At 58.9% G+C, this 56987-nt stretch carries 54 protein-coding genes and 6 tRNA genes (1 of these 60 running past the window's edge); 41 read left to right on the plus strand and 19 right to left on the minus strand.

The genetic code is table 11. The features are described 5' to 3' along the window. Nucleotides 1–254 precede the first annotated feature (254 nt). The 14 genes from DWV43_RS03495 to folB all read left to right on the plus strand — a co-directional run bounded on the left by DWV43_RS03495 (nt 255) and on the right by folB (nt 11824). Nucleotides 255–344 (plus strand) — tRNA-Leu (locus DWV43_RS03495). 59 nt (nt 345–403) lie between these two features. Next, a complete protein-coding gene (locus DWV43_RS03500; RefSeq protein WP_117817152.1) occupies nt 404–2749 on the plus strand; it encodes a GAF domain-containing SpoIIE family protein phosphatase in 2346 nt (781 codons plus the stop codon). A 78-nt stretch (nt 2750–2827) separates the two neighbouring features. Continuing rightward, nucleotides 2828–3574: an anti-sigma factor antagonist gene (locus DWV43_RS03505; protein WP_117817153.1), complete on the plus strand. Its 747-nt coding sequence runs from the start codon at nt 2828–2830 to the stop codon at nt 3572–3574. 105 nt (nt 3575–3679) lie between these two features. Continuing rightward, nucleotides 3680–3755: transfer RNA gene (locus tag DWV43_RS03510), tRNA-Gly, on the plus strand. Nucleotides 3756–3789: 34 nt separating this feature from the next. Then, nucleotides 3790–3863: transfer RNA gene (locus tag DWV43_RS03515), tRNA-Cys, on the plus strand. Nucleotides 3864–3905: 42 nt separating this feature from the next. Beyond that, nucleotides 3906–3981 (plus strand) — tRNA-Gly (locus DWV43_RS03520). A gap of 178 nt (nt 3982–4159) precedes the next feature. Then, on the plus strand, nt 4160–5893 hold the full coding sequence (locus DWV43_RS03525) for a glycoside hydrolase family 13 protein (protein ID WP_147346258.1): 1734 nt from the start codon (nt 4160–4162) through the stop codon (nt 5891–5893). A 141-nt stretch (nt 5894–6034) separates the two neighbouring features. After that, a tRNA-Gly gene (locus tag DWV43_RS03530) sits at nt 6035–6110 on the plus strand. Between the two features lie 3 nt (nt 6111–6113). Next, a tRNA-Val gene (locus tag DWV43_RS03535) sits at nt 6114–6188 on the plus strand. Between the two features lie 668 nt (nt 6189–6856). Next, a complete protein-coding gene (gene nrdD / locus DWV43_RS03540) occupies nt 6857–9079 on the plus strand; it encodes an anaerobic ribonucleoside-triphosphate reductase (protein ID WP_117817155.1) in 2223 nt (740 codons plus the stop codon). A gap of 426 nt (nt 9080–9505) precedes the next feature. Further along, on the plus strand, nt 9506–10087 hold the full coding sequence (nrdG, locus tag DWV43_RS03545; protein ID WP_117817156.1) for an anaerobic ribonucleoside-triphosphate reductase activating protein: 582 nt from the start codon (nt 9506–9508) through the stop codon (nt 10085–10087). A gap of 66 nt (nt 10088–10153) precedes the next feature. Further along, entirely contained in the window at nt 10154–10711 is a 558-nt protein-coding gene (folE, locus tag DWV43_RS03550) for a GTP cyclohydrolase I FolE (RefSeq protein WP_117817157.1), read from the plus strand. A gap of 2 nt (nt 10712–10713) precedes the next feature. Continuing rightward, nucleotides 10714–11295, plus strand: coding sequence for an HD domain-containing protein (locus tag DWV43_RS03555; RefSeq protein WP_199569357.1), 582 nt, complete (start codon nt 10714–10716; stop codon nt 11293–11295). Between the two features lie 43 nt (nt 11296–11338). Continuing rightward, nucleotides 11339–11824, plus strand: coding sequence for a dihydroneopterin aldolase (gene folB / locus DWV43_RS03560; RefSeq protein ID WP_117648306.1), 486 nt, complete (start codon nt 11339–11341; stop codon nt 11822–11824). A 6-nt stretch (nt 11825–11830) separates the two neighbouring features. Here the strand turns inward: folB and DWV43_RS03565 are convergent, their stop codons facing one another. Beyond that, nucleotides 11831–12607: a M48 family metallopeptidase gene (locus tag DWV43_RS03565; protein ID WP_158569820.1), complete on the minus strand. Its 777-nt coding sequence runs from the start codon at nt 12605–12607 to the stop codon at nt 11831–11833. Nucleotides 12608–12681: 74 nt separating this feature from the next. Then, nucleotides 12682–13695: a dipeptidase gene (locus DWV43_RS03570; protein WP_117817159.1), complete on the minus strand. Its 1014-nt coding sequence runs from the start codon at nt 13693–13695 to the stop codon at nt 12682–12684. Nucleotides 13696–13815: 120 nt separating this feature from the next. Between DWV43_RS03570 and DWV43_RS03575 the strand changes: the two genes are divergently transcribed. Genes DWV43_RS03575 through DWV43_RS10310 form a run of 4 tightly spaced genes read left to right on the plus strand, consistent with a single transcriptional unit; the run spans nt 13816 to nt 15706 of the window. Then, nucleotides 13816–14244 carry a peptidylprolyl isomerase gene (locus tag DWV43_RS03575; RefSeq protein ID WP_117817160.1) on the plus strand — a complete coding sequence of 143 codons (429 nt, stop codon included), beginning with the start codon at nt 13816–13818 and terminating at the stop codon, nt 14242–14244. A 3-nt stretch (nt 14245–14247) separates the two neighbouring features. After that, a complete protein-coding gene (locus DWV43_RS03580) occupies nt 14248–14826 on the plus strand; it encodes an urease accessory protein UreE (protein ID WP_117817161.1) in 579 nt (192 codons plus the stop codon). Nucleotides 14827–14834: 8 nt separating this feature from the next. Then, nucleotides 14835–15230 carry an HAD-IIB family hydrolase gene (locus DWV43_RS10475; RefSeq protein ID WP_117817194.1) on the plus strand — a complete coding sequence of 132 codons (396 nt, stop codon included), beginning with the start codon at nt 14835–14837 and terminating at the stop codon, nt 15228–15230. Then, on the plus strand, nt 15113–15706 hold the full coding sequence (locus DWV43_RS10310) for an HAD hydrolase family protein (protein WP_117817162.1): 594 nt from the start codon (nt 15113–15115) through the stop codon (nt 15704–15706). Before DWV43_RS10475 ends, DWV43_RS10310 begins: the two co-directional genes overlap by 118 nt. A 77-nt stretch (nt 15707–15783) precedes the next feature. Here the strand turns inward: DWV43_RS10310 and DWV43_RS03595 are convergent, their stop codons facing one another. The 5 genes from DWV43_RS03595 to DWV43_RS03615 all read right to left on the minus strand — a co-directional run bounded on the left by DWV43_RS03595 (nt 15784) and on the right by DWV43_RS03615 (nt 19308). After that, nucleotides 15784–16164, minus strand: a complete 381-nt coding sequence (locus DWV43_RS03595) for a Fur family transcriptional regulator (RefSeq protein WP_199569358.1) — start codon at nt 16162–16164, stop codon at nt 15784–15786. Nucleotides 16165–16225: 61 nt separating this feature from the next. Continuing rightward, on the minus strand, nt 16226–16636 hold the full coding sequence (locus DWV43_RS03600; protein WP_117817163.1) for an acylphosphatase: 411 nt from the start codon (nt 16634–16636) through the stop codon (nt 16226–16228). A gap of 2 nt (nt 16637–16638) precedes the next feature. Further along, nucleotides 16639–17745: a Gfo/Idh/MocA family protein gene (locus DWV43_RS03605; RefSeq protein ID WP_117817164.1), complete on the minus strand. Its 1107-nt coding sequence runs from the start codon at nt 17743–17745 to the stop codon at nt 16639–16641. Nucleotides 17746–17820: 75 nt separating this feature from the next. Continuing rightward, the gene (gene rnhA / locus DWV43_RS03610; RefSeq protein WP_117757382.1) at nt 17821–18357 is read right to left on the minus strand and encodes a ribonuclease HI; all 537 of its coding nucleotides are present in this window, start codon (nt 18355–18357) and stop codon (nt 17821–17823) included. Between the two features lie 48 nt (nt 18358–18405). Further along, a complete protein-coding gene (locus DWV43_RS03615) occupies nt 18406–19308 on the minus strand; it encodes a LysR family transcriptional regulator (protein ID WP_055251412.1) in 903 nt (300 codons plus the stop codon). A gap of 273 nt (nt 19309–19581) precedes the next feature. Here DWV43_RS03615 and DWV43_RS03620 point away from each other — a divergent pair, with 273 nt between their 5' ends. The 3 genes from DWV43_RS03620 to DWV43_RS03630 all read left to right on the plus strand — a co-directional run bounded on the left by DWV43_RS03620 (nt 19582) and on the right by DWV43_RS03630 (nt 22375). Continuing rightward, nucleotides 19582–20892, plus strand: coding sequence for an O-acetylhomoserine aminocarboxypropyltransferase/cysteine synthase family protein (locus DWV43_RS03620; RefSeq protein WP_117817165.1), 1311 nt, complete (start codon nt 19582–19584; stop codon nt 20890–20892). Nucleotides 20893–21204: 312 nt separating this feature from the next. Then, nucleotides 21205–21981: a hypothetical protein gene (locus DWV43_RS03625; RefSeq protein WP_117817166.1), complete on the plus strand. Its 777-nt coding sequence runs from the start codon at nt 21205–21207 to the stop codon at nt 21979–21981. A gap of 187 nt (nt 21982–22168) precedes the next feature. Further along, nucleotides 22169–22375: a hypothetical protein gene (locus tag DWV43_RS03630; RefSeq protein WP_117817167.1), complete on the plus strand. Its 207-nt coding sequence runs from the start codon at nt 22169–22171 to the stop codon at nt 22373–22375. Between the two features lie 107 nt (nt 22376–22482). Here DWV43_RS03630 and DWV43_RS03635 read toward each other — a convergent pair whose 3' ends face one another. Further along, on the minus strand, nt 22483–23397 hold the full coding sequence (locus DWV43_RS03635; RefSeq protein ID WP_233539197.1) for a ketopantoate reductase family protein: 915 nt from the start codon (nt 23395–23397) through the stop codon (nt 22483–22485). Between the two features lie 261 nt (nt 23398–23658). On the opposite strand from DWV43_RS03635, the gene DWV43_RS03640 reads away from it, so the two are divergent. From DWV43_RS03640 to DWV43_RS03660, 5 genes are all read left to right on the plus strand, one after another. Beyond that, the gene (locus DWV43_RS03640; protein WP_117817169.1) at nt 23659–24846 is read left to right on the plus strand and encodes an aldo/keto reductase; all 1188 of its coding nucleotides are present in this window, start codon (nt 23659–23661) and stop codon (nt 24844–24846) included. A 98-nt stretch (nt 24847–24944) separates the two neighbouring features. Further along, nucleotides 24945–25811, plus strand: coding sequence for a deoxyribonuclease IV (locus DWV43_RS03645; RefSeq protein WP_117716548.1), 867 nt, complete (start codon nt 24945–24947; stop codon nt 25809–25811). Nucleotides 25812–25958: 147 nt separating this feature from the next. Then, the gene (locus DWV43_RS03650) at nt 25959–26819 is read left to right on the plus strand and encodes an ABC transporter substrate-binding protein (RefSeq protein ID WP_117629739.1); all 861 of its coding nucleotides are present in this window, start codon (nt 25959–25961) and stop codon (nt 26817–26819) included. Nucleotides 26820–26935: 116 nt separating this feature from the next. Next, nucleotides 26936–28297, plus strand: coding sequence for an ABC transporter permease subunit (locus DWV43_RS03655; RefSeq protein WP_233539198.1), 1362 nt, complete (start codon nt 26936–26938; stop codon nt 28295–28297). Between the two features lie 12 nt (nt 28298–28309). Further along, complete coding sequence (locus DWV43_RS03660; RefSeq protein ID WP_117629740.1) at nt 28310–29062, plus strand: amino acid ABC transporter ATP-binding protein; 753 nt, start codon at nt 28310–28312, stop codon at nt 29060–29062. A 117-nt stretch (nt 29063–29179) separates the two neighbouring features. On the opposite strand, the gene DWV43_RS03665 is transcribed toward DWV43_RS03660, so the two are convergent. After that, a complete protein-coding gene (locus tag DWV43_RS03665) occupies nt 29180–29599 on the minus strand; it encodes a flavodoxin (protein ID WP_117637467.1) in 420 nt (139 codons plus the stop codon). A 46-nt stretch (nt 29600–29645) separates the two neighbouring features. Beyond that, complete coding sequence (locus DWV43_RS03670) at nt 29646–30350, minus strand: DUF3793 family protein (RefSeq protein WP_158551283.1); 705 nt, start codon at nt 30348–30350, stop codon at nt 29646–29648. 176 nt (nt 30351–30526) lie between these two features. On the opposite strand from DWV43_RS03670, the gene DWV43_RS03675 reads away from it, so the two are divergent. Then, entirely contained in the window at nt 30527–30910 is a 384-nt protein-coding gene (locus DWV43_RS03675; protein ID WP_117776448.1) for a heavy-metal-associated domain-containing protein, read from the plus strand. Nucleotides 30911–30936: 26 nt separating this feature from the next. Here the strand turns inward: DWV43_RS03675 and DWV43_RS03680 are convergent, their stop codons facing one another. Further along, nucleotides 30937–31362, minus strand: coding sequence for a hypothetical protein (locus DWV43_RS03680; RefSeq protein ID WP_233539199.1), 426 nt, complete (start codon nt 31360–31362; stop codon nt 30937–30939). After that, nucleotides 31355–32869: a DNA repair protein gene (locus DWV43_RS03685; protein WP_117817171.1), complete on the minus strand. Its 1515-nt coding sequence runs from the start codon at nt 32867–32869 to the stop codon at nt 31355–31357. Before DWV43_RS03685 ends, DWV43_RS03680 begins: the two co-directional genes overlap by 8 nt. Before the next feature lie 223 nt (nt 32870–33092). On the opposite strand from DWV43_RS03685, the gene DWV43_RS03690 reads away from it, so the two are divergent. The 4 genes from DWV43_RS03690 to DWV43_RS03705 all read left to right on the plus strand — a co-directional run bounded on the left by DWV43_RS03690 (nt 33093) and on the right by DWV43_RS03705 (nt 37314). Beyond that, nucleotides 33093–33617 (plus strand): iron-containing alcohol dehydrogenase, encoded by a 525-nt coding sequence (locus DWV43_RS03690; RefSeq protein ID WP_158551284.1) that lies wholly within the window; start codon nt 33093–33095, stop codon nt 33615–33617. Between the two features lie 199 nt (nt 33618–33816). Next, complete coding sequence (gene pgi, locus DWV43_RS03695; RefSeq protein ID WP_117817172.1) at nt 33817–35511, plus strand: glucose-6-phosphate isomerase; 1695 nt, start codon at nt 33817–33819, stop codon at nt 35509–35511. A 236-nt stretch (nt 35512–35747) separates the two neighbouring features. Further along, nucleotides 35748–36590 carry a Cof-type HAD-IIB family hydrolase gene (locus DWV43_RS03700; protein ID WP_117803851.1) on the plus strand — a complete coding sequence of 281 codons (843 nt, stop codon included), beginning with the start codon at nt 35748–35750 and terminating at the stop codon, nt 36588–36590. Between the two features lie 64 nt (nt 36591–36654). Then, the gene (locus tag DWV43_RS03705; RefSeq protein WP_316242816.1) at nt 36655–37314 is read left to right on the plus strand and encodes an HAD family phosphatase; all 660 of its coding nucleotides are present in this window, start codon (nt 36655–36657) and stop codon (nt 37312–37314) included. Nucleotides 37315–37578: 264 nt separating this feature from the next. Here the strand turns inward: DWV43_RS03705 and DWV43_RS03710 are convergent, their stop codons facing one another. Both DWV43_RS03710 and DWV43_RS03715 read right to left on the minus strand, forming a co-directional pair. Beyond that, nucleotides 37579–38361: a TatD family hydrolase gene (locus tag DWV43_RS03710; RefSeq protein WP_117817174.1), complete on the minus strand. Its 783-nt coding sequence runs from the start codon at nt 38359–38361 to the stop codon at nt 37579–37581. A gap of 14 nt (nt 38362–38375) precedes the next feature. Next, nucleotides 38376–39173 carry a ThiF family adenylyltransferase gene (locus DWV43_RS03715; protein WP_117817175.1) on the minus strand — a complete coding sequence of 266 codons (798 nt, stop codon included), beginning with the start codon at nt 39171–39173 and terminating at the stop codon, nt 38376–38378. Between the two features lie 461 nt (nt 39174–39634). Here DWV43_RS03715 and DWV43_RS03720 point away from each other — a divergent pair, with 461 nt between their 5' ends. From DWV43_RS03720 to DWV43_RS10055, 5 genes are all read left to right on the plus strand, one after another. After that, nucleotides 39635–39913 (plus strand): autorepressor SdpR family transcription factor, encoded by a 279-nt coding sequence (locus tag DWV43_RS03720; RefSeq protein WP_117817176.1) that lies wholly within the window; start codon nt 39635–39637, stop codon nt 39911–39913. Continuing rightward, nucleotides 39906–40610: an SdpI family protein gene (locus DWV43_RS03725; RefSeq protein WP_117817177.1), complete on the plus strand. Its 705-nt coding sequence runs from the start codon at nt 39906–39908 to the stop codon at nt 40608–40610. The genes DWV43_RS03720 and DWV43_RS03725 overlap by 8 nt, the downstream gene beginning before the upstream one ends. A 184-nt stretch (nt 40611–40794) precedes the next feature. Beyond that, nucleotides 40795–42474: an energy-dependent translational throttle protein EttA gene (gene ettA / locus DWV43_RS03730; protein WP_055251458.1), complete on the plus strand. Its 1680-nt coding sequence runs from the start codon at nt 40795–40797 to the stop codon at nt 42472–42474. Nucleotides 42475–42752: 278 nt separating this feature from the next. Then, nucleotides 42753–43880, plus strand: a complete 1128-nt coding sequence (locus DWV43_RS10050) for a hypothetical protein (protein ID WP_147346259.1) — start codon at nt 42753–42755, stop codon at nt 43878–43880. Between the two features lie 91 nt (nt 43881–43971). Beyond that, nucleotides 43972–44250 carry a hypothetical protein gene (locus DWV43_RS10055; RefSeq protein WP_147346260.1) on the plus strand — a complete coding sequence of 93 codons (279 nt, stop codon included), beginning with the start codon at nt 43972–43974 and terminating at the stop codon, nt 44248–44250. A 57-nt stretch (nt 44251–44307) separates the two neighbouring features. Here the strand turns inward: DWV43_RS10055 and DWV43_RS03735 are convergent, their stop codons facing one another. Next, entirely contained in the window at nt 44308–45615 is a 1308-nt protein-coding gene (locus DWV43_RS03735) for a hypothetical protein (RefSeq protein WP_117817178.1), read from the minus strand. Between the two features lie 138 nt (nt 45616–45753). Continuing rightward, nucleotides 45754–46707, minus strand: a complete 954-nt coding sequence (locus DWV43_RS03740) for a hypothetical protein (protein ID WP_117629762.1) — start codon at nt 46705–46707, stop codon at nt 45754–45756. Between the two features lie 203 nt (nt 46708–46910). Between DWV43_RS03740 and DWV43_RS03745 the strand changes: the two genes are divergently transcribed. The 5 genes from DWV43_RS03745 to DWV43_RS03765 all read left to right on the plus strand — a co-directional run bounded on the left by DWV43_RS03745 (nt 46911) and on the right by DWV43_RS03765 (nt 53715). After that, entirely contained in the window at nt 46911–48890 is a 1980-nt protein-coding gene (locus DWV43_RS03745) for an NAD(+) synthase (RefSeq protein WP_233505695.1), read from the plus strand. Nucleotides 48891–49008: 118 nt separating this feature from the next. Next, complete coding sequence (locus DWV43_RS03750) at nt 49009–50172, plus strand: pyridoxal phosphate-dependent aminotransferase (RefSeq protein ID WP_117817179.1); 1164 nt, start codon at nt 49009–49011, stop codon at nt 50170–50172. A gap of 201 nt (nt 50173–50373) precedes the next feature. Continuing rightward, entirely contained in the window at nt 50374–51324 is a 951-nt protein-coding gene (locus tag DWV43_RS03755; RefSeq protein WP_117817180.1) for an L-lactate dehydrogenase, read from the plus strand. 114 nt (nt 51325–51438) lie between these two features. After that, entirely contained in the window at nt 51439–52599 is a 1161-nt protein-coding gene (locus tag DWV43_RS03760) for a DUF2974 domain-containing protein (protein WP_117817181.1), read from the plus strand. Nucleotides 52600–52710: 111 nt separating this feature from the next. After that, on the plus strand, nt 52711–53715 hold the full coding sequence (locus DWV43_RS03765; protein WP_022094136.1) for a nucleoid-associated protein: 1005 nt from the start codon (nt 52711–52713) through the stop codon (nt 53713–53715). A 246-nt stretch (nt 53716–53961) separates the two neighbouring features. Here the strand turns inward: DWV43_RS03765 and dapD are convergent, their stop codons facing one another. The 3 genes in view from dapD to dapA are tightly spaced (at most 39 nt apart) and all read right to left on the minus strand, a layout consistent with a single transcriptional unit that may run on beyond the window. Then, entirely contained in the window at nt 53962–54681 is a 720-nt protein-coding gene (gene dapD, locus DWV43_RS03770) for a 2,3,4,5-tetrahydropyridine-2,6-dicarboxylate N-acetyltransferase (RefSeq protein WP_117817182.1), read from the minus strand. Between the two features lie 39 nt (nt 54682–54720). Beyond that, a complete protein-coding gene (gene dapB / locus DWV43_RS03775) occupies nt 54721–55461 on the minus strand; it encodes a 4-hydroxy-tetrahydrodipicolinate reductase (RefSeq protein ID WP_199569359.1) in 741 nt (246 codons plus the stop codon). Next, nucleotides 55454–56987 carry the 3' portion of a 4-hydroxy-tetrahydrodipicolinate synthase gene (gene dapA, locus DWV43_RS10315; protein ID WP_117817183.1) on the minus strand. It continues 776 nt past the right edge of the window, so only the last 1534 of its 2310 coding nucleotides appear in the window; the start codon falls outside the window, past its right edge; its stop codon occupies nt 55454–55456. The genes dapB and dapA overlap by 8 nt, the downstream gene beginning before the upstream one ends.

A 56987-nucleotide genomic window follows, 5' to 3' on the forward strand; every position in this document is an offset into this window, starting at 1 on the left:
CAGCTTCCCAGCGCATTCCGCAGGGGGCGGTACATTTTGTAGCGCGAAGCGCGGATCAAAATGTACCGCATGCCCGAGGACGCGCTGGGAAGCTGCCCCCATTCCGAACCGGATATACAGATCTACCTGCGCATTTACAAATTCGTAAACTTTTTTCAAAAAAGTGCTTGCACAGTTCTCGAATCATAGGTTATTATCTTCCTCGTTGAACGCGCGGGTCCAACAAAACGAACCGCGAATCAACAACATAGCATGTCGGAGTGGCGGAATTGGCAGACGCGCTAGCTTGAGGTGCTAGTGACCGCTTTTTGGTCATGCGGGTTCAAGTCCCGCCTCCGACACCATCGCATTTGAGAAGCCTCTTCGGAGGCTTTTTTGTTACCGATAGACGGTGAGGTCCACGATGGAAACGCTTGAACGCAACGAGTGGGCAGACGTTGCCCAACTAGTCGAGATCACGAGCGATGCTGTCATCATCTGCGAGCTCGACGGAACCATTCTGCATGTGAATAATCGCTTACTTGGTTTGATGTGCGAGGAACGCGCCGACGTCATCGGCGGAGATGTTAAAGACGTCCTGTACTCGTCCGCTTTTGAACGTGCGACGGAACATCGTCTGCCATTTGAAACTGATGGCTCCGAGAACGAACTGATGCTCAAGCTGAGTGACGGCTCTTTTATTCCCGTCTTGGTTCGTGCGGGCTCCGTAACGCCTCCACACATCTTTGGGCGCCGCGCACCACGTGTCCTGGTGGCGCTTCACAGTATCGAGGAACAGTATTCTCACGACCGGCAACTCAAGCGTGCGCTTTCGGAGCTTAGAGTGGCGAACAAGCGCCTCTCTGGCACGCTCTCGGTCATTATGAGTACCGTGGGCTCCGATGAGCTGCCCAGCCTACTTGATACCGTTTTGAACCAGCTTGTAGGAACGCTCGATGCTTCGGGTGCCGCTATCTATTTTTCTGAGAGCGGTGGTTTTAAACTTCGCGGTGTTTCCAAGGAGCTGTACGACAGCTACCTGCCTGAGTTTTTGCCGTATGGCGCTGGCATTCCGACGTATGTTCTTCGTGAGTCGCGTGCCTGTCGCTTGTCGATTCAACAGGACCTTGAGGGTGATAAGGTCGCCTCCGGTATGTTCATGGATCTGGACAATCGTTCTAAGCACCTGTTGCGCATGCAGGATATGCCTCCGTACCGCAGCGAGATCTGTCTTCCCGTTTTTTACGGTACGCAGATCCTTGGCGTGCTGGAAGTTGGTTGGAAACGCCCTCAGGCACCGCTCGCCTATGACGTTAATGTGCTCGAGGTCATTTGCGATTACCTGTCTATCCAGCTGGTCGGCATGGCATCGAGCCTTCGCTCCCGTCGCACGGCCGAGCTTGGCCGCTCGCTCAATGTCTTGCGTGATGAGTTGTTTACCTTTCTAGACGATTCCGCCGCGGCTACCCAGGCGGTATCGTCCGAGATCTGCAATATGCTCAACTGCCATTTTTGCCCTATTGAGTATGACGCCAGTCTGGATTCCTACGTCATAGATTTTGAAGGCGGCAGCCGCGTTGCTTTGCCGGACGATCCCGAGAAGCTTTTCTTTTCCACGACGGCGCCAGCAGCACGTCTGGGGGCTGGCCCTGATGGCTTTGAGGCATCTGTTTTGGGCGGCACGAGTGCCGAGGACCTTAAACACGTCCGTATAACTCGCGTTGACGAATCGATGCCTATGGGAGGCTGGCTTAGGGCGCATGGCTTGCCTTGCCAGGGTCTCTACGTCGACGCCGGCATCGAGGCGGGGCGTCCGCGCTCTAAGGGCGATGGCAAGCACAGTAACGACGCGATTGTTCCTGCTTCTGTTGCGAAGGGCCCGACGACGCGCGCGCTGCTGCTTCGTGATGGTAGCCAAGAGCCGATTGATGACCTTGAATATGACTACTTGGTGCACTTGGCTCATGACTTTGAACTGATCTATGAAGGCGAATCTCAAAAGCGTGAGGAGCGCCATATCGCTCAGACGCTCCAGATTGGCATGAGAAATTCACTGGGGGATGTTCCGGGAATCGCCGCCGATTCGGTGTACCTGTCGGCCACGAATTCGGCGTTGGTCGGCGGCGATTTCTATACGCTCATCCGTCTTCCCGACGATTGCGCCGTCATGATTCTGGGCGATGTGTCTGGCAAAGGCATTGAGGCTGCATCGATGTCCGCACTCGTCAAGACGGCCCTGACGGCATATGCCTGGGAGGGCGCTGGACCGGCCCGCATGGCACGCTCCCTTAACAGCATGCTTATGGGCTTTTCGAGGGTCGAGACGTTCGTGACGGCCTTTATCGCCAAGATTGACCTTAAAGCCGGACGCGCAACGTATTGTTCGGCGGGCCATCCTCCGACCATGGTCATCAGGCCAGAGTCGATGCCGCTGGGTGGCGGCGAGGCCCGTGGGGGAGAGGTCGAGCTGCTTGGATGCCAATCGGGGGTAATCGGTGCCTTTGAGAGCATGGTGTACGAGACAGGCGTGTTTACGTTCGCTCCTGGTGACATGCTATTTATGTACACCGACGGAACAATCGAAGCGCGTGACCGCTCGGGTGCTTTCTTTGGCGAGCAGCGCCTTCGCGACCTTCTGCTCTCTGTCTCGGGTGAGGGCGTGTCGGGCATTTGCGGCAAGGTCTTGGGCGAGCTTGACCGATTTACCGAATCGGCGCTGGACGATGACATTGCATTGGTGTCCCTTGAGTTTTTACGGGGTCGTTCATAGACGACGCTGGGCGGGCTGAATCCGTACGGTTGGGGAAACGAATGCATCGAGTGGGCTTTTTTGGGGAACCATGGTCGTATGAATGAGTGGAATGACATAGCGGTTTTGACGCCACCAGGCGATATCGACATCGCCACGGTGCCTGCGCTGCGTCGGCGGTTGGATGCTTTGATTGGCCGCGGCGTGCGTCGTGTCGTCATCAACTGTCAGGCTGTTAGCTTTATCGATTCGACGGGCTTGGCATTCCTGCTTACGCGCGCTCGTGAGCTCATGAGGCGAGAAGGCCTGCTCTCGCTCGTCAATGCATCGGGTGAAGTTGTTCGCTTTTTGGAGATTGCTCGTCTTGTCGATATCCTTCATGTCGCGGGGCCGACACGGGAGTCTATTCCCGCCATTCCGGTGGGGGAGCTGCCTCGCTGGAGTAAGAGCGTCGAGGTCCGTCAGGGTATCGAGAATCTTCCATACTACCGACATCGCATCGCCGAACTCCTTGAATCGCTTCCGTTGCGCCGTGACGAGCGCTACGATGTCGCATTGGCGTCGGGGGAGGCGCTGGGTAATGCCTATGACCATGCGGGCGGTATCGGGTGCGTCCTGACGGTTCAGGCCTATGGCGATCGCGTTGTGGTTGAGGTGCTTGATCGAGGTGCCGGCTATTCTATCGATGAAACGAGCGTACCGGTCGCATCTGAGGAGCGCGGCCGTGGTATCAAGCTTATGCGTATGCTCGTCGATAACGTGGAGGTTGCTCGTCGTACGGACGGCGTCGGCACGCGCGTGCAGATGGTGAAGCTGTTTAGCGGAGCGCTGGAATCGTGTGCCTAGCCAATCGCTTTAGCGCGTTTAGCTACTAAGAACATGCGGCAGACAAGTTTTTTGAAAAAAGTACTTGCGTCTTTTGGACAACTCGCGTAAATTAATAACCCGCAAGCGGACATGGCTCAGTTGGTAGAGCACAACCTTGCCAAGGTTGGGGTCGCGGGTTCGAGCCCCGTTGTCCGCTCCATTGCATTTCCGGACCGTTTAGGCGGTCCTTTTTCGGCGAAGTGGCCAAGTGGTAAGGCAGAGGCCTGCAAAGCCTTTACCCCCGGTTCGAATCCGGGCTTCGCCTCCAGGCAACATCCGGGCGCTCCGGCGCCCGTTTTGTTTTACATATGCGGACATGGCTCAGTTGGTAGAGCACAACCTTGCCAAGGTTGGGGTCGCGGGTTCGAGCCCCGTTGTCCGCTCCAAACGCAGCAGCCCGACTACTACGGTAGCCGGGCTTTTTCGTACCCGTCGCTTGGGCTCGAACCCGAGGGGGAGCGAGCGTTTTGGGGCGTGGCTGTGGCGTTGTTTGCCGCGAATGTCCGCTTTGGGCGTATCATCGTGGACATCTCGCAAAACCTCGTTGCAAGGGAGTCGCACCCCATGGCTACAGAAAAGTCCTCTTCGCGCCCATGGATGTCCGATGCCGCGATTTATCAAATCTACCCGCGCTCGTTTAAGGATTCGACTGGTTCGGGTCTGGGCGATATCGCGGGCATTACCCAGCAGATGGACTATCTTGAGCGGCTGGGTATCGAGGCCATCTGGCTGAGCCCGTTTTACCCATCGCCTCTCGTCGATGGCGGCTATGATGTGGCGGACTACTGCGATGTCGACCCACGTCTCGGCTCGCTTGACGACTTCGATGACATGATCGCCGCGGCTCATGCGCACGGCATCAAGGTCATCGTCGACATCGTGCCCAACCATTCGTCCAACCAGCACCCCTGGTTCAAAGCCGCTCTTGCCGCCGGCCCCGGATCGCCCGAGCGCGCCCGTTATATCTTCCGCGATGGTCGCGGCGAGCACGGCGAGCTGCCTCCCACCAATTGGAATGCCAACTTTGGTGGCCCCGCCTGGACGCGCGTCGCGGACGGTCAGTGGTATCTGCACATGTTTACGCCCGAGCAGCCGGACTTTGACTGGTCGTGTCCCGAGGTTCATGCGTTCTTTTGCGACGTCCTGGCGTTTTGGAGCGATCGAGGCGTCGATGGCTTTCGCATTGATGTGGCGCACGGTCTCGCCAAGGATCTCGACCGCGATGACCTCGACCGGTGGCATCTCGCCGAGGGCGATGACATGGTTGAGGACGGCACCCATCCGCTGTGGGACCGCAACGAGGTCCATGAGATCTATCGCGAGTGGCGCCGCGTGTTCGACCGTTATGATCCGCCGCGCAGCGCCGTTGCCGAGGCGTGGGTTCTGCCCGAGCGCCAGTATCTCTACGCACGCCCCAGCGAGCTTGGCCAGACATTCAACTTTGAGTTCGCCAAGGCCACTTGGACCTATGATGACATGCACGCTGCAATCGAGAAGGGCTTGAAGGCGGCTATCGAATCCAATTCTGCCTCGACCTGGGTACTCTCCAACCACGACGTGCCGCGCGTGGCGACACGCTATGCCCTGCCGCAAATCAAGGCGACGCGCTACCATCAGATTGCGCTCGACTGGCTCTTACGCGACGGGTCGTCTTATGACGAGGGCCGTGAACTCGGTGAGCGCCGCGCGCGGGCGGCCCTTTTGCTTGAGCTGGCGCTTCCGGGCTCGGCATACGTGTATCAGGGTGAGGAGCTCGGCCTTTTTGAGGTGGCCGATATCCCGTGGGCCGCACTCGAAGATCCTACTGCGACCAATACGCACGGACCGAAGCGCGAGAAGGGGCGCGACGGCTGCCGTGTGCCCCTGCCGTGGGTGGCAGCGGACGATCCCGTGCAGGGCGGATCGTTTGGGTTTTCACCGGCGGACGCCGATGCGGCGCCCCATCTGCCGCAGCCTGCATGGTTTTCCGATTACGCTGCCGATAGGGAAGAAGCGGACCCGACATCGATGCTTGCGCTCTATCGTGACGCCCTCTGGCTGCGGCGCAAGCTGCGCGGGCGCGCCAACGATCTTAAGTGGCTCGATCTTGACGGGCGCACCGGCCTTGCGGATGGTGCCGAGGGCGCTGAGGGCGGCGTCATCGCCTATCGCCGTGACAACGGCTGGGCGTGTGTGACGAACTTCGGTGCAGCACCCGTGGAGCTGCCGGCGGGCAGGGTCCTGCTCACCTCATCACCGCTTGCAGACGGCAAGCTCGCGCAGGACAGTTCTGCCTGGATCATGCTCGCTGAGTTGTAGGGGCCTCTTGCGGCGAGTTTGCGTTTGCCTGCGCTTTCCGTGGTGGCTGATGTCTTCGCGAGGTTCGCGAGGGTGTCGCAAAACTTTTCAAAAAAAGTTCTTGCATTTGGGTGGATTATCCCGTATATTAAATCCTCGCAGGCGGACATGGCTCAGTTGGTAGAGCACAACCTTGCCAAGGTTGGGGTCGCGGGTTCGAGCCCCGTTGTCCGCTCCATTTGGGCGTTTAGCTCAGGGGGAGAGCGCTTCCCTGACACGGAAGAGGTCAGAAGTTCAAATCTTCTAACGCCCACCAAATGTTCGCAGCTCAGAGGCTATGTCTCTGGGCTGTTTTGTTTTGGTTGCCAAATGTGTCGCCAAATTTCGAGTTTTTTGATCTTCTAGGATGCTTCTCAGTAGTCATCCGAGAAAACTCTCATCTTCTCCGTTTGCATACACATATCTTTCAAGGACTCGTGCCGCGGTTGCATGAGGCTCGGCAAGGCACGACCGCAACATGTTGGTCAAGCATAATCTTTTGGATTCTTTTGGTGTGAGCGGCTTGGTTTTGGTAGGATTTGTCAGCGGCTTGACTAAGGGGGTTTTATAACTGCCATGCAGGTAGCCGTGTTGGTAACGTTTTACCGACTTGTCAAATACCCCTCATTTTTAATGCGTCTGCAAAATGACTAATTGCTTTGACCTGCTGAAACACTATATGTTGTGTTTGACCTAAAAAAAGAATACAGGATATAGATGCGTCTTTGTCGTATGATAGATGGCGGACAGAGAACGAAGACCTTAACTGCCTCTTTTGAACGTGTCCTTGAGCCGCTTGATCGGCTCCAGGGAATGTCCGCATGGAGGCTTATGGTTTATCGAGAACAAAGATTGCGCGACGGCGCCGCAAGACAGGGGCAAGCCCTGTCGGGCATCGTTTGGCTCTGAAACGCAATGAGACTACGACGTGAAAGAGGCAAGAGGATGAAGATCATCAAGCGCAGCGGCACCGAGGTTGTCTTTGACATCGATAAGATCGTCAATGCTATCCGCGCCGCAAACTTGGAGGTCGAGGAGAGCTCTCGTCTAACCGACCGCCAGGTGGTTTACGCGGCACAAAATGTCGCCGAGGCATGCGAGAACGCGGGCCACACCGTTTCGGTCGAGGAGATTCAGGATTTGGTCGAGGACGAGATCATGCGTCTCGACTGCTACGAGGTTGCCCGCCACTACATCATCTATCGCTATGTTCAGAGCCTGAAGCGCCAGAAGAACACGACCGACGACAAGATTCTGTCGCTGATCGAGTGCAATAACGAAGAGGTCAAGCAGGAGAACTCCAACAAGAACCCGACCGTCAACTCCGTTCAGCGCGACTATATGGCCGGCGAGATTTCCAAGGACCTGACCCAGCGCGTGCTGCTGCCCCAGGAGATCGTGGATGCCCATAATGAGGGCTTGATCCATTTCCACGATTCGGATTACTTTGCCCAGCACATGCACAACTGCGATCTGGTGAACCTGGAGGACATGCTCCAGAACGGCACCGTTATCTCGGGCACGCTGATCGAGAAGCCGCACAGCTTCTCGACTGCCTGCAACATCGCGACGCAGATTATCGCCCAGGTTGCTTCCTCCCAGTACGGCGGGCAGTCTATTTCGCTGACCCATCTTGCCCCCTTTGTCGAGGTGAGCCGTCAAAAGATTCGCGGCGAGGTCGCTCGCGAGCTTGAGGAGCTCGGCGTCTCTGCGTCTGCCGAGAAGGTCCGTGAGGTCGTTGAGGATCGCCTGCGCGATGAGATCCGTCGCGGCGTCCAGACGATTCAGTATCAGGTCGTGACCCTTATGACCACGAATGGCCAGGCGCCGTTCGTGACGGTCTTTATGTATCTCAATGAGGCCCGCACGCCCCAGGAGAAGCACGACCTTGCCATGATTGTGGAGGAGACGCTTCGCCAGCGCTACGAGGGCGTTAAGAACGAGGCCGGCGTTTGGATTACCCCGGCATTCCCCAAGCTTATCTATGTACTCGAGGACGATAACGTTCACGAGGATTCCCCGTACTTCTACCTGACCCAGCTGGCTGCCAAGTGCACCGCCAAGCGCATGGTGCCCGACTACATCTCCGAGAAGAAGATGCGCGAGCTCAAGCTGTCGAAGGGCGAGACCGCCGGCAACGGCGATTGCTACACCTGCATGGGTTGCCGCAGCTTCCTGACGCCCGACCGCTCCGGTAACGGATTTAACAACGTGGCCAACGCGTTGAACTATGACCCGAACAAACCCAAGTACTACGGTCGCTTTAACCAGGGCGTTGTGACCATCAACCTGCCCGATGTCGCGCTGAGCTCGCATCAGGACATGGACAAGTTCTGGAAGATCTTCGACGAGCGCCTTGAGCTGTGCCACCGCGCCCTGCTGTGCCGTCATGAGCGCCTGATGGGCACGCTTTCGGATGCCGCGCCGATTCTTTGGCAGTACGGTGCCCTGGCGCGTCTGAAGAAGGGCGAGACAATCGATAAGCTGCTCGTGGGCGGCTATTCCACCATCAGCCTGGGCTATGCCGGTCTGTATGAGTGCGTCAAGTACATGACGGGCCATAGCCACACCGAGAAGGAGGGCACGCCGTTTGCCATGGCCGTCATGCAGCGTATGAACGACAAGTGCGCGGAGTGGAAGGCTGCGAGCGACATCGATTTCTCGCTGTACGGTACGCCGTTGGAGTCGACGACCTACAAGTTCGCCAAGTGCCTGCAGCGCCGTTTTGGCATTATCCCGGGCGTGACGGACAAGGGTTACATCACTAACAGCTATCACGTCCACGTGTCCGAGGAGATCGATGCCTTCGACAAGCTTAAGTTTGAGGGCATGTTCCAGCAGCTTTCGCCGGGCGGGGCTATCTCCTACGTTGAGGTTCCCAACATGCAGGACAACCTCAAGGCTGTCATTCGCGTGATGCAGTACATCTACGACAACATCATGTACGCCGAGCTCAACACCAAGAGCGACTACTGCCAGGTGTGCGGCTACGATGGCGAGATCAAGATTGTCGAGGACGATGGCAAGCTGGTGTGGGAGTGCCCCAATTGCGGCAACCGCGACCAGGAGAAGATGAACGTCGCTCGTCGTACGTGCGGCTACATCGGTACCCAATTCTGGAACCAGGGTCGAACCGAGGAGATCCGCGACCGCGTGCTGCATCTCTAATAACCATCCCAGGCTGCCCCGTAGCGAGGCCCCGGACTTTTGCTCGCTATTTCGGACAGTCCTGGCTCACGACGGAGGCGCCACTGGCGCCTCCTGTTCGTGCGGAACTCATATCGAGCAAAGGTCCGGGGCCTCGCTACGGGGCAGCCAAGTTGATGTAGCTGAGATGCGGCATGCGGTCTGCTCACTCCTCGAAGTTCTTAGCGGATATAATTCGAGCTGCAGCTGCGATTTACTTGCGATGGCGGTTGAGCCGCAACCCAGTTTTTATTGGACCTCGAATCCTATGCTCGATGTTCGCTTCGTTCATTGAGTTACCTTTTGCATGAGGCCGGGACATATCGTCCCGCCCGCAGTTTCGCAGGCCGCAGGCCGAGAATGTTTGAGGACGGGATGATATGTCCCGGCCTCCCAGGAGAGTTACCTATGAACTACGCGAACATAAAGTATTTCGACATTGCTGATGGGGAAGGCGTTCGTACTTCTCTGTTTGTGAGCGGATGCCGTCGTGGGTGCAAGAACTGCTTTAACTCTGTCGCGTGGGACTTTGCTGCGGGCGAGCCCTTTGATCGCGCCGTCGAGGATAAGATTATCGAGAGTCTCGACCATCCCTTTATCGATGGCCTGACGATTCTGGGCGGCGAGCCTATGGAGCCCGAGAATCAGGCGGGGCTTGTTGACTTTATCGAACGCGTGCGTGCGGCCTATCCTGCGGGGTCAGGAAAGACCATTTGGTGCTTTACTGGCGATGTACTCGAGGAGCTTATGCCGGGCGGTCGTCATCATACCGAGGTGACGGACCGCATCCTTGCCTGCCTCGACATGTTGGTGGACGGCCCGTTTGTTCAGGACCTGTACGATATCACGCTGCGCTTTAGGGGCTCGAGCAACCAGCGCGTGATCGATATGAACGCTACGCGCGCCCGTGCTGAGCGCGAGGGTGTTGCGCTTTGTGATGCGGTTGAACTTTGGCGGGACGATCCGGTCTACTCGACCCATACTATGTAGCTTGTGGTCGATGCCGGAGGGCGTGGTACCATTGCGCGAACGTGAAATCGGAAAAGTGAGGCCCAGATGGTCGATCAGGAAAAAGTCGAGGCCGCCATTAAGCTGTTGCTTGAGGGCATAGGCGAGGACCCAACTCGTGAGGGCCTGCTGGAGACCCCGGCGCGCGTTGCCCGTATGTATGGCGAGATTGCCGGCGGTATGGACCAGAGTGCCGAGGAGCATCTGTCCAAAACCTTTGCCGTCGCTTCGAACGATTTGGTTATCGAGCGCGACATCACGTTCTACTCGCTGTGCGAACATCATCTGCTGCCGTTTTATGGTAAGGCCGCCATTGGTTATATCCCTAACGGTCGGGTGGCTGGGCTTTCCAAGCTCGCCCGCACGGTTGAGGTTTATGCCCGTCGTCTGCAGCTGCAGGAGCAGCTGTGTGCGCAGGTTGCCGACGCTCTCATGGAATATCTTGCTCCCCAGGGAGCGATTGTGCTCATGGAGGCCGAGCATATGTGCATGACCATGCGCGGCGTGCAAAAGCCCGGCACCAAGACCGTGACGCTCGCTCGCCGCGGCGTCTTTGAGACTGATCCCGCGCTCGAGGAGCGATTCTTTAGGATGCTGGACCGCTAACCATGAGAGCCGTTAACGACTTTGCATCGAAGACCGATGAGGGAACGCCGCGTCGCGGTTTTATGGCTTCGGGCCTGGCGCCTTTTGGCGTCATGCCTCGTATCGATTACATCTGTTCCAACGGGCTGTTCCGGCGGCACCTGGGCAACATTGCACAGTTGGAATCGGGGCGCATTTTCTGCCGCCACGGTATTGACCATCTGCTCGATGTCGCTCGCATTATGTGGATCAAGAATCTCGAGGAACAGCTCGAATTTGACCGCGAGGTTATCTACGCCACGGCACTTCTTCACGATATCGGCAAAGATGAACAGTATGAATCGGGTATATCCCATGATGTTGCAAGCGAACGCGTCGCTGATGCGATTCTCGGCGGCATGCCCGATGACGTGGCGTTTGAGCCGGCCGATGCCGCAGCCATTAAGACGGCCATTTTGGGCCATCGAAAGCTGCGCGTGAACAGCCAACCGCTTGAGCGTCTGCTCTATGCGGCCGACAAAGCGTCGCGCGCCTGCTTTGCATGCCCCGCGCGCAATGCTTGCAACTGGAGCGATGATAAAAAGAACCTGTCGATTCGCGTGTAGTTAGTTTGCGCGGTCGGGGTTCTAAACGAAGGAGACGATCGCGATGAGTAACAAGAAGCTGCCCGAGAACGCAACCAAGACTGAAGGCGCCGAGCTCGCCCGCCGTGGAAGGGGCGAAATATCCACCGCAACGGCGGTGCCCCACGTGAGCTATGACGACCTGCGCCATGCCGACCGTATTGTCATTGACGGCCTTGAGGTTTTTGCCAACCATGGCGTGTATCCCGAAGAGAATGCGCTGGGCCAGAAGTTCATCGTTTCTCTAGTGCTCTATGCCGACCTGCGCGCGGCGGGGGAGCACGATAACCTAGACGCCTCGATTGACTATGGCTCGGTGTGCCACGATGTCGATGGCTATCTGCGCGAGCATACGTTTAAACTCATCGAGGCTGCAGCCGAGGGTGTGGCCCAGATGCTGCTACGTCGTTACCCCCTGCTGCTTGGTGTGCGCATCAAGCTCGATAAGCCGTGGGCTCCTGTTGGCCTGCCCCTGGCAAGCTGCGGCGTCGAGATCGAGCGCGTGCGCTAACCGGTTCTAATACGACTCTATGGGTGGCTGCTTGAGCCGCTGAGACAGTGCTCTATTGTTGGGGCAGTATGTGTTGAGCAGGGCGTGAAACCGTTGATTGTGGCTTGGCTCGAGCAAGTGGACGAGCTCGTGGGCGACAACCATGTCGAGACATTCGACGGGGTAGGCGGCGAGCTCGCGCGCGATGCGAATGGCGCCGGTTTTGGGCGTGCAGGAACCCCAACGCGTTTTCATACTGCGCACGGAGACGCGGGCCACGGTGACGCCCATTGCGATTTCGTACGCGTGCACGATGTCGCGTAGCGCTGCGGTGACCTCGGATGCATAGAGTTGGTCGATGCGGGTCTGGAGTTCTTTGGGCGTTAGGCCGTCAAGGGCTGTGCGCTGCTTTGCCTGCGCGCGCCCACTTGGCTCGTCGGTACCCATAAAACTTGCGAAAGTGGCCTGCTTGGGCCGCGGTGCGGGTGATGCAAAGTTGTGATCGAGTGCGTCCTGTACCGTGATGGGCTTGCCCCAAAGTGCAATGATGGACGAGGGGCTGAGCGGCTCTCGCGCCGTCGCCTGACGTTGTTCGCGCTGGGCAAGTCGGCTGATAATCCAGGCACTGTTGCGCTTCACAAACGTTTCGATACGCTCGCGGCTGGCGCCGATCGGTGCGCTGGCGTGGACCTCGCCGCTCGATGTGACGCGTAGGTTGAAGTTCTTGACGCGCTTTTTGGTAACGACGACGGGGATGGGCGTCCCATCCGGTCGGGATATGGAAATCGTAAATTGCTGCGTCAAAAGCGGTCCTTTGGATTGGGGACGGGCCGGCATGTCGACCGTTCGGCATGCCGGCCTGCTCAAGGGATGCGAAATTAATAACGCTCAAAGAAGGCGAGCGCGTTGTCGCTGCAGAGCTTCTGCATCACGGTCTTGCCGAAGTGCTTGGAGAGCATGTTCTGGAACTCGGGCATCTTGCTGGCATCGGAGAGGAAGGCGGGCACAGTTGCGCCGTCCCAGTCGCCGCCGAGCGCGATGACGTCCTCGCCGCCCAGGTCGAGCCAGTGCTCGATATGTGCCGCTAGCTGGTCGAAGGTGACGTCTGCGGCGGTTTTGTCGGTTGCGTCGTTGGAAAGGAACTCGCTGCAGTAGTTGAGGCCGACGATGCCGCCCATGTCGCGAATGGTGCGGAACTGGTCATCGGTAAGGTTGCGCTTGACGCCGCAGACTGCGCGGGAGTTGGAGTGGCTGGCGACGAAGGGGCGCGTGGCGTGGGCGACAACCTCGTCAAAGCACTCATCGTTGAGGTGGGAGACGTCGAGCACCATGCCGGCGTGCTCCATCTGCGTGAGCGCCTCGATGCCGGCGGCGGTGAGGCCGGCGTGGGTGTCGTGGCCGCTCGCGAGCGGCCCCTGCGCGTTCCAGCTGAGTGATGACATGAGTACGCCCAAGCTCTTGAGCACCTCGATCAGCGCGGGGTCCTCGGCAAAGAACGTGGCGTTTTCGATGGTATGGATGCAGGCGACCTTGCCGTCTTTGAGCGCAGGGCGAATGTCAGCGGCGCTGCGTACGTTGACCATGCTGTCGTGGTTGAGCATTGCCTGGCCGCTCATGTGCGCCATGATCTGCGCCTGGAAGCGCGCGGCGTGAGCGGTGGGAATCTCGTCGGGGACAAACGTGGCGAAGCATTGTGCCCACGGCGTGTTGCCGATCTTTGCGAGCGAGATGGCGCAGGCGTTGCCCTCGATGAGGTCGAAATCTTGCGGATGGGTTTCGTCGCCGGGGAAATAACCGTCGGTGCCGGCGGTAAAGCGCAGGTCGAGATCGAGCGTGGCCCAGCCGATGCGGTCGGCGGTGTCGCAATGTAGGTCAAATACGGGATATGCCATAGTTCCTCCGGTTGCACCGTTTCTTTGCAAACTGTCTTTGAATTGTATGACTAGGGTATAGTTAGCGCCATATGTTCACGGCGGTCCGCGTTGTGCGCCGCCCCTATCACGGAGGTTTCCATGTCCAACCAGGGCAAGAAGGTCAAGACCCATTATCGCGGCACGCTCGATGACGGCACGCAGTTCGATAGCTCCTACGATCGCGGCGAGCCGCTGGAGTTCACCTGTGGCGCCGGTCAGATGATCAAGGGCTTCGACGCCGCTGTTGTCGACATGCAGGTGGGCGAGAAGAAGACCGTGCACATTCCTGCTGCCGATGCCTACGGCGAGCACAATCCCGAGATGGTTCTGACCTTCCCGGCCGAGCAGGTTCCCAATATCGAGCAGATCGAGAAGGGCATGAAGCTCTTCCTGTCCACGCCGAGCGGCATGCCCGTCCCCGCCGTGGTCATCGACGTGACGCCCGAGGCCGTGACGCTCGACGCCAATCACGAGCTCGCCGGCAAGGATCTCAACTTTGATATCGAGCTCGTCGAGGTCGAGGACTAGGCCATGCCTGCGAATCTGGTTTCGACAGCGTGCCTCGGAAATCTCAACGACCCGTCCTATGAACTCCTGCTTCGCCGGAAGTTGGGCGGCGTCTTTGAAGTTGACGAGCTACTGCTCGATTGGGACCAGGCCGATGTATGTGCGTTTGTGGGCGTGACGGAGCTGGGGCGCACGATCGATGTTCGGCTGGATACTGCCGACGGCGGTCGTCTTGCCGATGGCGACGTGCTCGCCATCGACCGTTCGGGCATGGTGCCCGTGGCGGTTGTCGTGCGCCTGCGCAGCGCCGAGGTTTATTTGGTCGAAGTCGACCGCATGGATCCGATTGCGCTCGCGCATGCGTGTTGGGAGATCGGCAACATGCATGCGCCGCTCTTTCGGGGCGACTCGGACGAGCATACCGTGCGCATGTATACGCCGGTGCAGCCTGTTTTGGGCCGCATGCTCCGGGGTGTCGAGGGAGCTCGAATCTCGATCGTTTCGCGCGAGCTCGATGCGGGCCGACGCTTTGCGTCGAGTGCGGCCGATGTTGTCGTGAGCATGGCTCCCGACTTTACCATCGTAAAAAAGACGCGCGGCTAAGCGCGCGTATGCGCAAGACGGGCTTTGAGGGGCGACCGATCAAGGCCCGTCTTGCTGTTGATGAGATGCTTTGGGGGAAGCATATGGGTCTTGAGGGAATCAAGCTGATTGCATGCGATTTGGATGGCACGTTGCTGCATCCGGGGGAGCGCGAGCCGCGTCCCGAGGCCTTTGAGCTTATCGATGAGCTGCATCGTCGCGGTATCGTGTTTATGCCGGCGAGTGGCCGTCAATATGCGAGTCTGCGCTACCTGTTTGCCCCGGTGGCCGATGAGCTCGCCTATGTATGCGAAAACGGAGCCCTGGTGATGAGCGAGGGACGTGCCGTGGTCAAGCGTTCTATGGAACGTGGCCTGGCCATGGATATCGCGAATGCCGTGGTTGCGTACCCCGTGCCGACGTGACCCTGTCGTGTGAGGGGCACCTCTATACCATGAGCGGCAACGATGCGTTTGTTGACCACCTGCGCTATGAGGTCCATTGTGATGTGGCGGTAGTCGACCGTCCCGAGGACATCGACGAGGACGTCATTAAGATTGCCTTCCAGACACCCGAGGCGGAGCAGCCGGCGGCGCTGGAGTATTTCGAGCGCCTCTTTAGCGACCGTGTTGACGTTATGACGTCGGGAACCGAATGGACGGACTTTATCGGTTTCGGTTCGGGCAAGGGCTCCGCGCTTGCCGATTACGGTCGTGCCCTGGGGGTTTCGCCCGATGAGATGATGGCGTTTGGGGACAATGAGAACGATCGCGACATGCTCAACGTCGTGGGCCATCCCTATTTGATGGAGAGCTGCAACCCCACCATGCGCGGCATCAACGACCGCGTCCGCTACGTGCGCACGGTCGAAGAGGAACTGCATCGCCTACTCGCCGAGTAGATATATGCGGCATGCCTAGAAATCTACTTTTTGCTGCAGAGTGCAGAAAGGTGGATTTTAAGGCATGTCCCAAACATCTACCGGCAGTCGGGACAGAGGCCCTCAAAGATGGTGTAGTGCGACGTGACGCGCCAGCCGATTTGCTCGGACGCCTTGGCGTCGAGCTGGGCATCGAAGGGGAGCGGTACGTCGATGACGCGGCTGCACGAGGTGCAGATGATATGTGCGTGCGGCTCGATGGTGCGATCGAAGCGGCTGCCGCCCGGCGTCTTAATAGAGAGAATCTCCCCTGCGTCGGCTAAGAGATTGAGGTTGCGGTAGACCGTGCCGCGGCTGATCTTGTCATCCTGTTCGCGTACGGCGTTGTAGATTTCGTCGGCGGTGGGATGGTTATAGCTTTGGCGCACAGCGTCAAGAACCAGCTTTCGCTGCTTGGTATTCCTTCTCTGCACCGCCATGCGCCTCGCCTCTTTTCTATCAACGGTCGTAGGTAAATGATACCGTATTTAGCACACAATACTAATAACGAGGAATGAAACCGTCTTCATTGGCAAGTGGGGCTCGGGTCTGGGCGTCTACGAGGCGAAAACGCGTTCCCATGCGCTCATAGGAGGCATGAAGCGCCTCGAGATGAGACAGGATGTTTGCCGGAGCTCCCTGTATCTCCATCTCGACTGACCCGTCTTCCATGTTACTCACCCAGCCGGTGAGTGCGCGTGCCTGTGCGAGGTTGGTGTTGGTAAAGCGGAAACCGACGCCCTGGACCTGCCCCTCCCACCGCAGGAAATAGCGCAGGGGAGTGTCTTGAGTGGCCTCGTCGCTTGCGAGCACAGTAAGCCTGCGACGCAGCTCGAGCTCGACGTTTGATGGTTTTTGAGGCTCTCGACTGCCGCCGGTGACGCTGGAGAAGAACGTATCGAGGAAGCCCATCGCTAGGCCAGCTTGTCTGCGTCGGCCGGGAAGGTAATGCCGGCCTGCTGGCGCACGGCATCCATGATGCGCAGCGAGACGAGCGTGACATCGCGGTAGTGGCCAAGCTCGTGGCGTCCCGCCGGGGTCTCCCAAATCTCTTCCTTAACGTTATCGATGCCGCCGATGGCGGTGATAAAGTCTGCGAGTTCGTATTCCATCGTGTTGCTCGATTTGGGCAGGTCGAGCACGCGGCCGTTGTCGCCTTGCTCGCGCGGCGCCTCGGTTGCCGATCCGCGTACGACGTCGCCGCGATAGTCGATGCGGACGTTGCGGGGCGTGGACAGATGGTCGATCTGGATAGTGCCACGCTCGCCTTCGATCTGCGAGGGCAGCAGGTCGTTGGTGATCTTTGAATGCGCAAGTTCGACGGAGATGCGGCCTCCGCCATAGCTGACGAGAATGGAGCCGCAACCGTCGATGGGGCCATGGGTGAGCTCTTGCGTTGAGGGATCGAGCAGCGTGGTCATGCTGGTGAGACCGGAGGGCATGCCGAAGATCTCGACCATGGGCTCGATGGTGTAGACGCCAATGTCCATGAGGGAACCCGATGCCATATTGCAGTCGAAGATATTGGTGGCGCGTCCCGCGAGAATCTCGTTGTAGCGCGAGGAATACTTGCCAAAGCGCAATGAGGCGCGGCGGATGGGGGCGATCTCGCCCAGGGCGTCCTCGATGGCGTGGAAGGCGGGATCGTGGAGGGGACGCATGGCCTCGAGGGCCACGACACCTGCTGCCTCGGCAGCGCGGAAGACTTCCAGTGCCTGCGCTTCGGTGGCGCAGAAGGGTTTCTCGACGATGACGTGCTTGCCACCGGCGATGCAGGCAAGGGCCTGCTCGTAGTGGAGCGCATTGGGGCTGCCGATGTAGACGGCGTCGACGTCGTCGGTGGACGCAAGCTCGTCAAGTGCGGTGAAGTTACGCTCGCCGCCGTGTTCGGTGGTAAAGGCGGCGCCGCGCTCGGCATCGCGCGAGAGCGTGCCCACAAACGCGGCTTGGTCGTTGGCGTTGACGACCTGGATAAAGTCGTCGGTGATCATGGATGTGCCGATGGTCGCTATACGCAGCATGTATCCCCCTCGTGCCGTTCGGTTTACAGGATGAGTGTAGCGCGAGGGGGCAGGAAATAGCGTGCGAAAACGCCGTTACAGGTCGCTCTCGTTAAAGCCGGTATCGATATCGAGGTTGCTGCCGTCGGCCGCCGTGGTGGCGAGCTCGTCGCAGCGCTCGTTGAGCTCGTGGCCGGCGTGGCCCTTAACCCAGATGAACTCCACTTTGTGCTTGCTCTTTGCGGCAAGCAGGCGCTCCCACAGGTCGCGGTTCTTGACGGGCTGCTTGTTGGCAGTTTTCCACGCGCGCTTTTTCCAGCCGTCGATCCAGTGCTTGTTAAAGGCGTTGACGACGTACTGCGAATCGGAATGGACCTCGACCTCGCAGGGGCGGTTGAGTGCCTCGAGCGCCACGATAACGGCCATGAGCTCCATGCGGTTGTTGGTGGTCTTGGCGTAGCCGCGTGAAAGCTCGGAGGTGAAGGTCTTGCCGGCGGGGTTGGTGTATTTGAGCACGGCGCCGTAGCCGCCGCGTCCCGGATTTGATCGGGCCGAGCCGTCGGTATAGATGATGACCTTCACATGGTTCCTTTCGTTGGGTACGTTTCGTGTGAGTGACCATTGTAGCGCCATGCCCGCCGGGGGCTAGCAATCTACGATTTCTACCCCGTCTTCCGACAGTTAGTTGGCATGGATGATGCGGTTGAGCTCGTCGAGGTATTGCTGCAAGAGGAGAGAGGGCTTGCGCTCGTCGTGCATGATGTAGCCAACGTGCATCGTTGGGGCGTCTGCTAGCGGGATCGATGCCATGCCCCATTGCATTTCATTGGAGAGGACACCGGTCGACAGGGTGTAACCGTTCGACGTGATAAGTAAGTTAGTAAGTGTTCCGCGGTCCGAGATTCGTATGTTGCGGTCGCAAGGGATATAGCTAAAAGGTTCCTCGGCGTAATAGAAGGAGTTTGAGGTTCCCTGCTCAAAGCTGTAGCGCGTATAGGGCGTGAGGTCGGCAAGGGACAGCTGCGGGCGGCGTGCGAGCGGGTGGCGCTCGCTAACGAAGACGTGGACCGTCGCGTCGAATAGGGGATGGAAGCTTGCGCGGGCATCGGCGAAGGCCTTCTGCAGAACGCGGGCGTTAAAGTCATCCAGATACAGAATGCCGATATCGCTGCGAAACGCACGGACGTCATCGATGATCTGCGATGTGGTGGTCTCGCGCATGATGAACTCGAACTTGCTGTCGCGGCAGCGCTCGACCACGTTGACAAAGGCCTCGACCGAAAAGGCGTAGTGCTGGGCGGAAATGGCGAGGCGGGCTTGCGGGGTGCCGCCGTCCTCGTAGCGCGCCTCGAGCATGTCGGCCTGCTCTACGACCTGGCGCGCATAGCCCAAAAGCTCGGTGCCGTCGTTGGTGAGCGTGACGCCGCGGCTGGAGCGCGTAAAGATCTCCAGATGGAGCTCTTGTTCTAGGCTTTTGACGGCGTTTGAGATGTTGGACTGAGCGGTATAGAGGCGCTGAGCTGCGGCGTTGATTGAGCCGGACTCTGCCACGGCGATCAGAAAGCGAAGCTGCTGAAGGGTCATCGGTGCCCGTCCTTTCGATAGTTATCTATAAAACAGATAACAAGTTAGCGCTTATAAGTGATTGACCGAGGGAGACAATGCTCGTACTATTCAAAACACACAAAGGCGGTAGGTTATTAAGCCGACCACGGAATCGGGGCGCGAAAGGAGGCCCGCATATGAATTGCTTACCAAGACGAATGCCGGGCTCCTGTTTGCGCCCGTCGGCGTGATCAGGAGACAGCGACTTACTTCTCTCTTTTTACTTACTTTCGTTCGATCAAGGAGATCATCATGAGCCGGTTCATCAACAACCCCGAGCACACCTTTGGTTTCGATACCCTGCAGCTGCACGTTGGCCAGGAGAGCGCCGATCCCGCATCCGACTCCCGTGCCGTGCCTATCTACCAGACCACGAGCTATGTGTTCCGCAACTCCCAGCACGCCGCCGACCGCTTTGGTCTTGCCGACGCCGGTAACATCTACGGCCGTCTGACCAACTCCACCCAGGGCGTCTTTGAGGACCGTATCGCCGCGCTCGAGGGTGGCGTGGCCGGTCTTGCCGTCGCCTCCGGTGCCGCTGCCATCACCTATACCCTGCAGGCTCTTGCCCAGGCTGGTGACCACGTGGTGGCTCAGAAGACCATCTACGGTGGCTCCTACAACCTGCTCGAGCATACGCTCTCCCAGTTTGGCGTCGAGACCACGTTTGTCGATGCCCATAACCTGGAAGAGGTTGAGGGTGCCATCAAGGACGGCACCACGGTCATCTATCTCGAGACGCTCGGCAACCCCAACTCCGACATCCCCAACATCGACGCCATCTCCGAGATTGCCAAGAAGCACGGTCTGCCGGTTGTCGTCGACAACACCTTCGGCACCCCGTATCTGTTCCGTCCGCTGGAGCACGGCGCCAACATCGTCGTCCACTCCGCAACTAAGTTCATCGGCGGCCACGGTACCTCGCTGGGCGGTGTGATCGTCGACGGCGGTAACTTCGATTGGAAGGCGAGTGGCAAGTACGCCCAGATCGCTGAGCCCAACCCCTCCTACCATGGTGTTTCGTTTGCCGAGGCTGCCGGTCCCATCGCCTTCGCAACCTATGTCCGCGCTATCCTGCTGCGTGACGAGGGCGCCTGCATCAGCCCGTTCAACGCCTGGGTCCTGCTCCAGGGCACTGAGACTCTGTCGCTGCGCGTCGACCGTCATGTCGAGAACACCAAGAAGGTCGTTGAGTTCCTGGCTGGCGACAGCCACGTCGCCAAGGTGAATCACCCGAGCCTGCCTGAGCACCCCGATCACGAGCTCTATCAGAAGTACTTCCCCCGTGGCGGTGCTTCGATCTTTACCTTTGAGATTAAGGGTGGCCAGGAGGCTGCATGGAAGTTCATCGATCATCTGCAGGTGTTCTCGCTGCTCGCCAACGTGGCCGACGTCAAGTCGCTCGTCGTGCACCCGGCTACCACCACGCACTCCCAGCTCTCTGCCGAGGAGCTCGCCGAGCAGAACATCACGCCCTCCACGATCCGTCTTTCCATCGGTACCGAGAACGCCGAGGATATCATTTGGGATCTGAAGCAGGCCTTTGCCGCGCTGGACGAGTAAGGCGACTTGTGCAAGGACCCCTTGCGACTCGATAGGTATAACTGCATAAAATGCCTGCTCAAGGCGCCTGTGCGAACAATGGTTGCACAGGCGTCGTTTTTGCATAGAGAGGGTGCAAAAACAGGGTTTTTGACACGCTTTATGCAATCGAGATGTGGAAAACTCCTGTTGAGAGGATGTGAGTTTTACGCAATTGACGTGCGCCTTTTGAGTAAAACCGCAGGTCGCGATTTGCTCGGGGTACTATGCAGCGCGATTAAATCACACGCAGCTCAAACGCAGCAAAAACGCACTACGGAGGTTTCCAGCTACATGAGGATCGATTCACGAAAACCGAAAGCCGCCGCCCTTTCCGCCGCTCTGACCGTGGCACTTTTGGCGGGCGCCGGCGCAACTGATGCCCACGCGGCAACACTATCCGATACGGTCGGATCTGCGCCGTCCGAGGCGACGCTGGTGCAGCCCGTCGACTACCGCGGCGACGGTTATGGCTCTATGCAGGAGTGGAACGCCTCGATGGGGGCAAAGCGCGATTCCCTGGAGATGCGCGCTCAGATCATTATGAATATGTATGGCGACTATGCTACCGATGACGAGCGCGCTGTGTTGCAGGGTTGCATCGACGGTGCGGGTAGCCTGTTGACGATGGGGGAGGTCGACGCTAAGTCGACCGAGCTCGACGAGCTTCGCTCTACGCTTGAGGATGCCAAGCGCGAGGCGCTCGAGGCTGCCGCAGCCGAAGCCGAGGCCGCCGAGGCCGTTCAGGCTTCATATTGCAACGCCGGCTCCGGCTCGTCTTACGCGTCTGCTGCGTATTACGCGAACGGCTCGGGTCTGACGCGCTTGAGCGGCGTCAATAACTATAACGGCCGCCGCGAGACTTATTACAGCAGCAACGTGTTGTATCACCACCGCACGGGCGAGTGGACGCAGGATTCCGAGGGCTTTTGGCGCGATTCCGATGGTTACTACGTCGTTGCCGCGGGCGATAAGGCCCAAGGCTCTACGTTTACCGGTTCCAAGGGCGAGTGCAAGGTCTATGACTCCGGCTGCGCTGCCGGAACCACCGACTACTACACTGGCTGGTAATCTGCCATAAGCCAATAGGACATGACGGGCGGGCGTCTTTACCGAGCCTTTGGGCAACGTAAGGGCGTTCGTTTTTTGTGCGTGTTTGAGTTAACAGAGCGCTTACCGTGGCGGTACGCCGCGCATATGGGCGCGGGGCACACTAGTTCATGAGAAATAAGGTCTTTCTCTTGGAGGATGTGGTCTTGTGAACGCTCGAGATATCGCCGTCGCCGCCGTCGCATTGGTGCTTGGTTGTCTTGGTCCTACGACCGCGCTCGTCGCGGGCATGCAGGGTTCTTGTGGGGCTGCTCCAATCGTGGTCGGTGCGCTGATCGTAGCCGCACTGCTGGGAAGCGCGGGTGTAGTCCTTTGTCGCGACGATGAGGGCCAGGCCTCGGAGTCGCAGCTCTAACCGTCGGGACATCGACTACTGGTTATAGATGAAGATGAAAGCCGCCGTAAGGGGAGTGCCCTTGCGGCGGCTTTGCTGTTGAGTCTGTTGACGTGGTGAGTCGGGCGCTACCAGCTTGCCTCGATATCGCGAATGCGCTGATAGAGCCATTCGTTCTGCGGCGCCTGGATATCGTGCTTGGCCGCCAGACGGCAGATGGTGCCGGCGAACTCCTCGACCTCGGTTTTGCGCCGCGCGACGCGGTCTTGCGCCATCGAGGGCATGCCGGCGGGATCGATTCCTTCGATGAGGTGCACCATCTGCGTCAGGTCTGCCTCGGTCAGCTCAACGCCCTCGGCGTTGGCGACCGCAAGCGTTTCGCGCATGGCGGAAACAAGGCAGCGACGCTGCTCGGAGCCCGGCTCCGTGGCACTTCCGTACGTGCCGCCGTAGGCCATGCAGGTCTGGTTGATGCCGTCGTTGAGCATGAGTTTGGCCCACATGCGGTGCGCAATGTCGCTCTCGACGGTATGGGCGATGCCGCAGCGCGTGTAGAGCTCGTCGATTGCGGTGATGGTTGCGGGGTCCGTACCGGCCGCCGCGCCAAAGCGGATTTCGCCCGTGTTGGTAAAGGTGAGCTCTCCGTTGAGGAACACGGCGTCCATACCCTGGCAAATACCAAGAACGGTATGCTCCCAGCCAAAGCGCTCGGCAATCTTTTGCTCGCTCGTGATGCCGTTGCACAGCGAGGCGATGAGCGTATTGGGTCCCACGACGCGCTCCATAGTCTTGAGTGCTTGGTCGAGACCGGTGGTCTTGACCGTCAGGATGACCAGATCGGCGGGCGTTGCCTTGCTGGCGCGGACGGACTTGAGCGCACAGGGCTTGCCGTTGACGGTGAGCGCATCGTTTGCGTGACGCTCAAAACGGGCGTCATCCATAACGTATTCGACGGCGTCATTGCCGAGGGCCTTGGCAATCATGCTGCCGTAGAGCAGGCCGACGCCGCCCTTGCCGATAAAGGCGATCTTGTTGATCTGCATGCGAATCATCTCCCCATATAAAAGGCGCCCGCGTAAGGGGCGCCTGATGGATTGTATGCTGCCGGACCATGCTGCGTGCACCGGATGGCCGTATTTGTTTGTTGCTCCTTTCATCGGGCTTTTTGCTGATGTTAAAGCGGTGCCGTGACAGCTCGATTTCTGCTGCGTTACGATACGTTCTCGATTGCGATTCCACGATGTTTCGGCCGCGTGACCATTGTGTTTCGTCTTGCCGGGGCGCTGATGGCGAAAGGAGGGGCCGTGCAATACCGCGTTGACCCCAAAAGTGGTAACCGAATATCTGCTCTGGGTCTGGGCTGCATGAGATTTCCCGGTGCGCCGGGACACCCCGATGCGAAGACGGCCGATGCCATCATTTCCCGTGCGGTGGAACAGGGGATTAATTATCTGGATACTGCGTATCTTTATCCCGGTAACGAGGTGTGCGTGGGCGCCTCACTTGAGCGCTTGGGGCTGCGTGACCGGGTGTTGCTGGCGACTAAGTTGTCGCACGCTTCGTGCAAATGTGCGGAGGATTTCGACCGCTTTTTTGACGAGCAGCTGCACCGTTTGCGGACCGACCATATCGACTACTACCTTATGCACAACATCACCTCGCCCGCCCAGTGGGAGCGCGTGTTGGCGTTGGGCATCGAGGACTGGATTGCGCACCAAAAGGCTGCGGGGCGTATTCGCCAGATAGGTTTTTCGTACCACGGCAGTGCGGCGGACTTCCTCACGATGCTTGACGCGTATGACTGGGATTTTTGCCAGATCCAGTACAACTACGCTGGAGAGCGCTACCAAGCGGGAACGGCGGGACTCATGGCGGCTGCGGAGCGCGGGCTCGCGGTGTTTGTGATGGAGCCGCTGCTGGGTGGGCGTTTAGCGGGCAAGCTGCCGCCGCGGGCCCGCGCTGTGCTCGATGGCGCCCCTGACCCGCATTTGCGCACTCCTGCCGCCTGGGGCCTTTCGTGGGTGTGGAACCATCCTCAAGTCACGATGCTGCTTTCGGGCATGACCGATACCGCGCAGGTGGACGAGAACGCGGCATTGGCGGATCGCGCACTGCCGAATTCGATGACGACAGAGCAGCTCGATACCATCGCGCGTGTGCTGGGAGAGTTTGAGAAATCGAATCGCGTGCCCTGTACGGGCTGCGGCTACTGCATGCCGTGTCCCAAAGGCATCAATATCCCTGGGTGTTTCGCCGCCTACAACGCAAGCTATGCGCACAGCTGGTTTACGGGCCTGTCGCAGTATTTTACGGCGAGCGCGGTGCGGACGAGTGAGCCCAAGTTGGTGAGCAATTGCGTCAAATGCGGCAAATGCGCACGTCACTGCCCGCAGCACATCGATATTCCTGAGCGTCTCGACGATGTGCGCCGACGTTTCCAGCCTGGCCCCGTAACGGCCGCGCTTAAAGCCTTTTGCAAAACGCGTTCCTGATGCCCCTTTTATAAGTTGCGGTGGAATAGTTCCTGTTTGCGGCAGAATAGGGCATCGACAGGAACTATTTCACCGCAACTGATGAGGGGGAGCTGGAGATGCTGACGATTGGGTGTCATCTTTCGACGACGAAGGGCTATCGGGCGATGGGGGAGACGGCGCTATCCATTGGCGCCAACACCTTTGCATTCTTCACGCGCAACCCGCGCGGCGGCAAGGCGAAAGATCTTGACATGGATGACGTGGCGGCCCTGCGCGAGCTTATGGAGAAAAACGACTTTGGCCCGCTTGTGGCTCATGCCCCCTATACCTACAACCCCTGTTCTGCCAAAGAGCGGGCACGCGAGTTTGCCTTGGAGGCAATGGCCGAGGACTTGCAGCGTCTGGAAGCGCTGCCCGGCAACTACTACAACTTCCACCCCGGCGCGCATGTGGGGCAGGGGACTGATGCCGGCATTCAGATGATCGTCGACACCTTGTGTCAGGTGATGTTTGAGGGGCAGCAGACGACGGTGCTGCTCGAGACCATGGCGGGAAAGGGTACCGAGGTGGGCCGTAGCTTTGAAGAGCTGGCGCGCATTATCGAGGGTGCTGCCGCCAGGCGTCCAGAGCTATCGGACAAGCTGGGCGTGTGTCTGGACACCTGCCATGTGAGCGATGCCGGCTACGACATCATCCATGATCTGGACGGCGTACTCGACGAGTTCGACCGCGTGGTGGGTATCGACCGCTTGCGTGCCGTACACATCAACGATTCGAAGAACCCCAGTGGTGCCCATAAAGATCGTCACGAGTGCATCGGCAAGGGCTACCTTGGCAGCGAGGAGTTTGGCGGCGGTATGCAGGTTATGCAGAATATTGTATCGAATGGCCGCTTGCGCGCATTGCCATTCATTTTGGAGACACCGAACGAACTTGCAGGTTATGCGGCTGAAATCAAACTGTTAAGGTCATTGCAGCAGTAATGACTGTCATAAAGTGGAGTGTTCCATTCACGTTATGGGTTTGTTTCAATCAGTTTTCTAATTGCGGATTCTTCCAAACGGGCGCATAATATCCAACAGTTTTTGCAGACCTCTGAATCAAACGGGGTCACCGGAAGGAGACTGATTATGAAGCTGAAGAAGCTTGGCGCATTTGCCGCCACGGGCGCCATGGCACTCGCCCTCGCACTGACGGGCTGCGGCTCGTCCAACGCCACCTCTGGTTCTGATGCCGGTTCCAGCAGCTCTGACGACGCTAAGGTCGAGAAGGTCGACGGCTCCAAGGAGTACGCGCTCGTCAAGGACGGTACGCTGACCGTCGGCACCTCTGCCGAGTACGCTCCGTTTGAGTACAAGGATGACAACGGCGATTATCAGGGCTTTGACCTTGAGCTTATCAAGGCTATCGGCGACAAGCTGGGCCTGGATGTCGAGTACGTCAACAATGACTTTGACACGCTGGTTCCGGGTGTCGCTTCGGGCGCCAAGTATGACGTTTCCATCGCGGCTATCACCGACACGCCCGAGCGTGAGAAGGAAGTCACTTTCTCCGATTCCTACTACATGGACGATCAGGCTATCGTGACCAAGGTCGATAACACCGACATCACGGCCGACAACTACAGCGAGAAGCTCAACAACGCCGACGCTACCATCATCGTCCAGTCTGGATCGACCGCCGAGGCCTTTGCTCAGGAAAACTTCCCCAAGGCTAAGATCGTTCCCTACAAGGACGCCACCGAGTGCTTCAGCGCCCTGCAGTCCGATAAGGGCGATGCCGTAGTCACCAACCGCTCCGTTGCCAGCCAGCTGACCGCCGAGCAGTTCAACACCTGCCAGACCATCAAGCAGGTCAGCACCGGCGAGGAGTACGCCATCGCCATCAACCAGGGCAACACCAAGCTCAAGGACGACATCAACCAGGCCATCAAGGACCTGACCGACGACGGTACCGTTGACGCCCTCATGGCTAAGTACAACATCAAGTAAATTAATGCTTGATTGCGCGCGGGCCCTTTCCGTTTTGCGGAGAGGGCCTTTGCGCCTCTCTTGACGGAGAGCGTTTCCGTCTCGTTTTGTCGGCAACTTCTACGATAGGAGCCACCTTGTCTCGACTGAACAAAGGGGCCACGGAGCAGCGTTTTTCACTGCCCGCCTTGCTCCAAAAGCTATCCTGCGTCATGGCCGTGGCGCTCGCGCTGGTGTGCGCGGGGGCATATGCGCCCACGACCGCCCAGGCGCTTGAGACCGCAAAGATTACTGCCCGACCCAACACCGGTTCGGGCAGCGCTGTGGTCGGCGGCACCGAGACGCGCATTACCTGGGAAGTTCAGGCCGATGCCGACGAGGAGCTGAGCGGTCTTTCGCTGACGTTTGTCGACGGCACGACGTTTGGTACCGATGACACGCGATTGACGATGCTCTCGGGCGAGGACCTCATGGATCGTACGCCCATGAAGCCCACGTGCAAGGCTGACGGCCAGACGCTCAAGATCGACTTTGGCGAGACGGCGCCTGCCGGAGGCTTTTTCCGTGTCGAGGTTTACGGCGTGACGTTTCCCGTCGAGGGCGGCGATGAGGCCTTCAGCGGCACCTATACGCTCGCCGACGGTTCAACCAAGAAGATTTCTAAGATTCCTTCCGTCGAGATTAAGGGCGTGACGGCATTCGATAACTTCCTGGCCGACCTTAAGGAGCAGCCGTGGGTCGAGGCATGGAATTCCAACATGTTCCTTCGCCTGTTCCTGAACCCGGTCATTTTGGTTCAGAGCCTGCCGATCGTATTCAAAGGCTTCCTCATGTCGCTCTCGATCGTGCTCGTGGCATTTCCGTTGGCCATTCCCTTTGGCTTTGCCTTGTCACTCATGCGCATCTCCAAGTCGCGCATCCTGCGTTGCCTTGCCGGCATCTATGTGAATATCATCCGCGGTACGCCGGCGTTCCTGCAGATCTACATCGCGTTCTTTGGCCTGCCGCTGGCCGGCGTCAAGGTTGACGATTATGTGCTGGGCGTCATCGTCATGGCCATGAACTCGTCCGCCTACCTGTGCGAGATCTTCCGCGCCGGTATTCAGTCGATCCCCAAGGGCCAGAACGAGGCCGCGCGCTCGCTGGGCATGAACGCCTTCCAGACGCTGCTCTACGTTATGATTCCGCAGACGTTCCGCAATGTCCTGCCTACGCTGACCAGTGAGTTCATCCTGCTTTACAAGGATACGTCGCTGCTCGCGGCCGTGGGCGTGGTCGAGATCGTCATGAACGCCCGTACCATCGTGGCCACGACGGGTTCCATTACGCCGTATGTGGTTGCCGCCCTGTTCTACCTGGTCATCACCCTGCCGCTTGCTCGCTTGGTGAGCGGTCTTGAGGCGAGGCTTCTGGGGACGGCCGAAACCAAGAAGAAGCGTCCCGCCAAGAGCGCTGGACAGGTCGTCGCGACGCCCGCCGACCACATCGCCGGTCTGTAAGGAGGTCCTATCATGAGCGAAACCAATAACTCGAACGAGGTCGTCGTCAGCATCAAGAACCTCCAGAAGGCCTTCGGCGATAACGTGGTCCTGCGCGATATCGATCTGGATGTGCACAAGGGCGAGGTCGTCGTAGTCCTGGGTCCTTCGGGCTCGGGCAAGTCGACGATGCTTCGCTGCATCAATCGTCTGGAGCATCCCACGAGCGGCTCGATCGTCGTTGAGGGCGTGGACGTTTGCGCCAAGGGCGTCGACCTTAACAAGGTACGTACGCATCTGGGTATGGTGTTCCAGCAGTTCAATTTGTTCCCGCACCTGTCAGTCAAAAAGAACGTCATGCTCGCACAGCAAAAGGTACTCAAGCGCAGCAAGGAAGAGGCCGAGAAAATCGCTATCGAGGAGCTGACCAAGGTCGGTCTTGCCGAGCGCATCGACTTTATGCCGAGCCAGCTCTCGGGTGGCCAGCAGCAGCGCGTTGCCATCGCCCGCGCCCTGTCGATGAACCCTCACGTCATGCTCTTTGACGAGGCCACGTCGGCGCTCGACCCCGAGCTGGTTCGCGACGTTCTTGGCGTTATGCGCGATCTTGCACGTGACGGTATGACCATGATCGTCGTGACGCATGAGATGGGCTTTGCCCGCGACGTCGCCGACCGCGTCGTCTTTATGGACGGCGGCGTTATCGTGGAAGAGGGTACGCCGAGCGAGGTCTTCGACCACCCCAAGAGCGAGCGCACCAAGGCGTTCTTGGGAAATATCTCGTAGCCGCTTTATATGACTGACATAACAGAAAACGGGAGCCGGATGTGATCCGGCTCCCGTTTTTGTTGGGATGCGAATGTGTTTTGGTGCAGAGCTCGTTATGGGCGGAGCTCATTGCCGCTAGGCGAGCTCGGCTCCAAGGGCGCGGCAGGCCGCCTCGCCCTCATCGTCGGGAGCGTCGTAGCAGATGACGGAATCGACGACGTTGACGCCCGCCTCGTCGGCGTCGGCCTTCCAGTTGTCCATCCACTCGCCCTCGGCCCACGAATAGGAGCCAAAGAGGACGACCTTCTTGTCGCCGAGAACCTCCTTGACCTCGTCCCACATCGGCTGGAACTCATCGTACTCGAGTTCCTCGGAGCCCATGGCGGGGCAGCCGAAGGCGAAGGCGTCGTAGTCGGCGGCCCTGTCGGCAGAGAAGTCGGCGCAGGGGATGACCTCGGTCTCGGCACCCGCGGACGTGGCGCCTTCGGCGACGAGGTTTGCCATGGCCTCGGTATTGCCCGTGCCGCTCCAGTAGACGACTGCGATCTTGCTCATATGTTTTCCTTTCGGTTGTGCGGCGTGCGGCCGCGTTTTGTATGCTCTATCGGGTTGCCTGGACAAGTTGTCCCAGGGTGCAGCCCTGTTGATAGATGTACGTAAGGTATTGCGTGCATGCGCGATAGGAATCGAAGGTCGTGAGCGCCTGCTCAACGTTTGTGTATACCTTCCATGCGCCAAAGACCTTATAGTTTTCGCCGTGCTGGACGATAAACTGATGGACATCTTCGTAGGGATAGCCCAAAAAATAGCCAATTTCGTGGGGGAACTCGCACATGCACCCCGTATCGCAGTGCCTATTTCGCGCGAGTGCGCAGACGCTGCTGTCATAGGCGCTTTCTGCGGCATTGCTGCTTGCCAGCGTGATGCGCGCGGCGAGATGCACCAGGGATGCGGGCAGGTTGTGGACATCGTAACCTTCGGCGGTAAGCGCCGTCGTGGCGCGGGGGTCGGAGAGGTATCGCATGAGGTCCGCAGGGCGGTACACATAGATGAGCGCTCCGCAGGGGCGCCAGACCAAAACGCTCATATGGATCCCGAGTGGCTGGAGTTCGCGGTTGCATTGGGCAATGACCGCGAGCAGGCGAGAGCGTCGCTCTTCGATATGGGCGGCGCCGGGTTTTCCGCCTTGGTTGGCGTAAACGCCGGGATAGGTAAAGAGCGAAGCCGGCTTGATACCTGCGAGCGTAGGGGAGCAGTTGCGCACGACAGCCGTTTGGTATGTTGGGATGTCAATGGTTCGAGTCACGATGCTCCTTTCGGGTCCTCAGTTGTTAGCCTAGGAAAACTTATACACGAAAGTAAGCCAAGGTCAACAAAAAAGTTTGAAGCGGGAAACTAATTGACCGAACCGACACGAGTTTGGAGTAAGATGGGAACACCCCATGGGGGTATAGGTATAAGAGTTTGGAGAAAGGGGATCGCATGGACGACGTGCTCAACCCTGCGAATCTCATCGTGCTGGCCGTCATTGCCGTCGGCATGTTTTTTGGACTGCGTCGCATTGCCGCTTCGACACACGGGAAGAGTTGCTGCAGCGATGGTACGAGCGGCAAGAAGGCCAAAAAGGTTGTTGTGGTGGATACCGATGCGTCACACTATCCCTATAGCGATGAGCTGCTCATCGGCGGCATGAGCTGTGACGGCTGCGCTCAGAACGTAGCCAATGCCCTCAATGCGCTGGATGGCGTGTGGGCAACGGTGACGTATGCGGACCACACGGCACGCGTGCGCTCTAAGCAGCCGGTTGATCGTGGTGTCCTCGAGACGGCCGTGAAAGACGCGGGCTACTACGTCATGACGCTGTAAGCGCCGCCCTGGATGCGCTGCCTTGGCTAGGCTCGTCCGCGCAGTTCGATGTCTTGGATGTCGTCGAAGTCGATGGCGATGTCTCGGAGTTTGAGGAGCTTGAAGGCGGGGAGCGCCTCGTCGAGGATGCCGGTGCGGCTGCGATAGCCGTATGTATCGTAATAGGTGACACGAATCAAGTCGCCACGTTTGAGACCCTCGAGCTTTTTAGAAAGCGCGAGGGCTTTTTCTTCTGTGAGTTCGCATTTGGGCTCAACAGTGATCTCTTGTTTGCGCACAAGCTCGTAGTATCCCGTGAGGGCGGCAAAGGGCATAAACTGCGCGGCACGGCCGGCACGGACGGCGCCGTTAGCGGTGAGCTTGGGGTCGGCGGAGCGACGTCTTCCCTCGGGGTCCGCTAGGCGTTCAAAAGGCGTCGGTGGCCGCATCGGCTGTTGTTGGGACTTAGGCACGATGTCCTCCTACCTGATCGTTGCGTTCGCGTGCGGTGGCGCCGGCGGTGAAGCTTAATCCCTTGATGAGCGCGTTCTTGCCGTACTTGCCCTTCACGGCCAGGACGGCGCGCGCCAGGTCGCGCTCGCGCTCATCGGCCTCGACATCGCTAAATAGATCGATGGTGGCAAACTCCTCCGGCATGAGGTTGCCAAATCCCAGGTTGATGCGCTTGACCGGTCGTTTGGGATCGACAGTCTGCGCCCAGAGCTCATCGAAATAGCCCATGATCTTCTTAAACGAATTGGTGCGCTCGGGCAGCTTTCGCGAGGCGTTTGAGTGTGCAAAGAGTGCAGCATAGCCACCGCGCGGTTTGCCGCCGTGCTCTCCCACAAAGATGCCATCGATTGCCTGCACCTCCCGCACCTCCCGCACCAGGCGGCGCCGTTCGTCATCGCGCTGGACGGGCTTGGGCGCACGGGGCGCGAGCTCGGGGCCGTCGGTCGCTGCGGGCTCGATGTCCGAGGTGCTCGAGCGCAGGTGTCCGCAGCCGTCTATATACTGCGCCGTGCCGCTGGCGTCGAGGCGGCGTATGTCGGCTCGTTCGCTCGCATAACCCACAAAGAGCGAGATGCTGTCGCAGACCACGTGCTTATCGACTAGGTCCAACACGGCGTTGTCGACCATCTCGCGCAAGACGGTGTAGGCCTGCTCATAGGCATAACCCTTCGAGAGCACCTGTCCTGTGGTGGTCGAAGTCGCTTGCGGGCGATAGGCTTGGATATCGGCGATGGTTGTCGGCTCGCGCCCGAAGGCGTGGTCGATAAGATACTCGGCATTGACGCCGAGCTCGTCGTAGAGCAGGTTTTCGTCGAGCGCCGCGACCCCCATCAGGTCGTAGACACCATACTTTTCGAGTCGGGCTGCCACACCGGGGCCGATACCCCAGATATCGGTGATGGGACGATGGGGCCAGATCTCCTTGCGAAAGGTCTCGTCGTCGAGTGTGCCGATGCGACTGGGCACATGCTTGGCGGTGATATCGAGTGCTACCTTGGCCTGGAATAGGTTGGGGCCGATGCCGACCGTCGCCGTGATGCCGGTGCGCGCGAGGACCTCATCGCGCAACATACGGGCGAAGCCTTCCGCATCGGTGTGATAGAGGTCCAGATAGGGTGTCACGTCGATAAAGCACTCGTCAATTGAGTAGACGTGAACGTCTTGCGGACTGACGTATTCCAGGTAGATACCGTAGATCTGCGCCGACACCTCCATGTAGTGCTGCATGCGCGGTACGGCCTTAATGTAGTCGATACCATCGGGTATTTCGAACAGGCGACAGCGGTTGTGAATCCCTAGATCCTTCATAGCCTGCGTGATAGCGAGACAGATAGTCGTGCGTCCGCGCGATTCGTCGGCAACGACCAGGTTGGTGGTGAGCGGATCGAGCCCACGATCGACGCACTCGACACTGGCGTAAAACGTCTTGAGGTCGATGCAGATGTAGGTGTGCTGCTCGTGCGCCATCCGTGCCTCCCATCAAACACATGTTCTTATCGAATACCTGTTCGATAATACCTGCTCGACCGGACGCCGTCAAAATCTGTCCCTATTTGGCAGGTATGGTCGTGCGGCTGCATCGGGTTTTTAACGCAGCCCTAAAGAGCGCGAAACAGCTCGGAAAAGCTTGCTTCGTAGCATGAGACTAACGATTGATGCCACCATAAAGCACGGAAGGGTTGTGGGGATAATGGTTAACTATGGGTTTGGTATGCCGACGCGCTTGGTTGCGGATGGGGACGTGGCTCGCTGGTGCGGGCGATTGGTTGCCCACTATGGCGGCACCAAGACACTGGTCGTGCTGGGAGGCGACAAGCACACGCGTGATGAGCTCGTTTCGGCGGCGCTGGGCTCGCTCGATCGCGCCCTGCTCGAACGCGTGCTCTTTCGTTGCGGCTTGGTCGGGGGCGACGGGGGAGACGATTTGGTCGATGAGGCCGTAGCCCTGGCGACCGATGAGGGCGTGGACTTTGTCCTGGCGATCGGCGATGCCGATACGGCGGGCTTTGCGCGCGAACTCGCTCGTCGCATGGCCGTGCTCGATGCCGGCGAGGACGGCTTTGTTCCCTACGGATGCATCGTCTCCGAGGGAAAAGTGCCCGCCGTTGTGGGCGCCGGCGAGGTTCCCGTTTTCGCCATCATCGCCCCCGAACTGCTGGAGGGTATCGGCTCGCCCTTGCGCGAGCTGCTCGGCAGCGTGTGCGCCGCGGCCTAATATTTACCATAAAGGGATGGGTTTATTTTGGTAGGTAAAGCGTTTGACCTGCCAAAATAAACCTGTCCCTTTTTGGTCGGTTGCCGTTTGGGGGCCGATTGGCAACGCTCGCTGATTATAGTCTTGACCTGCGCTAGAATAGTGGCATCTGAATGTCCGGGCGCATGGAGGCGTGCGCTCGTATGCTGAGGAGGACTCTATGGCAACTGTTGCCGCACCTATCGATGCTACGTCGACTGCCGCTTGGAAGGCGCTCGAGGCTCATCAGGAGAAGCTCGAGGCCGAAGGTATCGACCTCAAGGCCTGGTTCGCCGCCGATGCCGAGCGCGTGAACAAGCTGAGCTTTGACGCCGGTGACCTGCACTTCGATCTGTCCAAGAACCTGGTGACCGATGAGACCGTCAAGCTGCTGTGCGATCTTGCCCGCGAGGTGAAGCTCGAGGAGCGCCGCGACGCCATGTTCTCCGGCGAGCACATCAACACCACCGAGGACCGCGCCGTCCTGCACACCGCGCTGCGCCGTCCGGCGAGCGAGAAAGGCCAGCTCATCGTTGACGGCCAGGACGTCGTCGCCGACGTGCACGAGGTCCTCGATCGCATGTATGCTTTCGCCGAGCGCGTGCGCTCCGGTGAGTGGAAGGGCGTTACCGGCAAGAAGATCGAGCACCTGGTGTCCATCGGCATCGGCGGTTCCGACCTGGGCCCGGTCATGGCTTACGAGGCTCTGCGTCCCTATGCCGACGCCGGTATCGATTGCCGCTACATCTCCAATATCGACCCCAATGACCAGGCCGAGAAGCTCAAGGGCCTGGATCCCGAGACCACGCTCGTGATCATCGTCTCCAAGACCTTCACCACGCTCGAGACCCTCACGAACGCTCGCGAGGTCAAGACTTGGATGCTCGAGCAGCTCAAGGCCCAGGGCGCCATCGACGGCTCCGATGAGCAGAACGCCGAGGCCGTGGCCAAGCACTTCGTTGCCGTCTCCACTGCACTCGACAAGGTCGAGGCCTTCGGTATCGATCCGGCCAACGCCTTTGGTTTCTGGAACTGGGTCGGCGGCCGCTACTCCGTCGACTCCGCCGTGGGCCTGTCGCTGATCGTCGTGCTCGGCCCCGAGCGTTTCCAGCAGTTCCTTGAGGGCTTCCACGCCATCGACGAGTACTTCTGCAACACGCCGCTCGAGAACAACGCCGTCGCGCTGATGGGCCTGCTCAACGTCTGGTATGTCAACTTCTTCGGTTCCAAGAGCCACGCCGTGCTGCCGTACTGCCAGTACCTGCACCGTTTCCCGGCCTACCTGCAGCAGCTCACCATGGAGTCCAACGGCAAGCACGTCCGCTGGGACGGCAGCGCTGTGACCTCCGATACCGGTGAGATCTTCTGGGGCGAGCCCGGTACCAACGGTCAGCACGCCTTCTACCAGCTGCTGCACCAGGGCACCGTGGTGGTCCCGGCCGACTTTATCGCTTTCGCCAACACTGCCAACCCCGCAACCGACAGCGGCCAGGACGTCCACGAGCTGTTCCTGGGCAACTTCCTGGCCCAGACCAAGGCGCTCGCCTTTGGTAAGACGGCCGACGAGGTTCGTGCCGAGGGCACGCCCGAGCAGATCGTCCCGGCCCGCTGCTTTGAGGGCAACCGTCCGACGACCTCGATCTTCGGCGACACGCTGACCCCGTTCGCACTCGGCGAGCTCATCGCCCTGTACGAGCACATCACGTTTGTCGAGGGCACGGTCTGGGGCATCGACTCCTACGACCAGTGGGGCGTCGAGCTGGGCAAGCAGCTTGCCAAGCAGATCACCCCGGCCTTCCACGACGACGCCGCCAAGGCCGAGCAGGACGCTTCGACCCAGGCGCTCATCGAGTTCTATCGCGCTCATCGCAAGTAGTCTTTACGGCTGAGTTGGCTTATGGCTGAAAGGGGCCCGTATCCGTTGGGATACGAGCCCCTTGCTATTTGGATAGGATGGAATGTATCGGGAGGCGCCTCGACGGGCATCGCAATCGTCGAAGGCGCGCCGTTCATGTTTGGGACAATATGACATTTTTCCCGTTGCAAACAGCGCCGCCGTGGGTGTTCTGTATGATGGCTCAGACAAGGTTGTTCAATGACAGGGAGGCATATATGGCAATCAAAGCCATCGCAATGGATATCGACGGTACGCTCACCAACGATCAAAAGGTCATCAGCCCGCGTACGCGCGAGAAGCTGCTCGCGACGCAGGAGTCGGGCATTAAGCTCATCTTGGCTTCGGGCCGTCCCGCATGGGGGTTGCACGCCTTGGCGCAGGAGCTCGACCTTCAAAACCATGACGGTCTGCTAGTTGCCTTTAATGGCGCGCATGTGGTCGACGCTCAGACCGATGAGGTCCTTTTTGACCAGGCCATGCCGGCTGACGAGCTGCACCGTCTGATTGATCATCTGCGCAATTTCGACGTGATCCCTATGATTTCGCTCGGTCGCGATTTGCACGTCGAGGACTCGTACCATTGCATGATCACGCTGCCTGACGGCTTGCAGAAGAATATCGTCAAGTATGAGCGCGATGCGTGCGATCTTAAGATTCGCGAGGTCGAGAGCTTGCATGAGGTCGTGGACACTTATCCCGTGGACAAGCTGCTGACGGCGGGTGATCCGACCTACCTGCAGGCGCATTACGAGGAGATGTATGCGCCCTTTACCCAGACGCTTTCGGGCATGTTTACGGCCGACTGGTACTTTGAGTACACGGCGCCCGGTATCGACAAAGCCCGTGCGCTCGAGGGTGCCCTGCCCAAGCTCGGTATCGATGCCAGCGAGGTCGTCTCGTTTGGCGACGGCCAGAACGACAAGTCCATGATTGAGTGGGCCGGCACCGGTGTTGCCATGGGCAACGCCGTCGATGAGGTTAAGGCAGTTGCCCAGATGGTAACCGCCAATAACAACGAAGACGGTATTGCAGTGGCGCTGGATAAGCTGCTGGGTTAGAATCGCCGATTAATGCATGGTTTGGGCGCCTGCTTGCGGGCGCCCTTTTGTTAGGGAGGGTGCCGTGTCCGCATTTCCGTTCGACGCCGTTATCTTTGACATGGACGGTGTCATTGTCGATACCGAGTATTACTACCTGGGCGAGACTGCCGCGTTTGCCAAGGAGCTTGGGCTTAACCTGACTCAAGAGGAGTTGAATGGGCAAGTCGGTACCTCGCATCAGTTCTTCCTGCATATGCTGGTCGATTGGTTTGAGCGCGCCGGTAAGGGGCATTTCACTGGCGAGGAAGCGTTGGCCCGTTGGGACGAGTGGGCGCATAAGCGTCCGCGCGACTATCAGGCTTTGATTAACCCAGGCGCTGTGGATACGATTCGAGAGCTGCCGCGCCGTGGCGTTCGCGTGGCGCTTGCCAGCTCGTCTCCCATGGATAGCATCGAGGAAGTGCTCAACGCGTGCGGGCTGTCGGATGCCTTTGAGTATGTGGTGAGCGGCGAGCAGTTTAAGGAGAGTAAGCCCGAGCCCGACATCTACCTGCATGCGCTGGACCTGCTGGGGCTGCCCGCGAATCGCTGCTGCTGCGTTGAGGATTCGGTGCCTGGCATCACTGCCGGCAAGCGAGCCGGCCTGACGGTCGTTGCCAAGCGCGAGGAGCGCTTTGGCTTTAGCCAGGATGCCGCGGACAAGATTATCGACCAGCTGCCCGAGCTGCTTGAGCTTTCTTAGGGGGTCTGTTGGAGGCTCTTTAGGGGTTCGTGGACAAAAAATGCCAAATATGAGTACTGTCACTAATTTAGTAACAGGGAAATTATGCTTTTAAGGCCCTGGTTGAGCGCCTGGGGGCGATTATAACCTGTTAAATATGGCTTTAGCCATGCTAAAACGCCTTGATAATGAACATCTGTACATTATCAAGGCGTTCTTTTGTCACAATATAATGCTACTAGCTTTGCAGCAGTACTCATATTTGGCGTTTTTTGCCCACCGGGGTCAGTTGAAGTCAAATATGGAGTGCGAATTTCTTAAAACGGTTGATTCGACGCTCTCCTCGGCGCAGTTTTTAAGTTCGGCGATGTGCAGGGAGGCGCTTTTTAGCGATGTGATGAGCTGTCGCGCGCTTGCATCTGCTTGCAGTTCGGCTGGAGCGTCGGTTTCGAGCAGCAGACGGTCGAGTGGGATCTGTCGGGCGTATTCACGACCGCGCTTGGTAGCGAGCATCCGCTCGTTCACGGAAAAATAGCAGCCTGCGTTTCGCGCACGGTCGAACTCGTTCGAGGTGCCGCTAAACCAGTGGAAGATGATGGCGGGGGAGTTGGGGCTTGGGGTGAGTAATCCATATGACTCAAGGGCGTCCAGTACGGTTCCTGCCGAACGAACAGCGTGAATTGATATCACGCGCCCGGCGAGAGGGTGCTGCACGAGTGCATCGCAGAGACGGTCAAGTGCCTGTATTTGAAGCGGTTCGCTTCCGGCAAAGCGCGCGGAAAAGTCGATTCCTACCTCGCCGATATAGCGTTCTTGGTCAGCAACTTCGCAAAGCAGATTGACTTCGGCAGGACCGCAGCGGCCGTCGGCGAGCCACCAGGGATGGAGGCCGGCGCCCGCGATAATGTTTGGGTATCGGCTGGCCCGCTTTTTTGCTGCCGCGAAGTCGCGTGGGTCGACCCCGCAGTCAAAGAGCCCCAGACCCAACGCCGCCGACTCACTGGCTGCAGCATCGGGGCTGAGCATCAAATCAAGATGACAATGCGTGTCAAAGAATTGCGGTTCCATCGCAAGGCATCCTGCTAGTCCAAGCGCTGACCATCGGCGCGCACACGCTCGGTGCCGCGCCCGCTGATCTGGCGGATAACCTCGCCGGCAATCATCTGACCCATGATGGGCGGCATAAAGCTGGCAGTTCCCAGCTCGGTGCGCTCGTGGATGTTGGAAGGGTCGCGGGGCTGTGTCTTAACCGATTCCTCGCAGCTAAACAGTACATGTAGGCTCTTGATTCCGCGCTTCTTACATTCTTTGCGCATAATGCGGCTCATGGGGTCACGTACCGTATCGAAGATGTCGGCAAAGCGCAGGCACTCGGGATGGAGCTTGTTGGCCCCGCCCATGGAACTAACCAAACGAATGCCGTGGTCCTGAGCATATTTGGCAATGGTGAGCTTGGCCGAGATGGTGTCGATGGCGTCGACGACGTAGTCGAGCTTGCCGCCCGTCTGCTCCAAAACGCTCGCGAAGAAATCATCGATGTTGTCGCTCAGCAGGTATTCGGTACGTTTGATAACGGTGGCGGCAGGATTGATATCGTGGATCATGGCTTCCATAACATCGACCTTGCGCTTGCCGATGGTGCTGTGAAAGGCGATGGCCTGGCGATTGATATTGCTGGGCGCGATGATGTCCTTGTCCAGAATTACAAAATGACCAATGCCGCCGCGGGCGAGTGCCTCGCAGCAGTTGGAGCCCACACCTCCGCAGCCGAGTACCAGCACCGTGGCATCGGCGAGCTTGTCGAGTGCCTCGCGGCCCATGATGATCTCGAGCTTGGCATCGCGCGTCTCGTTGGGAGTTGCGGCTGTGGTTTCGGTCATAGACATCCTCCGATGGGGAAGCGAATCGTGTTTTAGCTATCGCCATTATAGGTATTATCGCGATTCCATTTGAGCCCTAGGGGCTTGTTGAAATGAGGCAGTGATTCGCATAAGATGAAGCAGATGGCACCCGTTGCAGCGGGTTGGCCAACTCCCAAACACGTTTGTAGCGTGAGAAGTGGCCGTCTTCGCATTACGCGGGGGCGGCTATTTCATTCGACCTCCAATGTGGATGCCGAGCTCCACAGCCGCGATTACAAGCAACAACAACGTCAGGACATCGTTAATACTCATAGTCCATCTCCTTCTTGGGAAGAGGGAGCTGGCCCATCTGCTTCTGGACCCATTGTATCTAAAAACGAACGAATGTTCTATACATAACATTGCTATTAGATAATTAGACAAACATCTAAACATCGAGTATAGTGTGCACGTCGCGAGAGATAGCGAGAGGAGGTTCTATGCCGGGAGAAGGTTTTAAGGCGCTGGCGGATCCAACGCGGCGGCGCATTTTAGAACTGCTGCGCGAGGGCAATTGCACGGCGGGGGAGCTCGCCGAGCATTTCGACATAAGCAAACCGTCGCTCAGCCATCATCTGGCAACGCTTAAAAACGCCGGGTTGGTGACCGACGAGCACCATGGCCAAAACATCGTATACAGCTTAAACACCACCGTCATGCAGGATTTAATTGGCTGGTTTATGGGTTTTACAAACAATGAAGGTGATAAGGATGAATAACGAAAACAAGGGCATTCACCCCACAGGGGTATCGTCGCGCGTGTGGATTGCGCTGGTCGCTCTGTGCGTCGCCAATGTCGTAGCGCACCTCATGGTGATGCCGAGCTTGCCTGCGCAGATTCCCACGCACTGGGGCGCGAACGGCGCTGTCGACGGTTGGGGTCCTAGCTGGATGGCCTCCGCGCTCGGCGTGCTGCCTCTGGCGCTTCTCGCAATGTTCTGCGTGGTGCCGCGCATCGATCCCAAAGGTGAGGCATATCGAATCTCGGGTAAGTTCTATCAGGGCTTCGTAATTGCCTTCACCTTGTTCATGTGCGCCATAAGCTGGCTGGGAGAGCTTACGGTCTGGGGCGTGGTGCCGGCGGTCGGTTCGGTCAACGTGCTGATTTCCGGTGCTGTCGGTTTGCTGTTCATCGGCGTAGGCAACTACTTGCCGCGTGTGAAGCAGAACTATACGCTCGGTATCAAGACGCCCTGGGCGCTTGCCGATCCCGAGAACTGGCGCCGTACGCAGCGCTTTGGCGGTGCCTGCTTTATGGTGCTGGGTGTTGGCCTGATTGTGATGGGCGTGGCGGGCAGCGTGCTTTCGAGTGAAGTCGTCGCCGCGGTGATTGCGGCTCTGGCGTTTGGTTCGGCCGGAGCTGCCTACGCCTATTCGTATCTGCTGTGGCGTAAATCGCAGCGAGCCGTTCGCTAAGGTTGCGGAAAACTAGCGTACGCAGTTCATAGTATGTTCCGGGGGACTTTTCCCAGGTAGTATTAGGGGGTGTGGGCAACCATGCCCCTTTTTCGTTAAGTTTCAGAGCTGGTTTTCTCATTTCGTTTCCACTAAAGCGAATCAAGAATAGGGAAACAGCAGGTAGAAAGGATAGGACAGACATATGGCGGAGTTTATCTACCAGATGTATCAGGCTCGCAAGGCCCATGGCGACAAGGTAATCCTTGACGACGTGACCCTGAGCTTCTACCCCGGTGCCAAGATCGGCGTCGTGGGTCCCAACGGCATGGGCAAGTCGACCCTGCTCAAGATCATGGCCGGTATCGAGGAAGTCTCCAACGGCGATGCCAGGCTTACCCCCGGCTACACCGTGGGCATCCTGCAGCAGGAGCCGCCGCTCGATGACGACAAGACCGTCATCGAGAACGTGCGCATGGCGTTTGGCGATATGATTGCCAAGGTCGATCGCTTCAACAAGATCGGCGAGGAGATGTGCGACCCGGATTGCGATATGGACGCCCTCATGGCCGAGATGGGCAAGCTCCAGGACGAGATCGACGCCGCCGACGGCTGGGATATCGATTCCAAGCTCGGTCAGGCCATGGACGCCCTGCAGCTGCCCGATTCCGACATGCCGGTCAACGTGCTTTCCGGCGGCGAGCGCCGTCGCGTGGCCCTGTGCAAGCTGCTACTCGAGGCTCCCGACCTGCTGCTGCTCGACGAGCCCACGAACCACCTGGACGCTGAGTCGATCCTGTGGCTCGAGCACTTCCTGCATAACTATCAGGGCGCGGTGCTTGCCGTCACACACGATCGCTACTTCCTGGATAACGTTGCCGAGTGGATCTGCGAGGTCGACCGCGGTCACCTTTATCCCTACAAGGGCAACTACTCCACGTATCTGGAGACCAAGGCCGCCCGTATCGAGGCTCAGGGTAACCGCGATGCCAAGCTCGCCAAGCGCATGGAGGCCGAGCTCGAGTGGGTGCGCAGCTCGCCCAAGGCTCGCCAAGCCAAGAACAAGGCCCGCCTGGCTCGCTACGAGGAGATGGAGGCCGAGGCCCGCGCAAGCCAGAAGCTCGACTGGACCGACATCCGCATCCCTGTGGGCCCGCGTCTGGGCAACAAGGTGCTCGAGGCCCATCATCTGCACAAGGAGTTCGATGGCCGTGTGCTCATCGACGACCTTTCGTTTACCCTGCCGCGCAACGGCATCGTGGGCGTCATCGGCCCCAACGGTGTCGGTAAGACCACGCTGTTCAAGACGATTGTGGGTCTGGAGCCGCTGACTTCGGGCGAGCTTGAGGTGGGTGAGACCGTCAAGATCTCCTATGTCGACCAGAACCGTTCCGGCATCGACCCCGATAAGAACTTGTGGGAGGTCGTCTCGGACGGCCTGGACCACATGATGGTCGGCGAGACCGAGGTTCCGAGCCGTGCTTATGTGGCGAGCTTTGGCTTTAAGGGCCAGGACCAGCAGAAGCGCGCTGGCGTACTCTCCGGTGGCGAGCGCAACCGTCTGAACTTGGCGCTTACGCTCAAGCAGGGCGGCAACCTGCTGCTCCTCGACGAGCCCACGAACGACCTCGACGTCGAGACGCTGTCCTCGCTCGAGGCGGCGCTGCTCGAGTTCCCGGGCTGCTCGGTGGTCATTAGCCACGATCGTATGTTCCTGGACCGCGTTGCCACGCACATCCTGGCGTGGGAGGGCACCGATGAGAACCCGGGCAACTGGTATTGGTTTGAGGGTAACTTCGAGGCCTATCAGGCCAACCGCATCGAGCGCCTGGGCGAGGACGCAGCCCAGCCGCATCGTATTCACCGCAAGCTGACGCGCGATTAGCAACAAGTAGAAAGGCCGCCAGTGAGGGCGGCCTTTCTTGTAATAATTGCATTGCAGCTATGTCCGGGCTGTTGGCTGATTCAAAAACAAAGGCATCTCTTTGGGGTAAAGCCCGTTTTTGCTGTGAGTGATCCTCTAGTTCCGTCTTAAACGTAAAGATGTGTTGGGCTACAAGGACATAAGCAAATCAAATTAAAATATAACTACTACTGTAACGTTACAAAAAAGGTCATATAATATGAGCATCTAATAAGTCGCTTCTCTGGAAAGAAGGACATATGCTTTCGCGTCGTCGTTTTTTGCAACTTATCGCGTCTTCAATTGTCGCCTTAACCGCACGTCCAAAAGTGGGCTTTGCTTCGACGGGCGATATTGATGGTGAGCAGATACTATTTACTTCTGAAATTGCGCAAGAGCTTGCTGAGAAATATGTAAAGGGACTCCTCGGCTCTTCGTATATGCCTTCTGACCCTATTCCTTTTGTAGACGTTGATGGGTCTCCGCTTGGTTACATTGTTCCGGTCATAACATCCAATAGGGCCGCGGGTTATTTGATTTTAGATGCTTCAGATGATGAAGTACTTACAGGATATCGTTTTGGAGACGGCTTAGTCAGCCCCATGGATCGGGGAGGAGACCTCGGCGTTGAGTCCTATTCTTTCAATAACCCAGTTGTAATGATCAATCCATTCGAGTTCGGCGTGCAATCTTTGGACGGTTCAATTACAACAAATTGCGGAAGAACAATCCCGGCAGCTTCCATAGAAGGACGTCCTGTCGTTTTATCGAATAAACCTTCTAGCTGGAACGATGTCGTAATTTACGCAACTCAAATGCAGGATTACGCAGTATCTGGATTTCGTTCTATTTCTCAGTTTATGTCATATGATGAAAGCGAGATAGAGCGGCTTACTGCCCACTATGCTTGTATGGTGACTGCTTTTTCGAACGTTGCCGATCTGTATGGCATTGCTAATTTATATAACGACCCTTCGCAATATATGCAGATATGGAGTTACACCAATACCCATGCTCTTTCCGATGCAGAGCAGACTGTTCCCGGTGTTGTTTTGGGTGGAACGCCGATTTCAACCTGTGCAACGGGGTTTACAAATTACTGCGCAAGCAGAGGAAGTTCCCTTATCGCTCGCACTGTCTCCTCTCCGGCTATCGCGAGCATTCAAAATGAGATTAACTCCAATAGACCGAATGTTTTACATGCGAGCTTGTACAACGGATCAGCCCATTCTGTAACAGCTGAGGCTTACGCCACGCTTACTGGTAAGAAAACTGGAGAGACAAGGCAGATGATTGGCATAGCAGACGGCTGGAATTCATCCTTATCCTTCCTAAAGTATGATCAGAGTTATTATGCGTGGACTTATGGAACGACTTTTTCGAAGTAGGGCGATTCGTCTAGCCCTGTCTTTGGTGCTGATGGCTTTATTAGTGAGCTGTTCGACAAGGGAAGAGGCATCGCGCGGAGGTTCCGGAGAAGTGACTGCGACAGACTCAGGTTCATTAGAAATAGCTGGCGGGCATGCCGATGTGATATTACAAGGAAAAGGCGTGCTTAGGTCGATTGATGCTGAAGACGCTGTCTGCTCAATAGAGGATTTGAAGACAGGTGAAACTGCATCGTATCGAGTTTCAGATAATGCTGCGAATATGATTGAGTCGATACCAATTGGAGCACGAGTTTCTTTTAGGTATTTTGCTCCGCAACTTGAGGATGAGCTTGCTTCTCTGGTGTCTATATGCGCCGATGACAGCTAGAAAAGTCTGATTTCAAACGGCCCCGGATAGTCAAATTGGCTATCCGGGGCCGTTTTGTTACTCGGCCGGTGCGTCGACTTTATCGATGGTCCAGGCGGCTCCGAGACCGCCGGTGGTGTTGCGGCGGATACGCACGGTGACTTCGCGGCGCTCGCCGGCCTGCGTGTAGCGCAGGGGGAAGCTTGCGCGGTTTCGCGCGGCCTCAATGGTGCCGCGTTCGCGGGCGATCCAGTAGTACTCGCCGACGATGCCGAGCGTGTCGGCGCCGTAGGGGAGATAGGTCGACAGCTGGTGCAGAAGCGGGCCGGGGCAGAAGACTTCGGTTGCGAAATCGACGGGGAAGTCCTCGGGGATGGCGGGCGCTGCAGGTGCGGGGGCCGGTACTGCAGCGGGGACCGGAGCCGGTGCCGGTGCGGGAATTTGGTCGCAAGCAGCGGCGGGCACGGATTCGATGACGGGTGCGGGCTCCGGCGTTACTTCCGGCTTGACCTCGGAATCTGCGGGCTTCACGGTGACGGGCGCGTCTGCAACTGCGGCTTCAACCTCAACCTGCGTCGCGTTCTCATTCTCGACGCTCGACTTTGCTTCGATGGGCGTGGATGCCATGGTGGTGATGCCGGCGTTGGCGTTCTCGGGGTCATAGACGACCGTAAGCGAGATGGCAGGCTGCGGCGTCTCGGGTCCCGGCGTCGACTCGGTAGCGTCTTGATCGGCGGACTCGTCGGGTTGATCGTCCTCGGCTTCGTCGCCAAAGACATCGCTGTTTTGGAACGCAGGCGTCTCGGGTTGGTTGGCGGCTTCTTCGGTTGTCGACTTGGGAGCCTCGTTGAGCTCCGCAGTGGCTTCCTGCTCTGATATGACTTTGGGATCGGTCGTGGCGGCGATTTCGGTTTCGGCTTCTGCTGTTACCTCAATGGCGACTTCGGTCTCTGTCTCGGGCTCGGGTTCCGGTACGGCTTCAACCATGGCTTCGGGCTCGCGACGCTTAACGTGCTTAGGGCGCACGGCCTTGAGGTCCTTCTCGCCGCGTTTTTTCTTTTTGTAGGACTGCTTGGCACCCTTGGCAGCCTTGGGCTTGTCCTCGCCCTTGGCAAGGGCGGCATCCCAGGTATCGTTGGCGATGACGGTGGCATACAGGCGACCGCCCTTAAAGACGGTCAGTCTAATGCAGTCGTCGAGCTCCTCGAGCAGCTCGCGCGTGGACTCGAAGCCCAGGTCATAAGCGGTCATGTCGCCGGCGGCGAGCGCCTCCTCGACCTGCGTCATAAACGTTTGCTTGCCGCACCCAATCGCGTCGCGCAGCAGACGATACAGATAGATGTGGTTGCCCAGCGATAGCGTGGGCGTAACTATTGTCTTGCTCATGGCAAATCTCCTCTTTACACACCAAAGCATCTTACCATCGCACGGTCCTTGCCATCTCGTCGCCCAAGGTAAACGGGCGCGACCGTTGCCGGTTCGCGCCCGTTATGCAGGTCGGTTATCTATGAGAGACAAACGTGCTTAGTTGCCCGATGCCGTGTCTTGGCTCGAGCTGTCTGATGCCGTGCCGGAAGCGGTTCCGCTCGAGCTGTTGGTGTTGCTATTGTCGGTAGATCCCGTGCCCGATACATTGCCGCTCGTCTGGTCGCCTGTGCTCGGTTGAGAGCCGTCAGTCGTTTGGCTTGAGTCAGTCGTGCTGGATTGCGTGCCACTGTTGGCCGTAGAGGAATCGGTGCCCTGCGATTGGTTTTGGGTGTTCGAGGACGAATTGGCAGAGGCAGAGCTGTCTTGCGTGTCGTCCGTCTGTGCCTGCTGATCCTGCGACTGGGTGTTGCCATTTGCATCGCTCTCGGTCGTGCGCGACGACAGGATTGGCTCGGGACGCTCGCCCAGACCCTCACCGGCAGTGGTGATAAGGATGGCGCCGGCGCAGGCGATGACCGCGACGATGGCGATGGCGATCGAGAAGATGATGACCTTCTTTTGCGTCTGGCTGCGCTCTGCCGCCGCCTTGGCGCGCAGGCTGTCGGGGGCGACACGCGCCGTGGTCGCGCGCCCTGCAATCTGGCGCATCTCCTGGGTAGTTGCGGCGCCGCCTAAGTGCTCCTCGGCATTAAACTCAACGGGTTCATAGGCGCCGGCGGGGTAGTCGACGTCGGCGTGCGTACCTTTGAGGGCTTTGGCGCTGGCAGAGATAAAGTGGCGGTAGACCTGCGAGGACACAACGGTGATGACCGAGCTCACGGCGGCGCCAATTACTGAACCGGCAATACCAATCTTGGAAGCAAGCGCGACGCTCGTGGCGGCGGCTGCGGCGCCGGCGATGATCTGGGGAATGGAAATGTCATCGAACAGGCCCTTTTTGGGCGCGATGGCCATGGTCTGTCCGATGGAATGGTTTTCGTGAACGCCGTTGTTGAGCGCGGCTGGTGTCATGACGCGCGTGCGCGGCGCGTCGGTGTACTTGGTTGTCATACGGGGCCCTCCCGGTGTAAATCTGCTTCGTTTCATGTAGCCATCAGGGTACCCACCAGATGTGAATCGTACGTGACATTTAACAGATATCATCAACTCATCAATTGCTCACCAAGTTGGTGGGATGCGGTTACACCCGGCGGTTGAACTACAATAGGGCTTGCTAATTGTTGTGAATGGCGTCTACGCACGGGAGCATTCTTATGAATCTTCACCTTTCTCAGTCTGATGGCTTTTTGCGTGTGGCGGCGGCGTCGCCGCGGATTCGCGTGGCCGATGTCGAGGGCAATACCGAGGTTGCGCTGGCGGCTGTTCGCGAGGCTACCGAGCGCGGCGTCCGCGCGCTGGTGCTGCCCGAGCTTAACCTGACCGGCTATACCGCGGCTGATCTGTTCCATAACCGTACATTGCTGCATGCCTGCGAGACCGCACTGGCACATATTCTCGATGAAACCCGCGAGCTGCCGATTGTCTTTACCATCGGTCTTCCCGTTGCAGTCGCCGAGAATATCTACAACTGCGCCGCCGTGTGCTGCGCGGGCGAGCTTTTGGGTCTTACGGCCAAGAAGTATCTGCCCAACTATGGCGAGTTCTACGAGCGCCGCTGGTTTGCTCCGGCGCCCGCAGATCCTGTGTGGGTCGAGTTTGCCGGTCAGGGTCCGGTTCCGCTGGGTTCGGGGCTTGTCTACCGCTGCTGTGATGAAGGTGCCGAGGACATGGTGCTGGGCGTTGAGGTCTGCGAGGACCTGTGGGTGCCGGCGCCCCCTTCGACCGAGATGGCGCTTGCCGGTGCGACGGTGATCCTCAACCCGTCGGCCTCGGACGAGATTATCGGTAAGGCAGACTATCGCCGCAGCCTCATCTCCAATCAGAGTGCGCGCCTGTACTGTGCCTATGCCTATGCAGATGCGAGCGAGGGCGAGTCCACGACCGACATGGTCTTTGCGGGCGAGAACCTTGTCTACGAAAACGGATCTAAGCTCGCCGCCACGAAGCTCCTCACCTGCGATATGGCCGTCGCCGACGTTGACCTTGACCGCCTGGTTGCCGAGCGCCGTCGCTCGACGACGTGGACGCGCGCGGACGATGCGCCGGAGGCCACGACCGTTGAATTTTCGTTTGAGGGCGTGCTGGCAGACGAACCTGTCCTGCACGATGCACTCGGCATCGACCGTGTCTTCCCCCGTGCGCCCTTTGTGCCGGCCGACCATGGCGACCTGGCCGAGCGTTGCGAGACCATCCTCGACCTGCAGACCGCCGGCCTCAAGACCCGCCTTGCCCATACGGGTACCAAGGCTGCAGTCATCGGTCTTTCGGGCGGCCTGGACTCCACGCTGGCACTGCTCGTGACAGTTCGCGCCTTCGATGCACTGGGGCTGCCGCGCACCGGTATCACGGCCGTGTCCATGCCCGGCTTTGGCACGACGCATCGTACCAAGTCGAACGCCGAGTCGCTCGCTCGCGACCTGGGTGTGAGCTTCCGCGAGGTTTCGATCCACGCGGCTGTGGAACAGCACTTCAAGGACATAGAGCACGATCCGACCGTGCAGGACGTGACCTACGAGAACAGCCAGGCCCGCGAGCGTACGCAGATTCTGATGGATCTGGCCAACCAGGCTGGCGGTTTTGTCATCGGCACGGGCGACTTGTCGGAGCTGGCACTCGGTTGGGCTACCTATAACGGCGACCACATGAGCATGTATGCCGTCAACGCGAGCGTGCCCAAGACGCTTGTGCGCCATCTGGTGCGCTATGCCGCCGATGTCTTTGGCGGGCGCATTGCCGAGACACTGCTCGACATCCTCGATACGCCGGTGTCCCCCGAGCTTCTGCCGCCCACGGGCGACGGCGAGATTGCGCAGAAGACCGAGGATTTGGTGGGCCCGTACGAGCTGCACGACTACTTCCTCTACTACCTGCTGCGTTTTGGCTTTGAGCCGGGCAAGATCTACCGCATGGCACTCAAGAGCTTTGAGGGCGTCTACGATGCCAAGACCGTCCACACGTGGCTGCGTACGTTCTACCGTCGATTCTTTGCCCAGCAGTTTAAGCGCAGCTGCCTGCCCGATGGTCCCAAGGTGGGCTCGGTGACGCTCAGCCCGCGCGGCGATTGGCGTATGCCGAGTGACGCTAGCTCGCGTCTGTGGCTTGCGCAGATCGACGCGCTCAATCCAGTTGACTAAGGTTGGCTAAATTGAACCAATACGGGGTTTGCAAGCGTTACACTTTTGCAATCTGATGGCCCGTATCGCGCGGCGCTCTTGTCGGAGCGCCGCGTTTTTTATATCGAAAGGTGGCACCATGCAGGCATCGCAGCGTCTCGATCGCTTTGGCGCGGAGGTCTTCGCCTCGCTCAACAACAAACTTCTCGCGCTGAAGGCTCAGGGCAAGACCATTTACAACATGAGCGTGGGCACGCCCGACTTTAAGCCGTACGACCACGTGGTCGAGGCGCTCACGCAGGCGGCTCAAGATCCCGAGATGTGGAAGTACGCCCTGCGCGACCTGCCCGAACTCAAGCAAGCCGTGTGCGATTACTATGAGCGTCGCTTTGGCGTTTCGGGCATTACGCCGTCCATGGTGCAGTCGTGCAACGGCACGCAGGAGGGTGTGGGTCATTTGGGCCTGGCTCTGCTCGATCCGGGCGATACCATTCTGGTTCCCGATCCGTGCTACCCGGTCTTTGAGGCGGGTGCCAAGATCGCCGATGCCAAGCTCGAGTACTATCCGTTGGTCGCCGAGCATAATTACCTGCCCTATGTGGCGGGTATCGATCCCGAGGTGGCCGATCGTGCCAAGTATATGATCGTGTCGCTGCCTGCCAACCCGGTCGGCTCGGTGGGTACGCCCGAGGTCTACGAGGAGATTATCGCCTTTGCCCGCGAGCATGATCTGTTGATCGTTCATGACAACGCGTACTCCGACATCGTGTTTGACGGCGAGCCCGGCGGCAGCTTCTTGCAGTATCCCGGTGCGCTTGAGGTGGGCGTTGAGTTCTTCTCGCTCTCCAAGTCGTTTAACGTCACCGGTGCGCGTATCGGCTTTTTGGTCGGCCGCGAGGACGTGGTCTCCGCCTTTGCCAAGCTGCGCAGCCAGATCGACTTTGGTATGTTCTTCCCGATTCAGAAGGCCGCCATCGCCTGCCTGAACGGTCCGCGCGATGAGGTCGAGGCGCAGCGTCTGAAGTACCAGGAGCGCCGCGATACCCTGTGCGACGGTCTTGAGGGCCTGGGCTGGGAGCGTCCCAACGCGCATGGCTCTATGTTTGTGTGGGCCAAGCTTCCCGGTGGTCGCACCGATTCCATGGCGTTTTGCGAGGAGCTCATGGAGAAGGCCGGCGTTGTGGTGACGCCGGGCGCGAGCTTTGGTCCTTCGGGCGAGGGACACGTGCGCATGGCGCTGGTCCTGCCGCCCGACCAGATTGCTTTGGCTGTCGAGGCCATTCGTGAGGCGGGCCTGTATTAGAAAGGTATTTCGACTCGTCAATAGCTCGAAACCGATTTCGTGCAGTTATTTTACGAATACTGCAAACAATTTCGGTAAACGGTCGATTTTTGGCTGCGAATAGGGGCATAATCAAAGTCCCGATTGGATGTATTGGGATTACGGCAAGCCGCTCGGGTCGTTCCCGGGCGGCTTGTTTGTGGAGAGAGATGGGAGTTTCTAATGGTTAACGAGAAGAAGGTCGCTATTGTCGGCTGCGGTTTCGTCGGTTCGTCTTCGGCGTTCGCACTGATGCAGAGTGGTCTGTTCTCCGAGATGGTCCTCATCGACGTGGACAAGAACCGTGCCGAGGGTGAGGCCCTGGATATCGCGCACGGCATGACGTTTGCCGAGCCAATGAGGATCTACGCCGGCGATTATTCCGATGTCGCCGACGCCGCCATGATCGTCGTCACCGCTGGCGCTGCCCAGAAGCCCGGTGAGACCCGCCTGGACCTGGTCAACAAGAACGTAAACATCTTTAAGTCCATTATCCCCGAGATTAAGAAGTCCGGCTTCGACGGCATTCTGCTCATCGTCTCCAACCCGGTTGATGTTCTGACCTATGCTGCCATCAAGATGTCCGGCCTGCCCGAGGGCCATGTCATCGGCTCCGGCACCGTGCTCGACACTGGCCGTCTGCAGCAGATGCTTGGTGCCCACGTCGAGGTTGACCCGCGCGATGTCCAGGCCTATGTCATGGGCGAGCACGGCGACTCCGAGTTTGTCGCTTGGTCCAGCGCTCAGGTTGCCGGCGTTCCGCTGAACACCTTCTGCGAGCTTCACGGTCATCTGGAGCACGAGGCTGCCGAGAAGCGTATCGCCGAGGACGTCAAGAACTCCGCCTACACCATCATCGAGAAGAAGCACGCTACCTACTATGGCGTTGCCATGGCCGTCAAGCGCATCTGCACTGCCGTCATGCGCGATGAGCAGACCGTTCTGCCTGTCTCCTCGCTCATGGTGGGCGAGTATGGCCTGTCCGATCTGGCCATCTCCATGCCGACCGTCGTCGGCCGCGATGGCGTTGTCTGCCGCGTCCCCGTGCCGCTGAACGATGACGAGCAGCATGAGCTCACCGCCTCCGCAAAGGCCCTCAAGGACATCATCGACAGCGTCGACTTCTCCTGCTAAATCAAGCTCGCTAGAGCGAAAAGCTACAATGAAGGCGTCCGAGCCCACACGGCCCGGGCGCCTTTTTGGTGCAAAGTAACCTGACCCCAATGCAGCATAGTTGATGGGAGGGCCATGTCGGATTCGCCTAATTTTTTGACCTATGCCCAGACGGCGTTTTATCCGTTTGAGGAGCAGCCGTTCTGTGCGGTGGATAGCCTGGTCTTTGCGTGGTTGTCCTATTTGCGTTTGCCGGGTGATATGGCGGAGCTGACGAACTGGCAGGGCCTAGACGTACGCGAGTTGCTGCGTGCCGAGTGCTACCGGGACATGATTGGTGACTTGTGGGACCCAGAGGGGAGCAGGGCCTTGTTGGAGGCCGTGGCAGCAAGCCCTCGTTACCGTGGCGTGCGCGTTTGCGGCTATCGTGCCGTGAGCGATGTGGTGGCGACAGAGCAGTTTGCAGCCATGGCGTTCCGGTTTCCGGCGGGGTTTAGTTATCTTTCCTTCCGGGGGACCGACAGTACGATTGTGGGCTGGAAAGAGGACTTTAACATGGCATTCCGGTGTCCTGTGCCGGCCCAGGAATCCGCGGCGCGTTATGTGGACGAGGCGGTGGATGCGATTGACGGGCCACTTTTGTGCGGAGGTCATTCCAAGGGTGGAAACCTTGCGGTGTACGGTGCGGCGATGTGCTCCGATGTCGCCCGTGAGCGAATTGAACGGGTGTATTCCCATGATGGTCCGGGCTTCGTCGAGGAGTTTCTGAACGGCAACGCCTTTGCCGATCTTTCCGGTCGAATCGACAAGACGCTACCTCGGTCGTCGATCTTTGGCATGATGTTCGAGACACAGGAGGACTATGCCATCGTTGAGAGCACCGAGTTCAGCCTGCTGCAACACAATCCCTTTAGCTGGGTGGTTGATGGTCGCGACTTCGTGTACTGTGAGCGCCTGTCCGCCGGTGCTCGATACGTTGATGGCTCCATTCGCGAGATGCTGCTTGCAGTGTCGCCTAGCGAGCGCGAGCGTTTTGTAGATGCGTTGTTCTCCGTGTTTGAGGCTACGGGTGCTGAGCGGTTTGCGGATATCGCCGGGAATCTGCGCGAGAGCCTGCCCGTGATGCTCCAGGCTGCGCAAGGCTTTGACGAGGATACGCGACGCTTTGTCTCGCAGACCATCGTGGCAATCCTTAAATGCGCACTGCTGCCTAAACGACCCCAGATCGACATGCCCGCTGCCGGCAAGAGTTTGGCAGAACAGCTCGAGGCTTGGCAGTCCGAGCTCCTGCGCTAACCATTGGTGCAAAGCAACCTGTCCCCGATGCATCAAGCTTCGATGCGCCTGGGGCGGGCCCGACCGCTATACTGGTTCGTGCCGAAATCGATCTAGAACGGAATGCCGTATATGAAAATCAATCACGCGATTCTGCATATCCTGGACTTTGACTCTGCCGTCAACGTCATGAGCCAGCGCGAGCTCGATATCGAGAGCCGTACCGTGCGCAACTTTGTGACCACGCATCTGCGCCGCGCACGTACCTCGGCCGACAATAAACGCGCCACGTTTGCCGAGAACTCTGCGTTTGGCGGCGAGCTCAAGGGCTATTTCTTTGGCGAGCGCGAGTTCGTGGACCTGTCGCAGCAGATTGCGGAGTTTATCTCCTCCGAGCTCACCAAAGCCGAGAAAGCCGAGTCCACCGACGTGCTCGTGGCCGATTTTGACGACGATGAGGATGCCCGCTGGTTTGCCGTGATGCTGCTGGGCTCCAAGCAGGCTTTTATGCACGAAGTGGGCCGCGAGGAGGGAGAGGTGCGCAACGACATCGCGCGCCACTACGCCATTCTGCCGAACCCCTCGCAAAAGGTGCCGAGCTATGCCATCGTACGCGCGAGTACCATGGAGATTGGCTACGTGGACAAGAAGCGCAAGATTGCCGGCGAGGACCGTATGCTTATCCCCGATGGCCTGCTGCAGTGCGACACGGGCGTATCGGGCAAGGAGGTCATCGACACCGTGACGCGTGTGGTCGAGGAAGTCGCCGAGGAGCACGGCGCCAACACGGCCGTGGCGCTCGCCAAGGTTAAGGCCGCTGTGGCCGAGAAGGTCGAGGATGACGAGGAGCTTCCGCCCTGGGATATCGTCGATGAGGTCTTTGAGGACGAACCGGTCATCAAGGAAAGTGTGCGCGCGGCACTGACCGAGGAGAAGGTTCCCGAGCGCGTTCCCGTGGAGCGCAAGCAGGTCGAGCGCGCGGCGGTGCGCAATCATAAGATTCGTACCGATACGGGTATCGAGATCAGCTTCCCGGCCGAGATGGGTTCGAACTCCGAGTACATCGAGTTTGTCAACGAGCCCAACGGCCTCATCTCCATCGAGCTCAAGAATATCGGCAGCATCGAGAATCGATAAACTGCGCTTGGACGCTGCAGAAAAACAAAGGCCGAAGCCTCGGATGAGGGCTTCGGCCTTTTTACTTGGGGCTTAATTTCGCTACTGGTTGAGCATAAGTCAGCGAAAACGACCCAGAGCGAGCAAGGTGACGTGAAAGAGGAGGGCATTGACCTTCTGGTCATGCCCGACGATTGAACGTCAGATTGCCGCTCTGGGTCGTTTGCAGCGCCGACTAGTTACGCGGTTTGGTAAAACCGCGTAACCCTACAGTTGACGTAAGCCCTCTTCCAGGCCGGTCTTGCTGTCGGTCTGGGCGTCGCGCATCTTGATGACGCGGGCGGGGACACCGGCCACGACGGCGCCGGCGGGGACGTCCTCGACGCATACGGCGCCGGCGGCAACGACAGCACCCTTGCCCACGCGCACGCCCTCCAGGACCACGGCGTTGGCGCCAATCATGACATCATCCTCGATGATGACGGGCGTGGCGCTCGCGGGCTCAACGACGCCTGCCAGCACGGTACCGGCGCCGATGTGGCAGTTCTTGCCCACGGTGGCGCGGCCGCCCAGCACGGCGCCCATATCGATCATGGAGCCCTCGCCGATAACGGAGCCGATGTTGATGATGGCGCCCATCATGATGACAGCGCGGTCACCGATCTCGACGCGGTCGCGGATGATCGCGCCCGGCTCAATGCGGGCGTTTATGCCCTTAAGGTCGAGCATGGGCACGGCGGAGTTGCGGCAGTCGTTCTCCACATCGTAGTAATCGATGGAATCGGCATTGGCATCGAGGATGGCCTTGAGCTCATCCCAGTCGCCAAAGACGGTCTTGCCACGACGGCCGCCGTAGACGTGCGCATCGCCCCAGGCAACCTTCATGCCGGGCTTCTCGCGCACATACAGCTTGACAGGCGTCTTTTTAGGCGCGGTGGCGATGTAATTGATAATCTCCTGGGCATCCATCTCGGCTGCGTTGCTCATTTGCTATCTCTCCTTTGGGCGGATTCGGTTGATACCTGGTTAGGCAAACATGACCTGGTCGAACGTATAGAAGCCGGGTTCACGGGCGACGAGCTTTTGAGCGGCGGCCAGAGCGCCGTTGACAAAGATCTGGCGGCTCGTAGCGCGATGGCTAAGCGTGACCTCCTCGTCCTGGCCAAAGAAGCTCACCCCGTGTACGCCGGCGACGGTGCCGCCGCGCAGCGAGTGCATGCCGATTTCCTTGGGATCGCGAACGCCGCACATGCCCTCGCGACCGTAGACGGGATGATAGCCAGCCTCTGGCTCGGCCTCGACCACGGCGTCGAGTAGCAGCTTGGCGGTGCCGCTGGGAGCGTCGACCTTTTGGTTGTGGTGCGTCTCGACAATCTCGCAGTCAAAGCCGGGCAGCTCGCGTGTGGCCTGTGCTACCAGATGACGCAGGGCTGCGATACCGATGGAGTAATTGCCGGAGTGCATGACGCGGACGTTCTGACCAAGCTCGCGCAGGCGGTCCATCTGATCGGGTGTGTAGCCCGTGGTGCCCGAGACCAACGCGGCGCCTGTACGCTCGACATAGGCGACGACGGCATCGAAGGTCACGACGTTCGAGAAGTCGATGATGACGTCGGCTGCCGGGGCGCTCTCGAGCTCGGACAGGTCAAAACCGATCTGGGCCACGATATCAAAAACGGGCTGCCCGGAGGCGTCGGCAATGCCTTCGGCGGTAGTGCGGATGAGCGAGCCCATGCGGCCCGTTCCCATAATGACGGTCTTAATCAAGCAGACCAGCTCCCTTCAGAGCATCGGTAAGTGCGGAACGCGTGTCGTCTGCCATGGGGCACAGCGGCATGCGGTAGTTGGCTTCGATCATACCCATCTGGGCGAGTGCTTCCTTGACGGGGATGGGGTTGACCTCGCTAAAGAGGGCGTTGATGAGCGGCTGGCCGGCAATCTGGATATCGCGGGCGCGCTCCACGTCACCGTCCAGATAGGCGCGGCACATGTCGTGCACGAGCTGCGGCTGAATGTCTGCCCACACGCTGATGGTGCCCGAGGCGCCCAGGCTCATGAGCGGTACGGTAAGTGCGTCCTCGCCTGAGTACATGCGGAAGTCGTCGGACAGCAGGTGAGCGATCTTGGCCGCGTAGGCGACGTTGCCCGAGGCTTCCTTAATACCCATGATGTTGGGGTGCGCGGCCAAGCGCTCTACGTTGCGTTCGCTGATGCCGCAGCCGCAGCGGCCGGGGATGTTGTACAGGATGCAGGGGATATCTACGGCATCGGCAACGGTCTTAAAGTGCTGGTAGATGCCCTCTTCGTTGGACTTGTTGTAGTAGGGGGTAATGAGCAGCAGGCCGTCGGCGCCCAGGCCCTGATAGGTGAGCGACTTGGTGAGCATGGTCTGCGTGGAGTTGGAGCCCGAGCCGGCGATGACGGGGACACGGCCTGCAACCTGCTTGACCACCGCGGCGACAACGGAGTTGTCCTCGTCGTCGGTCATCGTGGCGCTCTCGCCGGTGGTGCCCAGGGTGAGGATGGCGTCGGTACCGTTTTGCAGGTGGAAATCGATAAGGCGCTCGAGCGCATCGAAGTCGACACTGCCGTCTTTTTTAAACGGCGTCACAAGGGCGACGATTGAGCCCTCGAGATTGCGGATGTCCATGTTCTTCTCCTTCGCTCTCGCGATTTGGATGCGCTTGTTCCATTGGGCGGCGACCGCCAGGCGCTCGTCCTGGGCACGATGGCGGGCACTTTCGGCGCGCGACTTGGCCAGCAGCTCGCGGCCGCACGGCAGCACGTCGAGCGTGGCAAAATAGTCGCTCGGGCGCTCGGCGCGGCGGATGAGGTCGGCCGAGCCGTCGGGGCGCAGCAGCACCTCGGCGGAGCGCAGACGGCCGTTGTAGTTGTAGCCCATGGAGTAACCATGCGCGCCGGTATCGTGGATCACGAGCAGGTCGCCCATGTCGATATGCGGCAACTCGCGATCAATGGCGAACTTGTCGTTGTTCTCGCACAGATTGCCCGTAATGTCGTACGTGTTTGTGACAGGCGCCGCGGTCTTGTCGGAGCCACCCGGCTGGCCCATCACCGTAATGTGGTGGTAGGCGCCATACATGGCAGGGCGGATCAGATCGACGGCGCTTGCGTCGACACCGATATAGTCCTTGTAGATTTGCTTCTCGTGGATGGCCTTGGTGACCAGGCAGCCGTAGGGGCCCATCATAAAGCGGCCCATCTCGGTGCAGATTGCCACATCGCCCATGCCGGCGGGAACCAGAATCTCATCGTATGCCGCGTGCACTCCC

The organism is Collinsella sp. AF05-9, assembly GCF_003465595.1.
Lineage (GTDB): Bacteria > Actinomycetota > Coriobacteriia > Coriobacteriales > Coriobacteriaceae > Collinsella.

Bases quoted from the DNA above. Each gene is read 5' to 3' on its own strand.
- DWV43_RS03700 (WP_117803851.1), top strand. From the start codon at position 35,748: ATGGCAATCAAAGCCATCGCAATGGATATCGACGGTACGCTCACCAAC.
- DWV43_RS03725 (WP_117817177.1), top strand. From the start codon at position 39,906: ATGAATAACGAAAACAAGGGCATTCACCCCACAGGGGTATCGTCGCGC.
- DWV43_RS03665 (WP_117637467.1), bottom strand. From the start codon at position 29,599: ATGAGCAAGATCGCAGTCGTCTACTGGAGCGGCACGGGCAATACCGAG.
- DWV43_RS03645 (WP_117716548.1), top strand. From the start codon at position 24,945: ATGCTGACGATTGGGTGTCATCTTTCGACGACGAAGGGCTATCGGGCG.
- DWV43_RS03760 (WP_117817181.1), top strand. From the start codon at position 51,439: ATGTCGGATTCGCCTAATTTTTTGACCTATGCCCAGACGGCGTTTTAT.
- DWV43_RS03635 (WP_233539197.1), bottom strand. From the start codon at position 23,397: ATGCAGATCAACAAGATCGCCTTTATCGGCAAGGGCGGCGTCGGCCTG.
- nrdD (WP_117817155.1), top strand. From the start codon at position 6,857: ATGAAGATCATCAAGCGCAGCGGCACCGAGGTTGTCTTTGACATCGAT.
- DWV43_RS03570 (WP_117817159.1), bottom strand. From the start codon at position 13,695: ATGGCATATCCCGTATTTGACCTACATTGCGACACCGCCGACCGCATC.
- DWV43_RS03595 (WP_199569358.1), bottom strand. From the start codon at position 16,164: ATGGCGGTGCAGAGAAGGAATACCAAGCAGCGAAAGCTGGTTCTTGAC.
- DWV43_RS03600 (WP_117817163.1), bottom strand. From the start codon at position 16,636: ATGGGCTTCCTCGATACGTTCTTCTCCAGCGTCACCGGCGGCAGTCGA.
- DWV43_RS10050 (WP_147346259.1), top strand. From the start codon at position 42,753: ATGCTTTCGCGTCGTCGTTTTTTGCAACTTATCGCGTCTTCAATTGTC.
- DWV43_RS03580 (WP_117817161.1), top strand. From the start codon at position 14,248: ATGCCTGCGAATCTGGTTTCGACAGCGTGCCTCGGAAATCTCAACGAC.
- DWV43_RS03525 (WP_147346258.1), top strand. From the start codon at position 4,160: ATGGCTACAGAAAAGTCCTCTTCGCGCCCATGGATGTCCGATGCCGCG.
- DWV43_RS03555 (WP_199569357.1), top strand. From the start codon at position 10,714: ATGAGAGCCGTTAACGACTTTGCATCGAAGACCGATGAGGGAACGCCG.
- DWV43_RS03505 (WP_117817153.1), top strand. From the start codon at position 2,828: ATGAATGAGTGGAATGACATAGCGGTTTTGACGCCACCAGGCGATATC.
- DWV43_RS03620 (WP_117817165.1), top strand. From the start codon at position 19,582: ATGAGCCGGTTCATCAACAACCCCGAGCACACCTTTGGTTTCGATACC.
- pgi (WP_117817172.1), top strand. From the start codon at position 33,817: ATGGCAACTGTTGCCGCACCTATCGATGCTACGTCGACTGCCGCTTGG.
- ettA (WP_055251458.1), top strand. From the start codon at position 40,795: ATGGCGGAGTTTATCTACCAGATGTATCAGGCTCGCAAGGCCCATGGC.
- DWV43_RS03690 (WP_158551284.1), top strand. From the start codon at position 33,093: ATGGTTAACTATGGGTTTGGTATGCCGACGCGCTTGGTTGCGGATGGG.
- DWV43_RS10475 (WP_117817194.1), top strand. From the start codon at position 14,835: ATGCGCAAGACGGGCTTTGAGGGGCGACCGATCAAGGCCCGTCTTGCT.
- DWV43_RS03740 (WP_117629762.1), bottom strand. From the start codon at position 46,707: ATGACAACCAAGTACACCGACGCGCCGCGCACGCGCGTCATGACACCA.
- DWV43_RS03765 (WP_022094136.1), top strand. From the start codon at position 52,711: ATGAAAATCAATCACGCGATTCTGCATATCCTGGACTTTGACTCTGCC.
- rnhA (WP_117757382.1), bottom strand. From the start codon at position 18,357: ATGGCGCTACAATGGTCACTCACACGAAACGTACCCAACGAAAGGAAC.
- folE (WP_117817157.1), top strand. From the start codon at position 10,154: ATGGTCGATCAGGAAAAAGTCGAGGCCGCCATTAAGCTGTTGCTTGAG.
- folB (WP_117648306.1), top strand. From the start codon at position 11,339: ATGAGTAACAAGAAGCTGCCCGAGAACGCAACCAAGACTGAAGGCGCC.
- DWV43_RS03675 (WP_117776448.1), top strand. From the start codon at position 30,527: ATGGACGACGTGCTCAACCCTGCGAATCTCATCGTGCTGGCCGTCATT.
- DWV43_RS03605 (WP_117817164.1), bottom strand. From the start codon at position 17,745: ATGCTGCGTATAGCGACCATCGGCACATCCATGATCACCGACGACTTT.
- nrdG (WP_117817156.1), top strand. From the start codon at position 9,506: ATGAACTACGCGAACATAAAGTATTTCGACATTGCTGATGGGGAAGGC.
- DWV43_RS03615 (WP_055251412.1), bottom strand. From the start codon at position 19,308: ATGACCCTTCAGCAGCTTCGCTTTCTGATCGCCGTGGCAGAGTCCGGC.
- DWV43_RS03650 (WP_117629739.1), top strand. From the start codon at position 25,959: ATGAAGCTGAAGAAGCTTGGCGCATTTGCCGCCACGGGCGCCATGGCA.
- DWV43_RS03685 (WP_117817171.1), bottom strand. From the start codon at position 32,869: ATGGCGCACGAGCAGCACACCTACATCTGCATCGACCTCAAGACGTTT.
- DWV43_RS10310 (WP_117817162.1), top strand. From the start codon at position 15,113: ATGCGAAAACGGAGCCCTGGTGATGAGCGAGGGACGTGCCGTGGTCAA.
- DWV43_RS03500 (WP_117817152.1), top strand. From the start codon at position 404: ATGGAAACGCTTGAACGCAACGAGTGGGCAGACGTTGCCCAACTAGTC.
- DWV43_RS03735 (WP_117817178.1), bottom strand. From the start codon at position 45,615: ATGAGCAAGACAATAGTTACGCCCACGCTATCGCTGGGCAACCACATC.
- DWV43_RS03715 (WP_117817175.1), bottom strand. From the start codon at position 39,173: ATGACCGAAACCACAGCCGCAACTCCCAACGAGACGCGCGATGCCAAG.
- DWV43_RS03575 (WP_117817160.1), top strand. From the start codon at position 13,816: ATGTCCAACCAGGGCAAGAAGGTCAAGACCCATTATCGCGGCACGCTC.
- DWV43_RS03710 (WP_117817174.1), bottom strand. From the start codon at position 38,361: ATGGAACCGCAATTCTTTGACACGCATTGTCATCTTGATTTGATGCTC.
- DWV43_RS03660 (WP_117629740.1), top strand. From the start codon at position 28,310: ATGAGCGAAACCAATAACTCGAACGAGGTCGTCGTCAGCATCAAGAAC.
- DWV43_RS03755 (WP_117817180.1), top strand. From the start codon at position 50,374: ATGGTTAACGAGAAGAAGGTCGCTATTGTCGGCTGCGGTTTCGTCGGT.
- DWV43_RS03745 (WP_233505695.1), top strand. From the start codon at position 46,911: ATGAATCTTCACCTTTCTCAGTCTGATGGCTTTTTGCGTGTGGCGGCG.
- dapD (WP_117817182.1), bottom strand. From the start codon at position 54,681: ATGAGCAACGCAGCCGAGATGGATGCCCAGGAGATTATCAATTACATC.
- DWV43_RS03720 (WP_117817176.1), top strand. From the start codon at position 39,635: ATGCCGGGAGAAGGTTTTAAGGCGCTGGCGGATCCAACGCGGCGGCGC.
- DWV43_RS03750 (WP_117817179.1), top strand. From the start codon at position 49,009: ATGCAGGCATCGCAGCGTCTCGATCGCTTTGGCGCGGAGGTCTTCGCC.
- DWV43_RS03625 (WP_117817166.1), top strand. From the start codon at position 21,205: ATGAGGATCGATTCACGAAAACCGAAAGCCGCCGCCCTTTCCGCCGCT.